General features: G+C 60.2%; 53 protein-coding genes (1 of these 53 only partly in view). 27 read left to right on the top strand and 26 right to left on the bottom strand.

Going from position 1 to position 56,690, the window contains the following annotated elements; translation table 11 throughout:
• Positions 1-63: 63 nt before the first annotated feature.
• Both PH562_RS12370 and ade read left to right on the top strand, forming a co-directional pair.
• Positions 64-468: an endonuclease domain-containing protein gene (locus PH562_RS12370; protein ID WP_285173286.1), complete on the top strand. Its 405-nt coding sequence runs from the start codon at positions 64-66 to the stop codon at positions 466-468.
• A 170-nt stretch (positions 469-638) separates the two neighbouring features.
• Positions 639-2,336: an adenine deaminase gene (gene ade / locus PH562_RS12365; protein ID WP_285173284.1), complete on the top strand. Its 1,698-nt coding sequence runs from the start codon at positions 639-641 to the stop codon at positions 2,334-2,336.
• Here ade and bglA read toward each other — a convergent pair whose 3' ends face one another.
• Positions 2,337-3,983 carry a beta-galactosidase BglA gene (gene bglA, locus PH562_RS12360; protein WP_285173281.1) on the bottom strand — a complete coding sequence of 549 codons (1,647 nt, stop codon included), beginning with the start codon at positions 3,981-3,983 and terminating at the stop codon, positions 2,337-2,339.
• Positions 3,984-4,274: 291 nt separating this feature from the next.
• On the opposite strand from bglA, the gene PH562_RS12355 reads away from it, so the two are divergent.
• From PH562_RS12355 to PH562_RS12320, 8 genes are all read left to right on the top strand, one after another.
• Entirely contained in the window at positions 4,275-5,855 is a 1,581-nt protein-coding gene (locus PH562_RS12355) for a peptide ABC transporter substrate-binding protein (protein WP_285173279.1), read from the top strand.
• 51 nt (positions 5,856-5,906) lie between these two features.
• Positions 5,907-6,830, top strand: coding sequence for an ABC transporter permease subunit (locus tag PH562_RS12350; RefSeq protein ID WP_285173277.1), 924 nt, complete (start codon positions 5,907-5,909; stop codon positions 6,828-6,830).
• Entirely contained in the window at positions 6,827-7,744 is a 918-nt protein-coding gene (locus PH562_RS12345; RefSeq protein WP_069612725.1) for an ABC transporter permease subunit, read from the top strand. The genes PH562_RS12350 and PH562_RS12345 overlap by 4 nt, the downstream gene beginning before the upstream one ends.
• Before the next feature lies 1 nt (position 7,745).
• Complete coding sequence (locus tag PH562_RS12340) at positions 7,746-8,741, top strand: ABC transporter ATP-binding protein (RefSeq protein ID WP_113230110.1); 996 nt, start codon at positions 7,746-7,748, stop codon at positions 8,739-8,741.
• Positions 8,734-9,720: an ABC transporter ATP-binding protein gene (locus PH562_RS12335; protein WP_113230109.1), complete on the top strand. Its 987-nt coding sequence runs from the start codon at positions 8,734-8,736 to the stop codon at positions 9,718-9,720. Before PH562_RS12340 ends, PH562_RS12335 begins: the two co-directional genes overlap by 8 nt.
• 99 nt (positions 9,721-9,819) lie before the next feature.
• Positions 9,820-10,737, top strand: a complete 918-nt coding sequence (locus PH562_RS12330) for a sugar kinase (protein ID WP_285173265.1) — start codon at positions 9,820-9,822, stop codon at positions 10,735-10,737.
• A 236-nt stretch (positions 10,738-10,973) separates the two neighbouring features.
• Positions 10,974-12,074 (top strand): glycosyltransferase family 4 protein, encoded by a 1,101-nt coding sequence (locus PH562_RS12325; protein WP_285173264.1) that lies wholly within the window; start codon positions 10,974-10,976, stop codon positions 12,072-12,074.
• 266 nt (positions 12,075-12,340) lie between these two features.
• Entirely contained in the window at positions 12,341-12,781 is a 441-nt protein-coding gene (locus PH562_RS12320) for a MarR family winged helix-turn-helix transcriptional regulator (protein WP_095435469.1), read from the top strand.
• A 39-nt stretch (positions 12,782-12,820) separates the two neighbouring features.
• Here PH562_RS12320 and der read toward each other — a convergent pair whose 3' ends face one another.
• The 3 genes from der to PH562_RS12305 all read right to left on the bottom strand — a co-directional run bounded on the left by der (position 12,821) and on the right by PH562_RS12305 (position 15,622).
• The gene (der, locus tag PH562_RS12315) at positions 12,821-14,248 is read right to left on the bottom strand and encodes a ribosome biogenesis GTPase Der (RefSeq protein ID WP_285173263.1); all 1,428 of its coding nucleotides are present in this window, start codon (positions 14,246-14,248) and stop codon (positions 12,821-12,823) included.
• Positions 14,249-14,259: 11 nt separating this feature from the next.
• Positions 14,260-14,943 carry a tetratricopeptide repeat protein gene (locus PH562_RS12310; protein ID WP_285173262.1) on the bottom strand — a complete coding sequence of 228 codons (684 nt, stop codon included), beginning with the start codon at positions 14,941-14,943 and terminating at the stop codon, positions 14,260-14,262.
• Between the two features lie 97 nt (positions 14,944-15,040).
• Complete coding sequence (locus PH562_RS12305; RefSeq protein ID WP_285173261.1) at positions 15,041-15,622, bottom strand: NnrU family protein; 582 nt, start codon at positions 15,620-15,622, stop codon at positions 15,041-15,043.
• Positions 15,623-15,801: 179 nt separating this feature from the next.
• Between PH562_RS12305 and PH562_RS12300 the strand changes: the two genes are divergently transcribed.
• Positions 15,802-16,782 carry a polysaccharide deacetylase family protein gene (locus PH562_RS12300; protein WP_285173259.1) on the top strand — a complete coding sequence of 327 codons (981 nt, stop codon included), beginning with the start codon at positions 15,802-15,804 and terminating at the stop codon, positions 16,780-16,782.
• A gap of 196 nt (positions 16,783-16,978) precedes the next feature.
• On the opposite strand, the gene sbmA is transcribed toward PH562_RS12300, so the two are convergent.
• A complete protein-coding gene (gene sbmA / locus PH562_RS12295; RefSeq protein ID WP_285173257.1) occupies positions 16,979-18,244 on the bottom strand; it encodes a peptide antibiotic transporter SbmA in 1,266 nt (421 codons plus the stop codon).
• 425 nt (positions 18,245-18,669) lie between these two features.
• Between sbmA and PH562_RS12290 the strand changes: the two genes are divergently transcribed.
• Positions 18,670-19,254: a PadR family transcriptional regulator gene (locus PH562_RS12290; protein WP_285173256.1), complete on the top strand. Its 585-nt coding sequence runs from the start codon at positions 18,670-18,672 to the stop codon at positions 19,252-19,254.
• A 9-nt stretch (positions 19,255-19,263) separates the two neighbouring features.
• Here PH562_RS12290 and map read toward each other — a convergent pair whose 3' ends face one another.
• The 8 genes from map to glpK all read right to left on the bottom strand — a co-directional run bounded on the left by map (position 19,264) and on the right by glpK (position 26,045).
• A complete protein-coding gene (gene map, locus PH562_RS12285) occupies positions 19,264-20,016 on the bottom strand; it encodes a type I methionyl aminopeptidase (RefSeq protein WP_285173255.1) in 753 nt (250 codons plus the stop codon).
• A gap of 138 nt (positions 20,017-20,154) precedes the next feature.
• The gene (locus tag PH562_RS12280) at positions 20,155-20,667 is read right to left on the bottom strand and encodes a GNAT family N-acetyltransferase (RefSeq protein ID WP_285173254.1); all 513 of its coding nucleotides are present in this window, start codon (positions 20,665-20,667) and stop codon (positions 20,155-20,157) included.
• Between the two features lie 52 nt (positions 20,668-20,719).
• On the bottom strand, positions 20,720-21,148 hold the full coding sequence (locus tag PH562_RS12275) for a DoxX family protein (protein WP_285173253.1): 429 nt from the start codon (positions 21,146-21,148) through the stop codon (positions 20,720-20,722).
• A gap of 30 nt (positions 21,149-21,178) precedes the next feature.
• Positions 21,179-21,649 (bottom strand): SRPBCC family protein, encoded by a 471-nt coding sequence (locus PH562_RS12270; protein ID WP_285173252.1) that lies wholly within the window; start codon positions 21,647-21,649, stop codon positions 21,179-21,181.
• A gap of 99 nt (positions 21,650-21,748) precedes the next feature.
• A complete protein-coding gene (locus tag PH562_RS12265; RefSeq protein WP_285173251.1) occupies positions 21,749-23,005 on the bottom strand; it encodes an RNA polymerase sigma factor in 1,257 nt (418 codons plus the stop codon).
• Complete coding sequence (locus PH562_RS12260; protein ID WP_095435479.1) at positions 23,002-23,376, bottom strand: YciI family protein; 375 nt, start codon at positions 23,374-23,376, stop codon at positions 23,002-23,004. The genes PH562_RS12265 and PH562_RS12260 overlap by 4 nt, the downstream gene beginning before the upstream one ends.
• Positions 23,377-23,560: 184 nt before the next feature.
• On the bottom strand, positions 23,561-24,364 hold the full coding sequence (locus PH562_RS12255) for a membrane-anchored protein (RefSeq protein WP_285173250.1): 804 nt from the start codon (positions 24,362-24,364) through the stop codon (positions 23,561-23,563).
• A gap of 178 nt (positions 24,365-24,542) precedes the next feature.
• Entirely contained in the window at positions 24,543-26,045 is a 1,503-nt protein-coding gene (gene glpK, locus PH562_RS12250; RefSeq protein ID WP_285173249.1) for a glycerol kinase GlpK, read from the bottom strand.
• A gap of 222 nt (positions 26,046-26,267) precedes the next feature.
• Between glpK and PH562_RS12245 the strand changes: the two genes are divergently transcribed.
• The 3 genes from PH562_RS12245 (at position 26,268) to xdhB (ending at position 31,180) form a co-directional block, all read left to right on the top strand.
• On the top strand, positions 26,268-27,044 hold the full coding sequence (locus PH562_RS12245; RefSeq protein ID WP_112334243.1) for a 3-hydroxybutyrate dehydrogenase: 777 nt from the start codon (positions 26,268-26,270) through the stop codon (positions 27,042-27,044).
• Positions 27,045-27,113: 69 nt separating this feature from the next.
• On the top strand, positions 27,114-28,580 hold the full coding sequence (xdhA, locus tag PH562_RS12240; protein WP_285173248.1) for a xanthine dehydrogenase small subunit: 1,467 nt from the start codon (positions 27,114-27,116) through the stop codon (positions 28,578-28,580).
• Between the two features lie 260 nt (positions 28,581-28,840).
• Positions 28,841-31,180 (top strand): xanthine dehydrogenase molybdopterin binding subunit, encoded by a 2,340-nt coding sequence (gene xdhB / locus PH562_RS12235; RefSeq protein WP_285173247.1) that lies wholly within the window; start codon positions 28,841-28,843, stop codon positions 31,178-31,180.
• A gap of 31 nt (positions 31,181-31,211) precedes the next feature.
• Here xdhB and PH562_RS12230 read toward each other — a convergent pair whose 3' ends face one another.
• Entirely contained in the window at positions 31,212-31,415 is a 204-nt protein-coding gene (locus PH562_RS12230; RefSeq protein ID WP_285173246.1) for a hypothetical protein, read from the bottom strand.
• A 102-nt stretch (positions 31,416-31,517) separates the two neighbouring features.
• Between PH562_RS12230 and PH562_RS12225 the strand changes: the two genes are divergently transcribed.
• Positions 31,518-32,414, top strand: coding sequence for a LysR substrate-binding domain-containing protein (locus PH562_RS12225; protein WP_285173245.1), 897 nt, complete (start codon positions 31,518-31,520; stop codon positions 32,412-32,414).
• 3 nt (positions 32,415-32,417) lie between these two features.
• Here the strand turns inward: PH562_RS12225 and PH562_RS12220 are convergent, their stop codons facing one another.
• A complete protein-coding gene (locus tag PH562_RS12220; protein ID WP_069612748.1) occupies positions 32,418-32,753 on the bottom strand; it encodes a hypothetical protein in 336 nt (111 codons plus the stop codon).
• Between the two features lie 214 nt (positions 32,754-32,967).
• Here PH562_RS12220 and PH562_RS12215 point away from each other — a divergent pair, with 214 nt between their 5' ends.
• Genes PH562_RS12215 through PH562_RS12205 form a run of 3 tightly spaced genes read left to right on the top strand, consistent with a single transcriptional unit; the run spans position 32,968 to position 36,697 of the window.
• Complete coding sequence (locus PH562_RS12215; protein WP_285173244.1) at positions 32,968-34,206, top strand: urate hydroxylase PuuD; 1,239 nt, start codon at positions 32,968-32,970, stop codon at positions 34,204-34,206.
• A complete protein-coding gene (gene guaD / locus PH562_RS12210) occupies positions 34,203-35,510 on the top strand; it encodes a guanine deaminase (RefSeq protein ID WP_285173243.1) in 1,308 nt (435 codons plus the stop codon). The genes PH562_RS12215 and guaD overlap by 4 nt, the downstream gene beginning before the upstream one ends.
• A gap of 47 nt (positions 35,511-35,557) precedes the next feature.
• Positions 35,558-36,697, top strand: coding sequence for an alpha-hydroxy acid oxidase (locus PH562_RS12205; protein WP_285173242.1), 1,140 nt, complete (start codon positions 35,558-35,560; stop codon positions 36,695-36,697).
• Here the strand turns inward: PH562_RS12205 and PH562_RS12200 are convergent.
• The 8 genes from PH562_RS12200 to PH562_RS12165 form a co-directional block, all read right to left on the bottom strand.
• Positions 36,694-37,434: a metallophosphoesterase family protein gene (locus PH562_RS12200; RefSeq protein WP_113230083.1), complete on the bottom strand. Its 741-nt coding sequence runs from the start codon at positions 37,432-37,434 to the stop codon at positions 36,694-36,696. The genes PH562_RS12205 and PH562_RS12200 overlap by 4 nt on opposite strands.
• Before the next feature lie 3 nt (positions 37,435-37,437).
• Positions 37,438-37,794 carry a hydroxyisourate hydrolase gene (uraH, locus tag PH562_RS12195; protein WP_113217343.1) on the bottom strand — a complete coding sequence of 119 codons (357 nt, stop codon included), beginning with the start codon at positions 37,792-37,794 and terminating at the stop codon, positions 37,438-37,440.
• On the bottom strand, positions 37,791-38,291 hold the full coding sequence (locus tag PH562_RS12190) for an ureidoglycolate lyase (protein ID WP_285173241.1): 501 nt from the start codon (positions 38,289-38,291) through the stop codon (positions 37,791-37,793). The genes uraH and PH562_RS12190 overlap by 4 nt, the downstream gene beginning before the upstream one ends.
• A 7-nt stretch (positions 38,292-38,298) precedes the next feature.
• Positions 38,299-38,625 carry a HepT-like ribonuclease domain-containing protein gene (locus PH562_RS12185; RefSeq protein ID WP_285173335.1) on the bottom strand — a complete coding sequence of 109 codons (327 nt, stop codon included), beginning with the start codon at positions 38,623-38,625 and terminating at the stop codon, positions 38,299-38,301.
• Positions 38,626-38,889: 264 nt separating this feature from the next.
• Positions 38,890-39,387 (bottom strand): 2-oxo-4-hydroxy-4-carboxy-5-ureidoimidazoline decarboxylase, encoded by a 498-nt coding sequence (gene uraD, locus PH562_RS12180; protein ID WP_285173240.1) that lies wholly within the window; start codon positions 39,385-39,387, stop codon positions 38,890-38,892.
• Position 39,388: 1 nt separating this feature from the next.
• Positions 39,389-40,312 carry an allantoinase PuuE gene (gene puuE, locus PH562_RS12175; protein ID WP_285173239.1) on the bottom strand — a complete coding sequence of 308 codons (924 nt, stop codon included), beginning with the start codon at positions 40,310-40,312 and terminating at the stop codon, positions 39,389-39,391.
• Positions 40,313-40,429: 117 nt separating this feature from the next.
• Positions 40,430-41,137: a DUF1045 domain-containing protein gene (locus PH562_RS12170; RefSeq protein WP_285173238.1), complete on the bottom strand. Its 708-nt coding sequence runs from the start codon at positions 41,135-41,137 to the stop codon at positions 40,430-40,432.
• 102 nt (positions 41,138-41,239) lie between these two features.
• A complete protein-coding gene (locus tag PH562_RS12165; protein WP_285173237.1) occupies positions 41,240-42,424 on the bottom strand; it encodes an NAD(P)/FAD-dependent oxidoreductase in 1,185 nt (394 codons plus the stop codon).
• Here PH562_RS12165 and mnmC2 point away from each other — a divergent pair.
• Positions 42,423-43,157 (top strand): tRNA (5-methylaminomethyl-2-thiouridine)(34)-methyltransferase MnmC2, encoded by a 735-nt coding sequence (mnmC2, locus tag PH562_RS12160; protein WP_285173236.1) that lies wholly within the window; start codon positions 42,423-42,425, stop codon positions 43,155-43,157. The genes PH562_RS12165 and mnmC2 overlap by 2 nt on opposite strands.
• 45 nt (positions 43,158-43,202) lie before the next feature.
• On the opposite strand, the gene PH562_RS12155 is transcribed toward mnmC2, so the two are convergent.
• Complete coding sequence (locus PH562_RS12155; RefSeq protein WP_285173333.1) at positions 43,203-44,132, bottom strand: AraC family transcriptional regulator; 930 nt, start codon at positions 44,130-44,132, stop codon at positions 43,203-43,205.
• Between the two features lie 82 nt (positions 44,133-44,214).
• On the opposite strand from PH562_RS12155, the gene PH562_RS12150 reads away from it, so the two are divergent.
• Positions 44,215-45,042: an oxidoreductase gene (locus PH562_RS12150; RefSeq protein WP_285173235.1), complete on the top strand. Its 828-nt coding sequence runs from the start codon at positions 44,215-44,217 to the stop codon at positions 45,040-45,042.
• Positions 45,043-45,108: 66 nt separating this feature from the next.
• Here PH562_RS12150 and PH562_RS12145 read toward each other — a convergent pair whose 3' ends face one another.
• Entirely contained in the window at positions 45,109-47,922 is a 2,814-nt protein-coding gene (locus PH562_RS12145) for a response regulator (RefSeq protein ID WP_285173234.1), read from the bottom strand.
• A 217-nt stretch (positions 47,923-48,139) separates the two neighbouring features.
• Here PH562_RS12145 and PH562_RS12140 point away from each other — a divergent pair, with 217 nt between their 5' ends.
• The 4 genes from PH562_RS12140 (at position 48,140) to PH562_RS12125 (ending at position 53,390) form a co-directional block, all read left to right on the top strand.
• A complete protein-coding gene (locus PH562_RS12140; RefSeq protein WP_285173233.1) occupies positions 48,140-49,726 on the top strand; it encodes a trimethylamine methyltransferase family protein in 1,587 nt (528 codons plus the stop codon).
• Positions 49,727-49,874: 148 nt separating this feature from the next.
• On the top strand, positions 49,875-50,189 hold the full coding sequence (locus PH562_RS12135; protein WP_285173232.1) for a hypothetical protein: 315 nt from the start codon (positions 49,875-49,877) through the stop codon (positions 50,187-50,189).
• Positions 50,190-50,530: 341 nt separating this feature from the next.
• A complete protein-coding gene (locus PH562_RS12130; RefSeq protein ID WP_285173231.1) occupies positions 50,531-52,246 on the top strand; it encodes a DEAD/DEAH box helicase in 1,716 nt (571 codons plus the stop codon).
• Positions 52,247-52,481: 235 nt separating this feature from the next.
• Entirely contained in the window at positions 52,482-53,390 is a 909-nt protein-coding gene (locus PH562_RS12125; RefSeq protein ID WP_285173332.1) for a DMT family transporter, read from the top strand.
• 3 nt (positions 53,391-53,393) lie between these two features.
• Here the strand turns inward: PH562_RS12125 and PH562_RS12120 are convergent, their stop codons facing one another.
• Positions 53,394-54,287, bottom strand: coding sequence for a DMT family transporter (locus PH562_RS12120; protein ID WP_285173230.1), 894 nt, complete (start codon positions 54,285-54,287; stop codon positions 53,394-53,396).
• 397 nt (positions 54,288-54,684) lie between these two features.
• Here PH562_RS12120 and PH562_RS12115 point away from each other — a divergent pair, with 397 nt between their 5' ends.
• Entirely contained in the window at positions 54,685-56,094 is a 1,410-nt protein-coding gene (locus PH562_RS12115; protein WP_113230066.1) for a circularly permuted type 2 ATP-grasp protein, read from the top strand.
• Between the two features lie 6 nt (positions 56,095-56,100).
• On the top strand, positions 56,101-56,690 hold the 5' portion of the coding sequence (locus PH562_RS12110) for an alpha-E domain-containing protein (RefSeq protein WP_285173225.1). The gene runs 352 nt beyond the window's last position; only the first 590 of its 942 coding nucleotides appear in the window; it begins with the start codon at positions 56,101-56,103; its stop codon lies off the right edge, out of view.

Raw genomic sequence — 56,690 nt, 5'->3', positions numbered from 1 at the left:
CATCCCCTCTCCCCGCCTGCGGGGAGAGGGTTAGGGTGAGGGGCCGTTCACGGGGACAATGAGATGCGCGGTCCGGAACCTAAAACGACACAGCGCGCGAGGATGCTCCGGCAATCGGACAACGATGCCGAGGCAAAACTTTGGTCGGAACTTCGCAATCGGCGACTGAACAGCTTCAAATTTGTTCGGCAGTTTTCAATCGGTCCTTATTTCGCTGACTTTGCCTGCCGAGAGCGATCCTTGGTCATCGAGATCGATGGCAGTCAACATGCCGACAGCATGCACGACACAATTCGCGATGAATTCATGACCGCTGAAGGCTGGTCTGTTGCTCGCTTCTGGAACATTGACGTCCTCACAGCCATGCCAGCAGTTCTTGAAACCGTCGTAGCGATCTGCGAAGGCAGGTTGACCGAAATTGTTGTAGCTCGCGATTTCAAGTTTCTTCCGGCGAAGTGTTCGAAATAGCCCCTCACCCCAGCCCTCTCCCCGCACGCGGGGAGAGGGAGTCTTAGTTCTCCCCAGGTCGCAGGAAACACCGTTCTATCAACAAATTCGGATTGATCCCCTCTCCCCGTAGAACGGGGAGAGGGCTAGGGTGAGGGGTAATACGGAATCACAGCAAGCAGGAAGAAGCCATGACCACCAAACTCGAACGCTATATCGACCAGGGCGTCGGCCGGGAGCCTGCCGATATCGTGCTGAAGAACGGCCACTTCTTCGATCTGGTGACGGGCGAGCTGGTTGCCTCGGATATCGCTATTTGCGGCGATCGCGTCGTCGGCACCTGCGGCGATTATCAGGGGCGCGAAGAGATCGATATTGCCGGCCGCATCGTCGTGCCGGGCTTCATCGACACACATCTTCACATCGAATCCTCGCTGGTAACCCCGCTCGAATTCGATCGCTGCGTGCTGCCCTACGGCGTGACGACGGTCATCTGCGATCCGCATGAAATCGCCAACGTGCTCGGCACCGAAGGCATACGCTACTTCCTCGACTGTTCGCTGGAAACCATCATGGATATCCGCGTCCAGCTTTCCTCCTGCGTGCCGGCAACGCATCTGGAGACCTCGGGTGCCGATCTGCCGATCGAGACGCTCCTGCCGTTCCGCAATCATCCGCAGGTGATCGGCCTTGCCGAATTCATGAATTTCCCCGGGGTGATCCATAAGGATCCCGTCTGCATGGCGAAACTCGAAGCCTTCCAGGGCGGCCATATCGATGGCCACGCGCCGCTTTTGCGCGGTAATGACCTCAACGGCTATCTCGCAGCCGGCATTCGCACGGAGCATGAATCGACAACCGCCGAAGAGGCACTGGAGAAGATCCGCAAAGGCATGCACGTGCTGGTGCGTGAAGGTTCCGTTTCCAAGGATCTACACGCGCTGATGCCTGTTATCACTGAGCGCCTGTCGCCTCATCTGGCGCTTTGCACCGACGATCGTAACCCGCTCGATATCGCCGAACAGGGTCATCTCGATTACATGATCCGCACGGCGATCGCCCATGGCGTCGAGCCGCTGGCGATCTACCGCGCCGCCTCGATCTCGGCAGCCCGCGCCTTCGGTCTGCGTGATCGCGGTCTCGTAGCACCGGGCTGGCGCGCCGATCTCGTCGTCGTCGACAGCCTGGAAAGCTGCAAGACCGAGATCGTCTTCTCCGCAGGCCGCCGTGTCACCGCTGAACTCTTCGCGACCCGCGGTTCGGTCGAGCCGGTCGGCCTCGACAGTGTCAAGGCCCGCCCGATCAACGCAGCCGATTTTGGCGTGCCGGTGACGGAGGGCGAAAGCTCCGTCATTGGCGTGACGCCTGGCAAGATCATCACCCAACATCGCCGCTATCGCCTGCCGACCAAGGGCAACCAGACCGATATCGACCTCGGCAACGATATCATCAAGGTCGCCGTCATCGAGCGGCACGGCAAGAACGGCAACCACGCCAACGGCTTCGTCCAAGGTTTTGGCTTGAAGAAAGGCGCGATCGCCTCGACCGTCGGCCATGACAGCCACAATATCTGCGTCGTCGGCGTCAACGAGGATGACATGGCGCTCGCCGCCAATCGCCTCAGTGATATCAATGGCGGTTTCGTCGTCGTTGAGGACGGCGTCGTGACCGGTGAAATCGCCCTGCCTGTCGCTGGCCTGATGAGCCTCGAACCTTATGAAAGCGTACGCGACACGCTGCACCACCTGCGCCAGGCAGCCTACGCCCTTGGCGCGACCTTGGAAGAACCTTTCCTGCAGCTCGCCTTCCTGCCCCTGCCTGTGATTCCGCATCTGAAGATATCGGATCGGGGTCTGGTCGATGTCGACAAGTTCATGTTGATCGGGTGATCAGGCGAGCTTGCCGCAATAAACATCCAGAGCAGCAAGCGTTAGCGCTGCTCCGGCATCTGCCGTGTCAAACCCCGGCATGGCGATCGTCTTGCCAAGCTTGATGTCCTCCGGCAAGGCAACCTTCACAGGCTTGCGGGAGAGATTGAAGACAAAGAGCAGCGTCTCGTCACCCTTGGAGCGGGTGAAGGCGAGAACGTCCTCTTTTGTATCGAGGAAGGTCATGTCGCCATCGCGCAAAGCGGCATGTTCCGCACGGAAAGCCAGCGTCCGCTGGTAGTGATGCAGCACGGAATCCGCATCCGCCTCTTGCTTGTCGACGGCGAGCGCCGCATGCTGGTAGGGAACCGGCAGCCAGGACTTGTCGGCGGTGGTAAAGCCGGCATGGGCACGGCTCGCTTCCCAGGGCATCGGCGTGCGGCAGCCGTCGCGCCCCTTGAAGGCCGGCCAGAAGCGAATACCATAGGGATCGCGCAGATCCTCGAAGGCAAGCTCTGCCTCCGGCAGACCGAGTTCTTCGCCCTGGTAGAGACAGATCGAGCCACGCAGGGTTGATAACAGCGAAATCGCGAGCTTCGCCACGCGCGGCTGCTCCTCCTCCGTCTCGGCAAAGCGGCTGATATGGCGCTGAACGTCATGGTTGGAAAAGGCCCAGCAGACCCAGCCATCAACGACATTGTCCTGGAAATCGCTGACGCAGCGCCGGAAATGCGCCGGCGTGAAATCGGGACCCAAAAGATCGAACGTGTAGCACATGTGCAGCTTGTCGCCGCCGCTGGTATAGGCCGCAACCGTCTCCAGCGAGCGCACGCCGTCACCCACTTCGCCGACGGTCGTGCGGTTTTCGTATTGATCGAGCAATGCCCGCAACCGCTTCAGGAAGCCGATATTCTCCGGCTGCGTCTTGTCGTAGAGATGGTTCTGCATCCCGTAAGGGTTGGTTTCGGGCGCATCGAGCCCGCCGGTCGCGACGAGCGCCGGCGGATTGTCGCGGAGCTTCTTGTCGCAGAAATAGTAGTTGACCGTATCCAGGCGAAAACCGTCCACGCCGCGATCAAGCCAGAATTTGACGGCCGCCAGCACCGCATCCTGAACCTCCGGATTGTGGAAGTTCAGGTCCGGCTGCGAGGTGAGGAAATTGTGCTGGTAATATTGTCTGCGCACGCCGTCCCATTCCCAGCCGGGGCCGCCGAAGATCGACAGCCAGTTGTTCGGCGCCGTGCCATCCGGCTTCGGATCCGCCCAGACATACCAATCCGCCTTGGGATTGTCGCGGCTTGTACGGCTTTCGACAAACCAGGGATGCCGGTCGGAAGTGTGCGAGATGACCTGGTCGATGATGACCTTGAGGCCGAGTTCATGTGCTGCCGCCATCATCTCATCGAAATCGGCAAGCGTGCCGAAGATCGGATCGACATCGCAGTAATCGGCGACGTCATAGCCCATATCGGCCATCGGCGAGGTGAAGAACGGCGCCAGCCAGATTGCGTCGACCCCCAGTGCGGCAATATGAGGTAGACGCCGGGTGATCCCCTTGATGTCGCCGAGCCCGTTGGCATCCGTGTCCTGAAACGACCGCGGATAGACCTGATAGATCACTGCCCCGCGCCACCAGTCGGCTCCCGCCGCTTTATTCGTCGATTTCATCAAACCGCCTCGATATCGCACAAGGCCTGCCAGTTTGCACACTCGGGCGCAGGCGGCAAGTCGCAATCGGCCAGGCTGCCAAACCCAACCTCCGGGCGATAAATTCGCAGTATCAATTTTAGAGTTTTGTGAATATGAAAGTTCACACGCTAAGCATGCCCGACTTTTTTTAACTTGAAAGCGACGTCGCTTTCGATAACTTCGCGCATTGACCTGCACGTACAGGTCACCTGCGGATCAAAAACACCCTTGTAAAACAAGGACAAGAACTCCAGAAAGGTGGGAAAACATATGGCGCATATCACCAGAAAATTTATCGCTGCGGCTTTCGTCAGCACGATATTGAGCGTTTCCGCGCATGCCGCGACCCTCAATATCCACAACGGCGGCGACCCGACTTCGCTCGATCCGCAAAAAATTTCCGGCGATTGGGAAAACCGTATCGACGGCGATATCTTCGAAGGGCTGGTGACCGAAGATCCCAAGGACAACCCAATACCCGGCCAGGCTGCAAGCTGGACCATTTCGCCCGACCAGAAGGTCTATACCTTCAAGCTTCGCGACGGCATCAAGTGGTCCGATGGCCAACCGGTGACGGCTCAGGACTTCGTCTTTGCTTTCCAGCGCCTGATGGACCCGAAGACCGCCGCGCAATACGCCTATCTGCAATATACGATCCTGAACGCGGAAAAGATCAACAAGGGCGAGATCAAGGATCCGACCCAGCTCGGCGTCAAGGCGATCGATGACAAGACGCTCGAAATCACGCTTGAAAACCCGACACCTTACTTCCTCAACGCTCTGATGCACTACACGGCCTATCCGCTGCCGAAGCATGTCGTTGAAGCCAAGGGCGACCAGTGGGTCAAGATCGGCAATATCGTGACCAACGGCCCGTACAAGCCCACCGAATGGGTGCCCGGTTCGCATGTCAGCATGGTCAAGAGTGACCAGTATTACGGCGCCAAGGATATCAAGATCGACAACGTCAACTATTACACGCTGGAAGATCAGGCCGCTGCCCTGAAGCGCTATCGTGCCGGCGAATTCGATATTCTGACCTCGTTCCCGGCCGATCAGTATGACTGGATCCAGAAGAATCTTCCTGGTCAGGCGCATGTGGTGCCGTTCCTTGGTACCTACTACTACGTCATGAACGCCACCAAGCCGCCCTTCAACGACAAGCGCGTGCGTCAGGCTCTCTCCATGGCCGTCAACCGCGAAGTCATCGGCCCGAAGATCCTCGGCACCGGTGAACTGCCGATGTATTCCTGGGTCCCGCCGGGCACCGCCAATTATGGCGAGCCGGCCTATGTCAGCTGGAAGGATGAGCCCTACAAGCAGAAGGTCGAAGAAGCAAAGAAGCTTCTGAAGGAAGCCGGCTTCGGCCCCGATCATCCCTTGAAGGCTCAGCTGCGCTACAATACCAACGACAACCACAAGCGCATCGCCGTTGCGATCGCCGCCATGTGGAAGCCGCTCGGCGTCGATATCGAGCTCTACAACACCGAAACCAAGGTGCATTACGATGAAATGCAGCGCGGCGAGGTGCAGATCGGCCGTGCCGGCTGGCTCGCCGACTACAACGACCCGATCAACTTCCTGAACCTGCTGTCCACCGGCGTCGAGATGAATTACGGCCGTTGGAGCAACAAGGACTACGATGCTCTGATCAAGCAGGGCAATGAAGAGATCGATCTGAAGAAGCGCGCCGAGATCTACAAGAAGGCCGAACAGCTGGCCCTCGACGACAGCGCCGCAATCCCGATCTACTACTACGTTTCCCAGAACATCGTCGCCCCGAAGGTCCAGGGCTTCGTCGACAATATCCAGGACATCCACCGTACGCGTTGGCTGTCGATCAAAGAATAATTGGGAACAGGCTCCCTCCCGGACACAACCGGGAGGGAGCCGTCTAAGATCATGTTTGGCTACGCTCTCCGTCGTTTGCTGTCGACAATCCCCGTCTTGTGGATTGCCGTGACAGTGTGCTTTTTCATTCTGCGCCTCGCTCCCGGCGGCCCCTTCGATGGTGAAAGGCCATTGCCGCCGGAAGTCAAAGCCAACCTCGCGGCTCACTACAACCTCGACAAGCCCCTGGTTGAGCAATACCTGATCTATGTCGGCGACGTCATGAAGGGCGACCTTGGCCCCTCCTTCGCCAATCAGGACTTCACCGTCACCCAGCAGATCATGTCCGGCTTCCCCTATACGTTGACCATCGGCGGCTCCGCCTTCGTGCTCGCGACTGTCGTCGGCGTCTTCATAGGCTGTCTCGGGGCGCTCTATCAGAACCGGGCGGCCGATTACTGGCTGGGCGGCGGCCTCCTGATCGGCCTCGTCATGCCGAGCTTCCTGATCGCCCCGATCCTGCAGCTCGTCTTCGGAAATACGCTCGGCTGGCTGCCGGTCGGCGGCTGGGGCGACGGCTCGATCAAGTTCCTGATCCTGCCCATCATCGTCCTGACCCTGCCGCACGCGGCTCGTATCTCACGCCTGATGCGAGGCTCGATGATCGAAGTGATGAGCCAGAACTTCATTCGCACCGCCAAAGCCAAGGGCATCGGCCCGCGGCTGACGATCATGCGCCACGCGTTGAAGCCGGCCATGATGCCTGTCGTCTCCTATCTCGGACCCGCGGCAAGTTACCTCCTCACCGGTTCGCTAGTGGTCGAAAGCATCTTCGGCCTGCCCGGCGTCGGCCGCTACTTCGTCGGCGCGGCGCTCAACCGCGATTACGGCATGGTTCTCGGCACCGTCGTTTTCTACATGGTCCTGATCGTGGTCCTCAACCTGCTGGTCGACATCGCCTATGCCTGGCTCGACCCCAAAGTGAGAATGCGATGATCCTCAATTCCGCCAAGAGAGAATTGCTGGAAGCGGAATTGCTTTCGGCAGAAGGGCTCGCACCAAAGGGGCGATCCCTCACCGGCGACGCAATGCGTCGTCTCCTGCGCAACAAGGCGGCGGCACTTTCGCTTGTCATACTGGCCGTGCTGGTTCTGGTCGCCATATTCGGCCCGTATTTCCTGCCCTTCAACTACGAGGATCCGGACTGGACGTCGTTCCGAGGTGCTCCGGACTTCGCCGCCGGCCACTATTTCGGCACCGACGGCAACGGCCGCGACCTGCTGGCACGCACGCTCTACGGCACCCGCGTCTCGCTGACGGTCGCACTTGTCGCCACCCTCGTCTCGGTCGTCATCGGCGTGCTCTACGGCGCCGTTGCCGGTTATTTCGGCGGTCGCGTCGATGCGATCATGATGCGCTTCGTCGATATCATGTACGCCCTGCCCTACGTCCTCTTCGTCATCCTGCTGATGGTGATCTTCGGCCGTAACGTCTACCTGCTGTTTGCGGCGATCGGTGCGCTGGAGTGGCTCACCATGGCCCGTATCGTGCGCGGCCAGACGCTGTCGATCAAACAGCGGGAATTCATCGAGGCTGCCCGCGCTTCCGGTCAGCGGTCGTTCAAGATCATCCTGAAACACATCGTGCCGAACCTCGTCGGTCCTGTCGTCATCTACGCAACGCTCACCATCCCGGAAATCATCGCTACGGAGAGCTTCCTCTCCTATCTCGGCTTCGGCGTTCAGGAGCCGCTGACCTCTCTCGGTACACTGATTGCCGAAGGGTCGGCCGGCATGGAGACGACGCCATGGCTGCTGTTCTTCCCGGCCGGTTTCCTGGTCGCGCTGCTGATGAGCCTGCTCTTCATCGGCGATGGTCTGCGCGACGCATTCGATCCGAAGGATCGCTGACATGACAGAAACACTTCTCGAACTCAAAGACTATTCGATCACCTTCCGCACGCCTGAAGGCGAAGTGGCCGCGGTCTCGAAGATGAACCTCAAGATCGGCCGCGGTGAGCGCATCGCCATCGTCGGCGAGTCTGGCTCCGGCAAGAGCCAGACTTTCCTCGGCCTGATGGGCCTGCTCGCCAAAAACGGCCGCACCAGCGGCCAGGCGCTGCTCGACGGCAAGGATCTGCTGACGCTGAAGCCGCGCGAGCTCGACCATGTGCGCGGCAAGGACATGGCCATGGTCTTCCAGGACCCGATGACCGCGCTTAACCCGTCGTTGCGCATCTCGCGGCAGCTGACGGAGCAGCTCGAGGTCCATGGTGGCCTGACAGCGCGCGCAGCTTCGGCAGCAGCGCTCGACATGCTGAAGCGCGTCGGCATCCCTGATCCGACACGTCGCTTCAACCTCTATCCGCACGAGCTTTCGGGCGGCATGCGCCAGCGCATCGTGATCGCCATGGCGCTGCTGACCAAGCCGAAGCTCCTCATCGCCGATGAGCCGACGACGGCACTCGACGTGACGATCCAGGCCCAGATCCTCGATCTCTTCAATGAGCTGACGGCGGAAATGCATACGGCGCTCATCATGATCACCCATGACCTCGGCGTCGTCGCCGGCCTCGCCGACCGCGTTGCCGTCATGTATGCCGGTCGCATCGTCGAGGAAGCGCCGGTGGAGGAGCTTTTCGAAAATCCGGCTCATCCCTATACGGCGGCGCTTCACTCGGCGATCCCGCGGCCGGATCAGGATGTCGACGATCTCACCGTCATCCCCGGACGGCCGCCCAACCTGATGCACCTGCCGCGCGGCTGCGCCTTCTCGCCGCGCTGCGCCCATGTGCAGGACGACTGTCTCGACGCGGCGCCGCCGCTCGATCCGCTGGCGCCACGCCGTTGCGCGGCCTGCTTCCATCCCCTTTCGGCTAATCAGGAACGGAGCCTCGTCCATGGCTGAGCAAACGCTTCTGAAGGTCGAGCATCTGACGACCGAATTCGAGCTGCCGTCGAAATCCTTCTTCAAGCCGCCGCTGATCCTGACTGCGGTCAACGATGTCAGCTTCGAGCTGAAGACCGGACGCACGCTCGGCATCGTCGGCGAATCCGGCTGCGGCAAGTCCACGCTCGGCCGCTCGATCCTGCGGCTGATCAAGGCGCAGAAGGGCCGCATCCTCTGGCAAGGCGGCAACCTGCTCGATCTCACCGAAGAGGAAATGCGCGCCGCTCGCCGCGACATGCAGATCATCTTCCAGGATCCGATCGCCTCGCTCGATCCGCGCATGACCGTGGGTGACATCATCGCCGAGCCGCTGACCGTCTTTGAACCGAAACTGACCCGCGCTGAGCGGCAGGATCGCGTTCGCGAGATCATGGCGGCCGTCGGCCTCGTTCCGGAGATGATCAACCGCTACCCGCACGAATTCTCGGGCGGACAGGCGCAGCGCATCGGCATTGCCCGCGCCGTCATCACCCGGCCGAAGCTTATCATCTGCGATGAGCCGGTTTCGGCCCTCGACGTCTCGATCCAGGGACAGGTCATCACGCTCCTGCGCCGCCTGCGCAAGGAGTTCGGCCTCACCCTCATCTTCATCAGCCACGATCTCTCCGTCGTGCGTCTGATCTCGGACGACGTGCTGGTGCTCTATCTCGGCAAGGTGGTGGAAGCCGGTGAAGCCGCGACGGTCTTCGACCATCCGGCCCACCCCTATACACAGGCGCTATTCTCCGCCGCGCCGATCCCCGACCCGAAGCTCGCACGCGGCCGCGAGCGCATCCGCCTGCAGGGCGATCCGCCCTCGCCGCTCAATCCGCCGCCGGGCTGCGTCTTCTCGCCCCGCTGCTGGAAGGCGACGGATATCTGCCGCACGAAGATGCCGCCGACCGAGCAGGTGCGCCCCGGCCAGACCGCGGCCTGCTATCATATGGATCGGCCGTAAATCAGGTCCAGGAAAAGTGGACGGCGGCAGCCGCCGTCCACCTTGCCCCAGCCGCCGCTTGCGCGTATGCAGCACCAAGACAAAATGCAGGAGGCAGTCTTGGGCGGGCGTTTTCTATCGATCGGCGAATGCATGGTGGAACTGTCACAGGCCGACGACGGGCACCTGCGCAAGGGCTTTGCCGGCGACACCTTCAACACTGCCTGGTATGCCCGCGCCTGCCTGCCGGCAGATTGGTCGGTCGACTATTTCACCGTGGTGGGTGACGACGCCATGTCCGACGAAATGATCGCCTTCATGGGCGGTGCCGGCATCGGTACGGACAGCATCCGCCGCCTGCGCGGCAAGACTCCCGGCCTCTACATGATCAATCTGAAGGATGGCGAACGCTCCTTCAGTTACTGGCGCGACAGCTCCGCCGCTCGCCAGCTCGCCGCCGATGGCGATGCCCTGCGCGCTGCAATAGAGGCGTCCGACGTTCTCTATTTCTCCGGCATCACGCTGGCGATCCTGCCGCGCGAAGACGCCTTCACGCTTCTGGCGGAGCTGCGCCGCGCCAAGGCTGCCGGCAAGCTGGTCGCCTTCGATCCGAACCTGCGCCCTCGCCTGTGGTCCAGCCTCGATGCCATGCACACCATGATTTCGGAAGGCGCACGTGCCGCAACGCTTGTCATGCCGAGCTTCGACGATGAAGCCATCCATTTCGGCGACGATTCGATTCCCGCCACCATCCGCCGTTACCGGCAGTACGGAGCCCAGATGATCGTCGTCAAGAACGGCGCCGAGGGCGCGACCATCGGCGACGGCACCGATGAAACCCTCGTTCCGGCGGTCAAGGTCGCCAAGGTTGTCGACACCACAAGCGCCGGCGACAGCTTCAACGGCGCATTTCTGGCTCACTATCTGCCGCATCAGGATGCGGTCGCTGCCGCTAGCTTCGCAGCCAAGATCGCGGCAAAGGTCATTCAGGAATACGGTGCGCTCGTCTCGCCCGACAAGCTGAAATCCATCCGCTAGAGCCGGATGATTTTAGGTCTGTTCGACCTAAAATCTGAATCCGCTCTAGCATCAAAGAAGTAGAGCGTGATGTCGTCCGAAAACCGCCTACACTTTTCGGCATCACGCTCTAAGCGCTGTAATATTTCCATCATGGACACCCCCCACAATAGAGTGGGCGCGGGAATCATGTTTGAAGCACCGCAATCGCTGGCACCGTCATCATGAGGATGCGGTGCGGATGGACTGTTTTGGGCATGTTGCAACGCTTGTCAGACATCGATCAAACCACCTGGACGCAGGCGGCGACACCTGTCGCGGTACCCGAACGGCTGCTCATCGTCAGCGACGCCTGGCACCCGCAGGTCAACGGTGTCGTTCGCTCGATCGAGAATACCAATCGCGAACTGACGCGCATGGGCGTCGAAGTTTCTATGATCACGCCGGACGGCTTTCGCAACATCCCCTGCCCGACCTACCCGGAAATCCGGCTTTCGATCGCCAGCTATCGCAAGATTGCCGCAAGAATAGAAGCGCTTCGGCCCACTTATGTCCACATTGCCACCGAAGGTCCCCTTGGGCTCACCGCAAGGCGCTGGTGCCTGAGAAACGGAATGCCTTTTTCCACGAGCTATCACACTCGCTTTCCCGAATATGTGGCCGCGCGTCTGCCGATACCGGAAAGCTGGCTCTATGCTTTCGTCAAATGGTTTCATAATGCGGGCTACGGCTGCATGGTGGCGACACCGAGCCTTGCGAACGAGCTTAAACTGCGCGGCATTCGCAATCTGCTGCCCTGGAGCCGTGGGATCGATTCCCATCTTTTTCGGCCGCACCCGCTGGAGGACAACCCCTTCGGCCTGCCTCGTCCGATTTTCATGACGGTCGGCCGTGTCGCGCTGGAAAAGAACCTCCCCGCTTTCCTTGCTCTCGACCTGCCCGGATCGAAAGTGGTGGTGGGCGATGGCCCCGCGCGGGCGGAATTGCAGAAGCTCTATCCTGATGTCCATTTTCTGGGAGCGAAATTCGGCGAGGAACTGGCGCATGCCTATTCGCAGGCCGACGTCTTCGTCTTTCCATCGAAGACAGATACCTTTGGCAACGCCATTTTGGAAGCGCTCGCGAGTGGCGTTCCGGTCGCCGCCTATCCGGTTACCGGGCCTGCGGACATCCTGGGGGGAGACAGGACAGCCGGCGTTGTAGACCCGGATCTGGCGACAGCCTGCCTTGCCGCACTCTCCTGCTCCCGCGATGCTGCGCGCGCGCTGGCGCTCAACTATTCGTGGGAGGCCGCGACGGCGCAATTCATCGGCAACGTCCGCATTGCCAATCACCGCGGCCGAGCTCATCCTCGCTGAACTCGGAGTCTGCTTCTTTCAGCATTGAATCTTGTTGACCTGACGCGCCAGAAATCAAGGGCATTTCGTCCTTGGTTTCAAGGTCAGCACCTGAGATCCTGCCATAATACCCGCTGTCAAATCTCGTAGCCGAGATGGAAGTGCCGGAAGATATCTGCCGGCGAACAGTATCCTCAAAAAGGAAGAAACCCATAGCCCAGGCATAAATTTGGGTGTACAATTATTTATCGCACGACTTACATGAGACCTCTCCGGGAGTTCTTGGGATGACTGACGACCTGTTAAAGCTTGATAACTTCATCTGCTTCGCGCTCTATTCGGCGAACCATGCGATGAATCGGCTCTATAAACCCATGCTGGACGCGCTTAATCTCACCTATCCGCAATATCTCGTCATGGTGACGCTATGGGAAGAAGACGGCCAGACCGTCGGCGGTATCGGTGAAAAGCTGTTCCTGGAATCAAGCACGCTGACGCCGCTGTTGAAACGTCTGGAGGCAGCTGGCTTTATCAAGCGCATCCGCAGCAAGGAAGACGAGCGCCAGGTAATGATCCAGCTGACCAGCGAAGGCAAGGCGCTGAAGAAGAAGGCCGCAACCGTTCCGCCGTGCATCCTTGATGCCACCGAGCAAACGGCCGACGAACTGACGCGGCTGAAGGCGGAAATCACGATGCTGCGCGAAGCGCTGAGCAGAAACGCAGCCTGAATTGACGCGCGCGATCACGCGGTCTGCCGCTTACGCGATTTACCGCTTCTTCTTGTTTTCGTAAGGATTTTCCGACGTCCGGAAATGGATGCGGATCGGTACGCCGGGCATGGCGAAGTCCGCGCGCAGACCGTTGATCAGATAACGCACATAGGACTCCGGCAGAGCATCCGAGCGAGTGCACGAGATCATGAAGGCCGGCGGCCGCGCCTTTACCTGCGTCATGTATTTCAGCTTGATGCGGCGGCCGGAAACGGCCGGCGGCGGATGCTGAACCTGCTGCGTCTCGAGCCACCGGTTGAGGCGCGCGGTCGAGACGCGCTTGTTCCAGACCTTGTCGGTATCAACGATCGCCTGCATGAGGCGGTCAAGCCCCTCGCCCGTCTGGCCGGCGATCGGAATAGCGCGAATGCCGCGTGCCTGCGGCAATAGCCGGTCGGTCTTTTCGCGCAGATCGGCAAGGACAGCCTGACGATCCTCGATCATGTCCCACTTGTTGAAGGCGAGCACGGCGGCGCGTCCCTCGCGGATCACGAGATCGACGATCTGCAGATCCTGCTTCTCGAAGGGAATGGTCGCATCGAAGACGATAACGACGGTTTCGGCGAAACGGATGGCGCGCAGCGTGTCGGCAACCGAAAGCTTCTCCAGCTTCTCGGTGACCTTCGCCTTGCGGCGCATTCCGGCGGTATCGAACATTTTGACGGTACGGCCGCGCCAGCTCCAGTCGACGGAGATGGAATCGCGGGTAATGCCGGCTTCCGGGCCGGTCAGCAGCCTGTCTTCGCCAAGGAAGCGGTTGATGAGCGTCGACTTACCGGCATTCGGACGGCCGACGATCGCCACGCGCAACGGGCGCGTCTCGTCATAGGCGGGCTCTTCGTCGATCTCTTCGCCATCTTCACCGACGGCAGGGCGCGGAATGCTGACATTCGTCTCCGCCTCATCTTCCTCTTCCCCGAAGGCGCGTTCGGGGCCGATTGCCTCGACGATGGCGTCGCGCAGATCCATCATGCCCTGGCCGTGTTCAGCCGAGATCGGACAAGGCTCGCCAAGGCCAAGCGTATAGGCATCGTAAAAGCCGCTATCGGAGCCGCGCGCCTCGGACTTGTTGGCAACGAGCACGACAGGTCTGCCGCGCTTGCGCAACATTTCGGCGAGCGTCTTGTCGACATGGGTCAAGCCCATCTTCGCATCGACGACGAAGAGCGTCAGATCAGCCTCATCGATCGCCGCTTCCGTCTGGGCGCGCATGCGACCCTGAAGTGATTCATCCTGGGCCTCTTCAAGACCGGCGGTATCGACGATACGGAAGCGCAGATCGATCAGCTTGGCTTCACCGGGGCGGCGGTCACGCGTGACGCCCGGCGTATCGTCGACGAGCGCCAGCTTCTTGCCAACCAGACGGTTGAACAGCGTGGACTTGCCGACATTCGGGCGACCGACGATCGCGACCGTAAAACTCATTGAGCGATCCTTCAGCCTTTTGCGACCGGAGCCTTGCTGGATGCAGTGATGAGATCGAGCAGCATCTGGGCACGGTTGGCAACGTTGCGCGGGCTCTGCGGATCGTCGACGATCGCCTGGAACCATTGCCGGGCCTTGGCTAAATCGCCGGCCTTGTAAGCGGCAAGGCCGAGAACGTCGCGCGCCGAATGGCGGAAGGCATCAGCCGGGACGGCCAGTTCCTGGGCTTCGGCGGCGACCTGATCGTAAGTGCCGGTATCGACGAGAAGGTAGGCAGCACGCAGGCGGGCTGCATTACGGATAACGACCGGAAGGTCCGTCTGCTTGCCGACCGCCGAGAACGTGGCGATGGCAGCGGCCTTGTCCCCCTTCTGCGCCTGCAGCGTCGCGGCGCGCAGGCGGGCCAGCACCGGATAGGAGCCAGGGCCACTCTTTTCGATGGCGGCGAATGCGGCCAGCGCTTCATCCGTCTTGTTTTGGTCGGCAAGCGTCAGCGCGGCAATGAACTGATCGCCGCCGCTGCCGGCCTGATTGCCGGCCCAATAGCGATAGCCGCTATAGGCCGCGGTGCCGAGAACGACGAGCACGGCAGCACCGATGATGAGCTTGCCGAAACGGCGCCATATGAACCGCAGCTGGTCCGAGCGCAGTTCCTCGTTCACCTCGCGGATGAAGCTGTCGTCATTGAATGCCATTCTTGTCTCCGGCCCAGGCCAAATAGTTCAAAGCTTAGGTTTAGTGGGGCCTTCTACTCCATTTTGCGGCTGATGTAAGGGGGAATGGCAGAAATCGTCACATAACGAGCGGCGAAACCCCGATAATCCACGCATGAAGCTTCCAAATGATCAAGGCCCAAACGATAACACCGATGACGATCGCGTAAACATCATATTTCGCCGAGACGAAGGGACGCAGCGTGATTTCGCCGGCACGCTCGCGCCGTTTGAGCGAAATGCGCAGGATCACGCCCCACGCGAGAAAGGCAGCAAAGAGCAGGATGGCCGCTCCATCGCCATTGGAGAGAAGATGCGCCAGCGCCCAGATCTTCACCGAAAGCACCATCGGATGCTTGGTCCTGAGCGCGATATGCCCCGCCGGCAGCAGCGAGGCAACAAGACAGATGAGGGCGAAAAGCATCAGCAGGATGGTAATGTGACTCATCCAGAACGGCGGTGTCCAGATCGGGGTCATGTCGCGCGCCTGACCAAAGCCGTAGATCAGAATGATCAGCGCCACGATGCTCGCGATCGAATAGGCACCCTTCCAGCCGCCCTCGCCCAAACTCGCGATCATCGAGCTTCTGAGGCCGGGGGCGAAGACACGGATCAGATGGAGGCCGAGAAAAAGAACAATGCCGAGAATGAGCAATGCCATGGATGAAATCCTTTATGGTCTTGTAGTCACATCCTTATCGGCTGCCGTAAAAAAATACTAGCATCACCGCAGCTTCGCCGCATTTCCGCGAAAGGAAGGAAGCGACCCCGAGCGCGCCATCCGATATCGCCAGACGATTCCTGGCAAGCCGTGCTCGATCCAATTAGTATCCGGTGCCCATGTTTCGCTTCGCTACCTGTCTCTCCATCGCCATTTCCTTAGGGCTGCCCGCAGCCGCCCAGGCTGATGACAAGCCCAAGCAGCTCATCATGATTTCCTTCGATGGCGCTCATGACAATGCGCTCTGGACCAAGAGCCGCGAGATCGCTTCGCGCAATGGCGCGCATTTCACTTACTTTCTGTCCTGCACCTTCCTGATGAACAAGACGCAGGCCAAGGCCTATCAGGGACCGAAGCAGCGGCCGGGCAAATCGAATGTCGGCTTCGCCAAGAGCGAAGACGATGTCCGTACCCGTATCGCCAACATCTGGGGCGCCCATCAGGAGGGCCACGACATCTCAAGCCATGCCTGCGGCCATTTCGACGGCAAGGGCTGGAGCGCTGCCGACTGGAAACAGGAATTCATGAATGCCCGCATCGCCCTCCGCGACGCCTGGAAGAATGTCGGCCTTGCAGACAAGGAACCCCAGGGCTGGGAAGATTTCGCCACGCACGACATCAAGGGGTTCCGCGCACCCTATCTCTCCACCAGCGATGGCCTCGTGCCGGCGGAAAAGGAGATGGGCTTCCAGTATGATGCAAGCCTCGTCACCAAAGGCCCTGCCCTGCCGCAGGTCGTCGACGGCATCTATCGCTTCGGCCTGCCCTTGATCCCCGAAGGTCCCGAACATCGCCCAGTCATCGGCATGGACTACAATCTCTATGTCCGCCACTCCAAGGGCGCCGAGGACAAGGCCAATGCCAAGACCTATGAAGACCGCACCTTCGATGCCTTCGAAGCCGCCTTCAACGAGCAATATGACGGCAAGCGCATTCCTCTGCAGCTCGGCTTCCATTTCGTCGAAATGAACGACGGGGCCTATTGGCGCGCCCTCGACCGCTTCGTCAGCGATGTCTGCCACAAGCAGGATGTCGCCTGTGTCAGCTATTCCGAAGCAATTCCATTGATTGTGGCGCGCGGCAAGCCGCAGCAGGGGTGAGGAGCGATCAGACAAAGCGGGAGCAATCGATCCAGTGAATCGATTGCCGCGAGTAACACCCCGTCGGCGGGTTCAGAATACCAAAGCGAAGGACCGGCGGTGCGGCAAAGGAAGCCTTTCCCTTACCTCCAAAGTCGAAAGCCTAAAATCAACCTCCTCCCATTGAAAAAGGCTCCGTTTCCGGAGCCTTAATTCGTCAGCCATCCGCGTGAATTACGCCTGCTTCACGCTCCAAATAGCGCTGATCGATCGGCGGCAATGGCTCGTCATAGATAGCGGCCTCGAAAGCCTTCAGACGCTTGTGGATCGACAAAAGCTCGATGATTGTCGTCCAGGAGCTGACGAGATACTGGAAGGAGTTGCTGACCTGACCGAAGGCCGTGGCGATCTGCTGCCAGATGCCGAGCGTGATCTTATGCGCGACGAAAGTCGGAACCAGCACGAAATAGAGGAAGATCGCGTCGAGCTGACCATAGGAATAGCGAGCGACGTTAAAATAGGCGTAGTGGAAGTACATGCGGAAATAATTGCGGCGAACGTTTGAGAAGAGTTCCGCCACGGTGGGCGGCTGTGCGCGGTCTTCGCGATCCTCGCCGTAGACAAGCTCTTTTCGGTAGGCTGCCTCGACACGCTGATTGCGGAAGTTCAGCCCCGGAAGCTTGATCCCGAAGAGCGCAAGCAAGAACGTGCCGAATACCGACCAAATCAGCGCCAACCAAACGAGCGAATAGGGAATTGCGCCGATAATCGGCAGATCGGTCACGTATTTCGACAGTTCCAACAGAATTGGCAAGAAGACAATGAGCGTCATGACGGAGCCGATCAGGCTGACGCCGAGCCCTTCGAGGTTGGTCGCAAAACGCATCGTATCTTCCTGGACACGCTGCGATGCGCCTTCGATATGTCGGAGCTTTTCCCATTTCGACATATAGAAATTATTCATCGCCCAACGCCAGCGGAAGAGATAGTGGCTTAGGAAAAACGATGAAATAACGCTGACGGCGACGCCCACGAGACCGAGTTGCGTGAACGCCCATAACAATCCGTAGAAATCCCCATCCGTAACGCCGGGCTTTCCGCCGAGCGCATTTTGCAGCAGGTCAAAGAAAGGCCGGCGCCATACGTTTACTGCTACGTCGATCTGAACACCGAAATAGGTGATGAAGACGATGAAAGCGGAACCCCACACGGACCATACGATCCAGGGGTTGCCCTTCGAAACCACATGCCAGAAGCCGCAAAAGACCGCTGCACAGAGAATAAAGTAAAGATAAAACAAGAAATTAGTAGGAGTAATAAAGAACGCAGCCCCGACCGGCTGCTGTTCTTCCGGCAGCGGCGGATACCCCATGGACGCCACGACATGCGCGCCGACAAAATACCATAGGAAGACGCAGACGAGCGCCCAGGCGACCGCTGAGGAAAAAAATAATCTCGGATTCGGGAAGAAAGAATGAAACACGACGGTTAGGCTTCCTGTTGGTTCGAACGACCGCAATGGCGTCAATTTGTGGCGAGCCTAGGACAGTTCGCCGGGAGCGGCAACCGCCAGCGGCCTATTCTTACGTAGATGTAATCGCTTATCCCATGATCGTGATGCAGTTGTTCAACGGCGAATTTTCACCCATTGGATGAACCACTCCCCTATACGGTCACGCCTTCTTCTTCGATCCATCTCTTCCGCAAACCACCCCCTTGCAGAATTCTATCTTACGATATATATCGTACGACATGACTAACGATATAAACTCTCACACTTCAAGGAGAAACGATATGAGAGGTTTTAGAGACCGCCACATGTTCGGAGATGGCTTTGACATCGTCGAGGCATATATCCTACGACATGGTCGAGGCCGTGAATCGCGCGGCGAGCACAGGAGAGACTTCATGAGAGGCTTCAAGGGCGGCATGTTTGGCGGCGGGTTTCGCACCGGCCGCAAGTTCGATGCGGCCGATCTGCAGCTCATCATTCTTGCCCTGCTCTCCGAGCAGCCACGCCACGGTTATGAGCTGATCAAGACCTTCGAGGAGCGCTCCGGCGGCTTCTATGTTCCGAGTCCGGGCGTCATCTACCCGGCGCTGACCTATCTCGAGGAGACCGGCCAGGCCGAAGTCGAGGTCAGCGGCACAAAGAAGCTCTACCGCATCACCGAAAGCGGCCAGAAACGCGTCGACGACAATCGTGATCTGGTCGAGGTAACCCTCGCCAAGCTCACCTCCATCGGCGAGAAGATGGCTCGCGTCCGCGAGGTCTTCGACGGCGGGGATGAAGACGGTCGCGACAATCCGTTCGACCGCCATGGCGCCGGCGACGTTCATCGCGCTCGCCATCTGCTGCGCTCCGCGCTCCGCTCGAAGTTCCCGTGGAACAAGGCCGAAGGCGCCCGCATCGCTGATATCCTCGAGCGCGCCGCCGCCGATATTATTCGCGGTGAAGCGAAGACCGAGGACGGCCCGAAGGCCGACGAATGAGCCGACGCCTTAGGCGTCCGGCAATGTCAGGATGATCGGCCCGTTGCGGGTGGCAATGATCGTGTGCTCGTACTGAACCGTGGGAGCCTGCGGATCGGCATAGAGCGTCCACGCGTCGTCGCCGCCCTCTGCCCAGGTCGCACCGAGTGACAGAAACGGCTCAACGGTAAAAACCAGGCCATCTTCCATGATCCGGGTCTCGGAAGGGTCCGCCCAGGTGGAAACCTCGGCGGGCTCTTCGTGCAGCGAGCGACCGATGCCATGGCTGGCGAGATTGGCGATCAGTGTGTAGCGATTCTTCTGGGCAAAAGCGCCGACGGCCTGCCCGATCTTCGCAAGCGGCGCACCGCTTTTCACCTGGTTGAGGCCGACCCAGAGCGCCCGCTTGCCGTCCCGACACAGGCGCTCGATCTTCGGCTTGACCGGCGGCACGGTAAAAGATGCGCCGGTATCGGAGAAGAAGCCATCCTTCTCGGCCGATACATCGAGATTGACCAGATCCCCCGCCTTGATCACGCGTGGACCCGGAATGCCATGCGCCACTTCCTCGTTGACGCTGATACAGGTCGCGCCGGGAAACTTGTAGACTAGTTCCGGCGCCGATTGCGCGCCGGCATCCTCCAGCACCTTGCGGCCGATAACGTCCAGCTCCAGCGTGGTGATGCCCGGCTCCAGGGCCGAGGCCATGGCCTGCAGCGCATTGGCGCAGATGCGGCCGATATCTTTGAGCTTGGTCAGTTCTTCTTCGGTCGAAACGATCATCTACGGCTTCCGGCACTCCCGCTCTCTCAGCAGCGGTTCAGCGAGAGGCTCAAGGTGGCTTTCGCCCCTTCCCTTCGCACAGTCAATGTCTTTTTGGGCTTTCTGCCAGATAGCGCGGGTTTCGAATTGCGAAAGCGGTCAAGAGCGCGGATCGTCCGACAACAATGCCCAGCGCTCGTGATCGCACCATACGCCGCCGATCTTCAGATATTTCGGCGAGAATCCTTCCTTGTGGAAGCCGAGCCGCTTGACCAGCGCAATGGATGGATGATTGCCCGGCTGGATATTGGCCTCCAGCCGATGCAGGCCCACCGCATCGAAGGCGTGCGTGACGGCCAGACGAACGGCCTCCGTCATGAACCCCCGGCCGGCGAAACCCACCATGCCGTGATAGCCGAGAAAGGCGCTGCGGGAGCCGCCCCAAACCATCTGGCTGATATTGACGACGCCAACGATGGCGCCGGAGCCCGGATCGCGCGCTACGAGACCTATATTCGGCCCCGTCACAGTCTGACCGAACCAGGCATCGAAACCGTCACGATCGAGAAAGGGATAGGCCCAGGGCACATGATGGGCGCGGCTGGCAATATTGGCGGCGATCAGCTCGTCCGCATCCGATTGCCTGACCGGTGCGATGATCACTTGCGGCATGGCTCGCTCCGTCCTTTTTCGGAAGCGACCCCTTAGCAAATTGAATCCGAAATCAAAAGCTTCGCTGAAAGAACGGAATCATTTTCCGAACCGCTTCATAACGGAGATAAAGTCCGCCCCAGGCCATCACGCCGATATAGACGCCGAAAAGCAGATGCGAGAAGATCGGGCTGCCGACCCTCAAATGTGTCGCAATCGCGCCGCCGAGAAGACCCGTCAGCAGGATGCCGCCGAGGACCGACGTTCTCGGGATCGCGTAGAGAATGGCACAGCCGAGCGTAATGATGCCGAGCAACCGCGCAAGCGCCGGATCGGCGGAATAACCGAGCCCCGCCATCGTCTCCGTCACCACGGGTAACGGAATAAGCTTGATTACGCCATCAAAGACAAGAAAGGCAACGACCAGTCCGCTAAGGATCAAGCCGGCAACGCGCTGAGCGCGCGTGACCGAAGGCAAAGATGAATCGGCTGCATAAGACATTGCCGTATCCCCCGGAATTGAATCGGAAATTCAGATTCCAGCTGCCAGCGCCGCGAGCTGCTCGGCGCACTGGCCCCATCCCTGATGGAAGCCCATCTTCTCATGTGCTTCGCGATCTTCAGCCGACCAATGCAGCACGGTCGCGGTGTAACGGGTCTTGCTAGCGCCGAGATCGTCGAGCTGGATCGTCACCACCATGAAGGGCTTGGCCGACGGCACCCAGGCACTGGTGAAGGCATCGGTGAAGACGATCCGCTCATTGGGAACGACCTCCAGATAAACGCCGTTGCCCGGATAATCCTCGCCCTCGGGGCTGCGCATGGTAATCGAGCTTGAGCCGCCGGATCGAGCGTCCACGCTGGCAGCCGATACCGTCCATGGCAGAGGCGCGAACCATTGCTTCAGAAGCTCAACTTCGGTCCAGCAACGAAAAATCTTCTCGCGTGGGGCATCGATGACGCGGGTCAGGGAAAGCTCGTGGCGCTGGGTTTGCTCAGTCATGTCTTGTTCCTCTTTGCTGTTTGACGCGGCCTGCTCGGCTCATACTCCAATGACGTTCGAGACTGCCGTTTCCCGACAGCACAGACGCAAATTTTTTGATTATTTTGCAGCCGCAAGAGCATCCACGCTCAGACGATCGAGCTGATAACGGATATGGGCTGCTTCGGCAGGCGAACGGGCGAGCGCAATCGCCCTGTCGAAGGCGACGCGCGCCTCTTGCGCGCGGCCCAGCTGTGCAAGTAGGCCGCCCCTCACCCCATGAAAATAGAAATAGCTATCGAGCTGCGCTTCCAGCGGCGCAATCAGCGCTAGAGCCGCCTCCGGTCCCTTCAGTTTGGAGAGCGCGACCGAGCGATTGAGCGTGACGACGGGCGAAGGCGTCAGCCGCTCCAGCATCTGGTAGAGAAGGTCGATCTCCTCCCAATCCGTATCGACGGCGCGTTTCGCCCTTGAATGCAGTGCTGCGATCGCTGCCTGCACCTGATAGGGGCCGGGCTTGCGGTGACGGATCGCCTTGTCGAGCAGCGCCAGCGCTTCATCGATCAACGTCCGGTCCCAAAGCGAGCGATCCTGATCTTCCAGAAGGATGATCTGCCCGTCCGCATCGAACCGCGCATCCTTGCGCGATTGCTGCAGGAGCATCAGCGCCAGCAGCGCCATGGTCTCCGGCTCGGAGGGAAAGATCCGCAACAGCAGTCGGCCAAGCCGGATCGCCTCGTCAGCAAAGGCTGCCGCCTCGCGATGCGTTCCGCCGGCCGAATAGCCTTCGTTGTAGATGAGGTAGATCATGGCGCTGACAAGCGCCAGCCTTTCGCTCCGCTCCACCGCGCCCGGCGTTTCGAAGGGAACGCCTGCTGCGGCGACACGCGCCTTAGCCCTTGTAATGCGCTGCTCCATCGCGCTTTCGCTAACGAGGAAGGCGCGGGCGATCTGCTGCACCGAAAGGCCGGAAACAATGCGAAGCGCCAGCGCGATCTGTTGCGTCGCAGGCAGATCCGGATGGCAGCAGATGAAGAGCAATCGCAAAATATCGTCGCGATAGCCCGAGCCATCGAGCCGCTCGGCCAGATCGCTTTCGGCATCGCTCGTATCGGAGATCGTCTCCTCATCCGGCAGGCTCTGCAATCTCGCCTGCTTGCGCACCGTATCGATGCCGCTGTTGCGGCCGACAAAGATCAGCCAGGCGACGGGGTCGCGCGGCGGCCCCTTGTCTGGCCAGGTCTTCAAGGCCCTGAGGCAGGCCTCCTGAAAGGCCTCCTCGGCGGTATCGAGATTGCGGAAATAGCGCAAGAGCGCACCCATCACCTGTGGCCGGGCATTGGTAAGCGCGATATCGATCCAGGCAATGTCGGTCATGTTGCAACAGCTCCCGGCCGGAAGACGTAAAGCGGACGGATTTCATAGGAGCCGACGCCGGGGTTGGCCGCGGCAAGCTCCTTCGAAAAATCAATGGCTTCGTCTAAGGTTTCAAAATCGACGACGTAAAAACCGAGCAACTGCTCCTTCGTTTCGGCAAAGGGACCGTCGATCACGATCGGCTCGTTCTTGCCCTTGCGCAGGGTCGTTGCCGCCGTCGTCGGCATCAGCCGTGCCACAGGCCCTAGCTTGCCAGCCTTTGCCAGCGGTTCCTGCACGGCAATCAACCGTGCCATCGTCGCGTCTTCCTGTTCCTTGGACCAGGCAAACACGGTATCTTCGTCGTTGTAGCATAGGATCGCGTAAAGCATGGATATTCCCTTCTCCCTTTAAAGACGAAGGAATATCACCTGCTCCGACAGGCTACGTCAAAAAATATCGAAGAGGGCCTCAGATGTTCCCACGCCGGATCGCCAGGATACCGGCCTTCGCATCAAGCTCCGCAATGGCTCCGATAAGCGTCAGCCGCAGCTTGACCGTTGGCGAGCCCTTATCTCAAGGGTTGATGACGGCCGCAGCCGTTATCGGTGCCGGCCGCTTGGCCTTGGCATCGGCCTCCACCGTCCGACCAACCTTCGCCTTGCCGGTCCATAGCGGCAGACCGACGGATTGCGAGACGCTGGCATCAGTGGTGAACACCGGATAACCCCGTTCGATCAGCCGTTCGAGAACCTCGCGGTCCTTGCGCACATGCAGCCGCGCCAGATTTTCCTGATTGTAGACGTGCCCGCCGGAATCGGGATTGATGCCGGTGATGATGACTTCGGTCGCGCCGTTATAGATCGCGAAAAGCACGGCATTTATACCGTTCGAGCATTTGTCGTCCGCGCCGAGCTCGCTGCACTTTACCCCGCCGACCCGATCCAGCAGCGCCATGCGCTTGTAGCGATCGACGATCTCCAGCTTGTCGTAGCTGTAATTGAACCTCCGCAGTCCCTCTTCCAGCCGTTCACGCTCTTTCCGCCAGAGCAGGACGTAGAGCATCTTGGTCCGTTCGCCGTTCAGAACGCGGCGCACCTCGACGGCATTGGTGTTCGTGCCCTCGATCTGATTAAACTGGACGAGCGTCACATCAGGCGCCTCTATTCCCCAGCCCTTCGTAACCGTCTGCGAACCGTTGATCGTGATGACCTTGAAGCTTTCATCGAAATCCGCCGGCTTGTTCGAAACCGGCGCCGAGCCGACGACGAGAACAGGGCCATCGAACCGCTCCGCCAGCATCGGCGGCTTCGGCCGGGTCAGATGATATTTGATCTGCCGATAGTAATGTTTCTTCAGTTCAGAAAATTGAGCAGCCATTATTCGCTTTATCGTCTCTTGAGAAGGCGCTCGCCCTCAAGGAGTGCGGCCCGGCGAAATGTGACCCGGAATCCTCCCCAAGCCACGAACAATACGAGTATCGCTGCGTGCCTTTATATAAGCAAAATAAAAAAATCTTACATGATATAACCTGGGGTGAGCAGCCGATGAAGGCCGATCACCCCTGCCGTGTACTCAAGGTACGCGAGACCGCATTCTTCCAGCCTTTGAGCTTCGCGTTTCGGGTCCTGTTATCCATGCCGGGCTCGAAACGCTTGTCGCGTGCCCAGGCTTCGGCAAAACCGGCACGATCCGGCCAGACGCCGGCGCGGCTGCCAGCAAGCCAGGCGGCGCCCAGCGCGGTCGTCTCGAGGATCGTCGGGCGATCGACCGGTGCATTGAGCAGATCGGCAAGCCGCTGCATCGTCCAGTCGGAGGCGACCATGCCGCCGTCGACGCGCAGCACAGTCTCCTGCCCGTTGCCGTTGCGCCAATCCTTATGCATGGCGTCCAGGAGATCACGAGACTGATAGCAGACGGCTTCCAGCGCCGCCCGAACGATTTCCTCAGGTCCGGTATTGCGCGTCAGACCGAAAATCGCGCCGCGTGCATCCGGATCCCAATGCGGCGCACCGAGGCCGGTAAAGGCCGGCACCAGATAGACCTCCTGCAGCGGATCGGCCTTGGCCGCCAGCTCGCCGGAATCCGAGGCACGCTGGATGGCTTTCAGGCCATCCCGCAGCCATTGTACCGCAGCGCCGGCGATGAAGATCGAACCCTCAAGCGCATAGGTCGTCTCGCCATTCAGCCGATAGGCGATGGTGGTCAAAAGGCGGTTCTTCGAGCGCACCATGTCCGCGCCGGTGTTCAGCAGCGCGAAGCAGCCGGTGCCATAGGTGGATTTCATCATGCCGCGTTCGAAGCAGGCCTGGCCGATCGTCGCCGCCTGCTGATCGCCGGCAACGCCGAGGATTGGGATTTCAGCGCCGAAATGCGTGGCCTCCGTGACGCCGAAATCAGCGGCACAATCCTTCACTTCAGGCAGCATGGCAGCGGGAACGCGCAGGATTTCCAGCAGCTCCTCATCCCATTCGTTCGCACTGATATTATACATCAGCGTCCGCGAGGCATTGGTCGCATCGGTGACGAAACTCTTGCCGCCAGTCAGACGCCAGATCAGGAAGGTATCGACGGTGCCGAAGCAGAGCTCGCCCTTGGCGGCGCGGGCACGCGCGCCCTTCACGTTGCTCAAGAGCCAGGAGAGCTTGGTTCCGGAAAAATAGGGATCGAGCAGCAGGCCGGTACGGCGGGTAAAGAGCTTTTCCAGGTCCTGACGCTTCAGTTTCTCGCAATAGCTTGCGGTGCGGCGGTCCTGCCAGACGATGGCATTGTGGATCGGCTTGCCCGTCTCGCGATCCCAGACCACGACCGTTTCGCGCTGATTGGTGATGCCAAGTGCGGCAATATCCTTGGCGGTGATGCCGGCGGCTTCGATGGCCTTGCGGACGGTGACGAGAACGGACGCCCAGATTTCCTCCGGATCGTGCTCCACCCAGCCGGGCTTCGGATAATGCTGGGTGAATTCCTTCTGTCCGACGCCGGCAACCTTCATCTTGCCGTCGAAAACGATAGCCCGCGTCGACGTCGTTCCCTGATCGATCGCCAAGACATAACCGCTCATGCATTCCTCCCGCCTGTTGCATCCCGAAACAACAGATACGCGAGCAAAACGAATGTGAAAAGAAAGCAAAACGAAATTTTTTCGCTGAAGGGTAAGCTTTTCGGTTCACAGTATCGTGGCCGAAGGGCCGCTAGCATTGCGATTGCCATATCTGGAGGTTTGGGACTAGGCTGAGATCGTTTTGCACTGCAGCAGGAAGCTGCGCTGTCCAAGGAGAAGATCATGGCAAGAACAGTTGTCGTCACCGGTTCCACGAGCGGTATCGGCCTCGCCATCGCGGCTGCCTTTGCCGCCAAGGGCGATAACGTCGTCATCAACGGCTTCGGAAAGCCCGAGGAGATCGATGCGATCAAGACGAAGCTCGAAGCCTCCGGCGGCGGCAAGGTGATCTATCATCCGGCCGACATGACGAAGCCCGCCGAGATCGCCGATCTGATCGCGACCGCCAACTCCACCTTCGGCAGCGTCGATGTTCTCGTCAACAATGCCGGTATTCAGCACGTGGAGAAAATCGAGGATTTCCCGATCGAGAAATGGGATCAGATCATCGCGATCAATCTCTCCAGCTCCTTCCATACCATCCGCGCCGCCATCCCGCTGATGAAGGCGAAGAAGTACGGGCGCATCATCAACATCGCCTCGGCGCACGGCTTGGTCGCCTCGCCCTTCAAATCCGCCTATGTCGCGGCAAAACATGGTATATTGGGCCTGACGAAGACGGCAGCGCTCGAGCTTGCCGAATTCGGCGTGACGGTAAACGCCATTTGCCCCGGCTACGTCCTGACCCCGCTTGTCGAGAAGCAGATCCCGGATACCGCCAAGGCCCGTGGCATGACCGAGGAGCAGGTCAAGAACGAAGTCATCCTCAAGGCTCAACCGACGCATGAGTTTGTCAAGGCCGAGGAGATCGGCGCCCTGTCGCTCTACCTCGCAAGCGACGAGGCACGCCAGGTCACCGGCACACATGTCTCGATTGACGGTGGGTGGACCGCGGAATAACCATAGACGGTTAGGGCCGGATTCGTTCGCGCATCCGGCCCCGACAAACGAATAATAAACGGGAACAACATGAGCGACAGCATCCGCTTTATCCTCAACGGCGAGGATATCATTCTATCCAGCCTGCGCCCCACCGAGACGCTGCTCGACTTCCTGCGCCTCAACCGACGGCTGACGGGAACGAAGGAAGGATGTGCGGAGGGCGACTGTGGCGCCTGCACTGTGCTTGTGGGACGCCTGATCGATGGCGGCCTCTATTATGAGTCGGTCAACGCCTGCATCCGCTTCGTCGGCTCGCTGCATGCGACCCATGTCGTTACCGTCGAGCACCTTGCCGCCCAAAACGGCACGCTTCACCCTGTGCAGCAGGCGCTAGTCGATTGCCACGGCTCGCAATGCGGTTTCTGCACGCCGGGCTTCGTCATGTCGCTATATGGCCTTTGGCTGACGACGGAAAAGCCGAGCCGGGCGCAGATCGAAAAGTCGCTCCAGGGCAATCTCTGTCGATGCACGGGCTACGAGCCGATCGTCAAGGCGGCCGAACAGGTCAGTCAGAAGCGGCCGAGCGCGCTCTTCGACCCCCTCGAAAAGACGAGAGCCGATATCATCGCCCGCCTGTGGGCCATGCAGGGCGGCGATACCATTGAGATTTCCGAGGGCGAGGATCGCCTTATCGTCCCCGGTTCCGCATCAGCACTGGCACAGGTGCTTGCCGACGAGCCGCAGGCGACCGTCGTTGCCGGCTCGACCGATGTCGGCCTATGGGTCACCAAGCAGATGCGCCGGCTGAATCCGGTCGTCTTTATCAACCATCTCACCGATCTGCAGAAAATTACCGTTGACGATGCGGGCCTGACCATCGGCGCCGGCGTCACCTACAGCCGCGCCTTTACTATTGTCGGCGAAAAGATCCCGGCCTTTGCCAATCTCATCAACCGTATCGGCGGCGAGCAGGTGCGCAACATGGGCACGATCGGCGGCAATATCGCCAACGGTTCGCCGATTGGCGACACGCCGCCGCCACTGATTGCGCTCGGCGCAACGGTGACGCTGCGCTCGACGGCGGGGATGCGCAGCCTGCCGCTCGAAGATTTTTTCATCGATTACGGCAAGCAAGACCGCAATCCCGGCGAGTTCGTCGAGAGCATCTTCGTGCCCTATCCGGCCAAGGATGCGCATTTCGCTGTCTACAAGATCTCCAAGCGCCGCGACGAGGATATTTCGGCCTCCTGCGGCGCCTTCCATCTGTCATTGGATGCAGCCGGTAATGTCGAAGATATCCGCATCGCCTTCGGCGGCATGGCCGGTACACCAAAACGCGCCCGCACCGTCGAGGCGGAATTGATCGGCAAGCCATGGACGGAAGCAACCGTTATGGCCGCACGCAATGCCTTCGACGCCGATTACACGCCGCTCACCGATTGGCGCGCCTCGGCAGAATACCGCCAGCTGACCGCCAAGAACCTCCTTATCCGCTTCTACCTGGAAACATCGGGCGCGCCGCAGGAATTGAGCCGCTTCGAGGTGCTGGCATGATGACGAATTTCGGATTTATTCGACCGTATTTCTTGGATACGGCACAGCACCTTTCGCCGGATGACGGCAGCCGCTCCCTTCCCCCTTCTCCCCTCGGGAAGAAGGTGCCCGAAGGGCGGATGAGGGGGTTACGCGGCAAAGAGCAAGCATCCTTTCATCTGATCTCAGGACACGCATCGCTTCGCGATGCATTCCCTTCATCCGGCCTGTCGGCCACCTTCTCCCCACTGGGGAGAAGGGAAGCCGCGGAGGCTTGAAGCATGGACAAATCCACCTTCGAAGAGCGCAAGGTTGTCATCAACGGCTCGATGCATGGCTCGCTGCGCCATGACTCCGCGCACAAGCACGTCACCGGAGCCGCCGATTATATCGATGATATTCCCGAGCCCGCCGGCCTGCTGCATGGAGCACTCGGTCTTTCCGATCGCGCCCATGCCGAGATTGCCGGCATCGATCTCTCTGATGTCAAAGCCTATCCCGGCGTCGTCTGGGTCTTCACGGGCGCCGATATTCCCGGCGTCAACGACACCAGCTCCAACGGCATGCATGACGAGCCGCTGCTCGCCGAAACCAAGGTCGAATTCCACGGCCAGCCGATCTTGGCCGTTATCGCCGAGACCCGCGATGCTGCCCGCCGGGCCGCCCGGCTTGCCAAGATCGATTATCGCGACCTGCCGCATTGGAGCGATATCGACGGGGCGCTCGCCAATGGCGCACCGCTCGTCTACGAGCCGATGACGCTGAAGCGGGGCGAGCCTGAAACCGAGATGGCGAATGCAAAGCATCGCATCAAGGCGCAGATGCGCATCGGCGGTCAGGAGCACTTCTATCTCGAAAGTCATATCGCCATGGCAATCCCCGGCGAGGATGATGAAGTGGCTGTCTGGTCGTCAACACAACATCCGAGCGAAATCCAGCATATCGTCGGCCATGCTCTCGGCATTCCCTCCAATGCCGTGACCGTCAATGTGCGCCGCATGGGCGGCGGCTTCGGCGGCAAGGAGACGCAGGGCAACCAGTTCGCGGCGCTCGCTGCCGTCGCCGCGAAAAAGCTCGGGCGCGCCGTGAAATTCCGGCCCGATCGCGACGAAGACATGAGCGCCACAGGCAAGCGGCACGACTTCCTGGTGGATTACGAAGTCGGATTCGACGACGAAGGTCGCATCCACGCCGTCGATGCCACCTATGCCGCGCGCTGCGGCTTCTCCTCCGATCTTTCCGGCCCGGTTACCGATCGCGCGCTCTTCCATGCAGATTCCAGTTATTTCTACCCGCATGTCCATCTGGTCTCGAAGCCGTTGAAGACGCACACCGTCTCCAACACCGCCTTCCGCGGCTTCGGCGGCCCGCAAGGGATGGTCGGCGGCGAGCGCATGATCGAGGAGATCGCCTACGCGCTCGGCAAGGACCCGCTGGAGGTGCGCCGCGCCAATTTCTATGGTCAACCAGGCTCCGGCCGGACACTGACGCCATATCACCAGGAGGTCACTGACAATATCATCAACCGCATCGTCGACGAGCTCGACCAGAGTTCCGACTATCAGGCGCGGCGCAAGGCCATCATCGAATTCAACCGTTCCAGCCGCTTCATTCGCAAGGGCATCGCGCTGACGCCGGTGAAATTCGGCATCTCCTTCACCATGACCGCCTTCAATCAGGCGGGCGCGCTGGTGCATATCTACCAGGATGGCTCCATCCATCTGAACCACGGCGGCACCGAAATGGGCCAGGGCCTTTATACCAAGGTGGCGCAGGTTCTGGCCGATAGTTTCCAGGTCGATATCGACCGCGTGAAGATCACCGCGACGACAACAGGCAAGGTGCCGAATACATCGGCGACAGCAGCCTCCTCCGGCTCCGACCTGAACGGCATGGCAGCCTATGACGCTGCCCGGCAGATCAAGGGAAGGCTCGTCGCCTTCGCGGCTGAAAAATGGGGCGTTGGCGCCGAGGAGGTGCAGTTTCTGCCGAACCGTGTGCGCATCGGAGAAACGGAAATCCCCTTCCCCGATTTCGTAAAGCAGGCCTATTTCGCCCGCGTGCAGCTCTCGGCCGCCGGCTTCTACAAAACACCGAAGATCCATTGGGATCGCAAGGCCGGCCGCGGCACACCCTTCTACTACTTCTCCTACGGCGCCGCCTGTTCGGAAGTGTCGATCGATACGCTGACGGGCGAATACCTGATCGACCGCGCCGATATCCTTCATGACGTCGGTCGCTCCCTCAATCCTGCGATCGATATCGGCCAAGTCGAAGGTGCCTTCGTGCAGGGGATGGGCTGGCTGACGACCGAAGAGCTCTGGTGGGATGCCAAGGGCCGGCTGCGCACGCACGCGCCATCGACCTACAAGATCCCGCTTGCCTCCGACCGGCCGAAGATTTTCAACGTCCGGCTGGCGGAATGGTCTGAAAATACGGAGGCGACCATCGGCCGCTCGAAGGCCGTGGGCGAGCCACCTTTCATGCTGCCGATCTCGGTGCTGGAGGCACTATCGATGGCGGTCGCCAGCGTCGCGGATTATCGCATATGCCCGCGCCTCGATGCGCCGGCAACACCGGAACGGGTGCTCATGGCAGTCGAGCGGCTGAAGGGGATGTGATTACCCTCCCCGGGTATTCGCTCCTTGCCACCTACGACAGTCGGCAGTCATCATAACGCGGCTCCCGCCCATCAAGAAATCCAAGGTCCCGCTTCACGCGGTCCGGCATCTCGTCGAGATCGAGATGCGGCGACGGCTCCGCGTGCTTGACGAAGGCCTGCGCCAACGATTCCAGAAGGCGAGCCAGAGTCCCTGGCCTTGCGGTTTCCACCTGTTCCACGACATAGCAATCCATGACAATACCTCAGTCGGATCAATGATATGAATTGCAGTCTGGCGCGAAAAATGCTGGAATTCCAATCGAACTATCGTCTCCATACATAAAGAGAACTTATCCATGAAGCTCTCAAAACGTCTCCCGCTGAATGCGCTCCGCGTCTTCGAGGCCGCCGCGCGGCTTGCCAGTTTTACGCGTGCAGGTGAGGAGCTTGGCATGACGCAGACGGCGGTCAGCTATCAGATCAAGTTGCTGGAAGAGACCGTGGGCGAGCCGCTATTCCTGCGTCGCCCGAGGCAGATCCTGTTGACCGAGGCGGGAGCGCAGCTCGCGCCGAAAGTGGCTGAAGCCTTTGCCCTGCTGCAGGAGGCCATGGCCTCGATCAGTGGCGATGCCGAAACGACGCTGCGCATTCATTCGACGCCCACCTTCGCCTCACAGTGGCTGGCTCGTCATGTCGGGTCTTTTCAGCTCAAACATCCCAATATCGCTGTCCGGCTGGATACCTCCGGCTCTATCATCGACTTCTCACGGGAGCCGTCTGACATCGCCATCCGCACCGGTCGTGGCCAGTGGCCCGGCCTGCGCTCACACCTCCTGATGAAGGTCTATTTCACGCCGATGCTGAGCCCGGCACTTGCTGAGACCATCGGCGGCATACACGAACCGGCCGATCTCCTGAAGCTCCGCATCATCGACGCAGGCGACCCATGGTGGGCGCAATGGTTCAAGGAGGCCGGCGTTCCCGATCCCGGCCTTCAGGGCCGGCCGCGAAGCAGGCTTGGTGCCCAGTCCTTCGAGGCGAGCGCGGCATTGGCCGGTCAGGGCGTAGCCATCCTGACCCCGGAGTTCTATGCGGATGATCTGGCTTCCGGTCGGCTGATACAGCCCTTCGATATTCTTTCGTCCGACAATACGGACTACTGGATCGCCTATCCGGAGAATAGGCGCCATACGCCGCGCATCCGCGCCTTCAGGGATTGGATTCTCCGCGAGTTCGGCATGCCGCTGGAATAGCGCTCAATAGTCCATGTCGGGTGCATAAAAGCAGCGCGGCGTATTCTCATCCGGAAACAGACAGAGATGATAGGCTCCGTCGGGCGAACGCATGGTTTTCTGCTGCGGCAGATTGAAGATATGCGCGTGGGTTATGTAGCGATGATCGCCCGGATTGAGCGTCACTCGATAACCGCCGGGTACAATGGTGACGGTGCGCGAGGGGATCATCTCGCAATCGCCCGTCTTGCTGTCACCATTGCAGCAATATGGGTCGTAGGACCAGCCGGAGGGCGCCTCGTGCGCCAGGGCGAAGGCTGCGGAGAGAAGAAAAAATACGAACGTCAGAATACCACGCATGGGCAATTCTCCGTCGAAAGATAGACGGCTGCCGCGGACACGGCCCGCTCCAAGCAGCCGAGGGCGTATTATTAAAAAACTGCCATAATCTGATCTAATGCGGCCGGGGCGCCAGACAAGAGCGTAGCTTTTTGCTGACGCAGCAAACTCTCCCCTTCCCTCCGCCGCCAACATTTTGCAAGGTGCGGAGTCGGAGGAAGAAAAGGGGAACTGAATGTATGAATACGCCATAGCGTGGGAATGGCTGGCCTTTGCCGCCCGCTGGTTCCACGTCATAACCGCCATTGCCTGGATCGGTTCGTCCTTCTACTTCATCGCGCTCGATCTCGGGCTGGTCAAGCGTCCCCATCTTCCGCCCGGCGCCTATGGCGAAGAATGGCAAGTCCACGGTGGCGGCTTTTATCATATCCAGAAATATCTCGTGGCTCCCGCGCAGATGCCGGAGCATCTGACCTGGTTCAAATACGAAAGCTATTTCACCTGGATTTCCGGCTTCCTGATGCTGTGCATCGTCTACTACGGCGGCGCCAACCTCTTCCTCATCGACAGGCATGTGCTCGATGTCAGCGTTCCCGTTGCGATCCTGATTTCGCTCGCTTCGCTTGCCGGCGGCTGGATCGTCTACGACCTGCTTTGTAAGTCCCCGCTCGGCAACAACACCTGGGGCCTGATGATCGTGCTTTACGCCGTCCTGGTCTTCATGGCCTGGGGCTACACGCATCTCTTCACCGGCCGCGCCGCCTTCCTGCATCTCGGCGCATTCACCGCGACGATCATGTCGGCGAACGTTTTCATGATCATCATTCCCAATCAGAAGATCGTTGTCGCAGACCTCATTGCCGGCCGCACGCCCGACCCTAAATATGGCCGTATCGCCAAGCAGCGCTCGCTGCACAACAACTATCTGACGCTGCCTGTCATCTTCTTCATGCTGTCGAACCACTATCCGCTGGCTTTCGGCACTGCCTATAATTGGGTGATCGCGGCGCTGGTTTTCCTCATGGGGGTCACCATCCGTCACTGGTTCAACACGACACACGCCCGCAAGGGTCATCCAACCTGGACCTGGATCGTTACCGTCGTCCTCTTCATTGTCATCATGTGGCTTTCGACCGTTCCCAAGGTGCTGACCGAGGAGAAGGAGGCCAATGCAATTCCTCCCGCCTTCCAGCAATATGCCTCGGATATACATTTCTCGTCCGTCAAAGAAATAGTTTCGACGCGCTGTACCATGTGCCATTCGGCCGAACCCGTCTATGAGGGGATTGTTCGGCCGCCAAAGGGCGTAATGCTGGAAAATGACGAGCAAATCGCTATGCATGCCCGGGAGATCTATATTCAGGCCGGCCGCAGCCATGCCATGCCTCCGGGCAATGTCACCGAGGTGACGCCGGAGGAACGCAAATTGCTGGTCGCCTGGTTCGAAAGCTCCATCGGAGAAAAAAGCCAATGACCACCCTTCTGCGCGGCCGACTGCTTTCCTTCAAGCGCCTGCCGCAAAGCCTCGATGATACGGGCAGCTATGCTTATGAAAGCGACGGCGGCCTGCTGATCGAGAACGGCATGATCGTCGCGACCGGGCCCTATGCTGATATAAAGGCGCGGGCGCCGGAAGGTGCCGCCGAAGTCGACCACCGCCCGCATCTGATCCTGCCCGGCTTCATCGACATGCACCTGCATTTCCCGCAGATGCAGGTGATCGCCTCCTATGCCGCCAACCTCTTGGAATGGCTGAACACCTACACCTTCCCCGAGGAATGCCGCTTCGTCGAAAGCGCGCATGCCGAGCGCATCGCCACGCATTTCTACGACGAGATGATCCGCCACGGCACCACGACGGCCGTTGCCTACTGCTCGGTACATAAAACCTCCGCCGACGCCTATTTTGCCGAAGCCATGCGCCGCAACATGCGCATGGTGGGAGGCAAGGTGATGATGGACCGCCATGCGCCGCAGGGCCTGCTCGACACGCCTGAGATGGGCTATGACGAGACCCGCCAGGTGATATCAGACTGGCACGGCAAGGGCCGCAACCATGTCGCCATCACGCCGCGCTTCGCCATCACCTCGACGCCGGCGCAGATGGAAGCAACGGCCGCGCTTGCCCGTGAATTCCCAGACCTGCATATCCAGACGCATCTGTCCGAGAACCACGACGAGATCGCCTTTACCTGCGAGCTCTATCCGGAAGCGATCGACTATACCGATATCTATGCGCGCTACGGGCTGCTTGGACCAAAGAGCCTGTTCGGTCATGCGATCCACCTTTCCGAGCGCGAAGCCGATGCCATGAGCGAGGCCGGTGCGGTCGCGGTGCATTGCCCGACCTCGAACCTCTTCCTCGGCTCCGGCCTATTCCCGCTGAAGGCGCTGGCCCGCCGCCAGAAGCCTGTCCGTATCGGTGTCGCCACCGATATCGGCGGCGGCTCCAGCTATTCCATGCTGCGCACGATGGACGAGGCCTACAAGATCCAGCAGCTGCTCGGAGAACGCCTGAACCCGCTGGAAAGCTATTACTACATGACACGCGGCAACGCCGAGGCGCTCTCCCTCGTCGACAAGATCGGCACGCTTGATCCCGGCACGGAAGCCGACCTCATCGTGCTGAATGCAGCGGCAACGCCAGCCATGGCGCTGAAGATGGAGGTGACGAAGAGCCTTACCGAAGAGCTGTTCCTGCTTCAGACTATGGGCGACGACCGGGCGGTCGCCGAAACTTATGTTGCTGGAAAGCCGATGAAATCCATCCAGCAATGAGGCAATCCCAACCCGCCTCCATGTAACCATCCAGAGGGCAAAGAGCCATGACCGCGCCGCTGACCATCGCCGAACTGAAAACGCTTGCGCAGCGGCGCGTGCCGAAAATGTTCTTCCAATACGCCGATTCCGGCTCCTGGACGGAATCGACCTATCGGGCGAACGAGGCGGATTTCGCCAAGATCAAGCTGCGCCAGCGCGTCCTCGTCGACATGTCGGACCGGTCGCTGGCAACCACCATGGTCGGCCAGAAGTCCTCGATGCCGGTGGCGCTGGCGCCGACAGGGATGACCGGCATGCAGCACGCCGATGGCGAGATGCTGGCAGCGCGCGCAGCCGAGGAGTTCGGCATTCCCTTCACGCTGTCGACCATGAGCATATGCTCGATCGAGGATATCGCCTCGGTGACGAAGCAGCCCTTCTGGTTTCAGCTCTACGTCATGAAGGACCGCGATTTCGTCCTGAACCTCATCCAACGCGCCAAGGCGGCGAAATGCTCGGCGCTGGTGCTGACGGCCGACCTGCAGATCCTCGGGCAACGCCACAACGATATCCGCAACGGATTGTCGGCACCGCCGAAAATGACGGCGAAAAATCTCTGGCAGATGGCGACGCGGCCGGGCTGGTGTATGGGTATGCTGAAGACCAAGCGCCGCTCCTTCGGCAATATTATCGGCCATGCCAAGGATATTTCCGACATGACGACGCTGTCGCACTGGACGCATTCGCAGTTCGACCCCAAGCTCTCCTGGAGCGACGTCGCCTGGATCAAGGAGCAATGGGGCGGCCCGCTGATCATCAAGGGCATTCTCGACGTCGAGGATGCAAAGGCGGCCGTCGATGTCGGCGCCGACGCCATCATCGTCTCCAATCACGGCGGACGGCAGCTCGACGGCGCCCACTCCTCCATCAGCATGCTGCCATGGATCGTCGATGCCGTCGGAGACAAGATCGAGGTGCATATGGATGGCGGCATCCGCTCCGGCCAGGACGTGCTCAAGGCGGTAGCACTCGGCGCCAAGGGCACCTTCATCGGCCGCCCTTTCCTCTATGGCCTGGGCGCCATGGGCCAGGAAGGGGTGACGCTCGCGCTCGAAATCATCCGCAAGGAACTCGATATTTCCATGGCGCTCTGCGGCAAGCGGGACATCAAGGCGGTGGATCGGTCGATCCTGGCTGATTTCTAACGCAGCCAGCCCGTCGCCAGACCGCTCGCCCACTCCTCGCGGCCATTCTGCGCCGCAAGCTTCGCCATCACCATGTGATCATAGGCGACCTGCCGGAAGACCGGCAGCCAAGTGTTCCCGATCTTTTCCAGAATAGCGTAAGAAGCAAAGGCATGACCGGCTTCCACCTTGTGATAATAAGGTAGATCATCGTCATAGGCCGGGCAGCCGACGCTGCCGGGATTGACGATCAGGCGCCCATCAGAAAGCCTGACGATACGCGGAATATGGGTATGCCCGCATAGGATCAGCGGGAAATCGACGCCGGTGGCAAGCGCCTCGATCTCTTCCAGCGGCTTCAGATAGACCTGACCGTCCGGCGAGACGGATTCGAGCCAATAAACATTATCTTCAGCCGGGGTCGCGTGGCAGAGATAGGCCTCACCCAGATAAACTGTACTGACGGGCAAGGCGCGCAGCCATTCGAGGTGACGTTCCGTCAGTTCAGAATGCGCTGCGCGATCTGAAATATGCATCGCCTCGGGCGCCACTTCGATCAGATAGCGGTCGTGATTGCCGCGCACCGTTGGCGCATTCAGTTTCAGCAGCATATCCGCCGTCTTGCCCGCGGTAAGCGGCCCGCTGAAACAGTCGCCGAGATTGACGATCTCGGTGATGCCCTGCCTGCGGATATCGGCAAGCACGGCCTCGAGCGCCAGATGGTTGCCGTGGATGTCCGCAATGGCTGCGAAGCGCATGTCTCAGCTCCCGCGATAGGTGGAATAGCCGTAGGGCGAGATCAGCAGCGGCACGTGGTAATGCGCCGTCGTATCGGCAATGCCGAAGCGGATGGGTACGAGATCGAGGAAAGCCGGCTCCGGCAGCTTGGTGCCGCTGGCACGCAGATAGTCCCCGGCGCGAAACAGCAATTCATAGGTGCCGGCAACGAAGCTTTCGCCGATGAGAATTGGACCACCATCCACGCGGCCGTCCGAGTTGGTCGTAACCGTCTTCACATGCCTGCGAGCATCGCCCTCGATCCTGAAGAGATCGATCACCAGACCTTCGGCCGGCTTGCCGAGAGCGGTATCGAGCACATGGGTGGTCAGTCCGGTCATAGCGTCGGTGCTCCAATGACGAAGGGCGTGTCGAAGAAATATTCCTCGAGGTTGTTCTCCGATCCATCGCGATCCACGATAAGGAAATCGCTCTGCTCGTCGAGTGCCATCAGGGGATAATGCCAGACATTGACCCGATAGTTCACACCCTGGTCGCCGCGCGCAAGGAAGACCTGCGGCCTGCCCGGCTTGCCGCCCTCATCCTCTGCGACGACGACAAGGAACGGACGGCCGTTCAGCGGCACGAAACACTGGCTGCCGAAGGGATGGCGCTCCATCATGTCGATCGAGAAGGGAAAAGCACGCGGCTGACCGCGAAAGAGGTTCAGGATAACCCGCGCGCCGTCACCGAGAGCTTCAGCGTTCGACAACGCATGAAAACGCTCGGTCGTGCCGCCATTGATGTACCGCATGGTCGCAGGATCGGCCTCGATCACATCACCGAATGGCTCGAACGCGGCCTTTGTCAAAGGATTGATGTCTAGATTTTGTGTCATTGACTGATTATTCGCCTTCCGCTCGCCAATGGCGAATGGAGTCCAGTTGCAGGAGCAACTCCGGAAGAGATTTGTGCACGATATCCCAGAGGGCCGACAACTCGATGTCGACATATCCTTGCGCAATCCGATTCCGGAAGTCCTGCATGACATGCCAAGGCAGCTCCGGATGGTCAACGACAAACTCCGGATATTCCTCGGCAATGCGGGCGGCAACCTCGGCGATCAGCAGAAGATTCATGCCGACGGCGCGCTGTTTCTCGACACCCTGGAAAAAGGCGGCTTGATCGACGTCCCGGAGGAATTGACCGGTTTCGGATGCAGCTTGCTGCATGCGCTCAAGGTAGGCGATCAACCGATCCAGGCTCATGCCGACTTCCTTTCGCCGGCGATGCCCGCTGTCTCCACGAAGACGCGCCCTTTAGCGTCGCCGCTCATCTGTCCGCTTCTATCTCTGCCCAATGTTTCCACGGCCTCATGGCTTGGTGTTCCATCAAGCGGATACTAAGCCATGAACGGACCGAAAAATAGCACGCACATTCATGGGAAACCCATGCGGAGACATGATTAGGAAGGATGGCGGCCCACAGACCGCGCATCAGGCTTCAGGCAGCATGGATTGCAGACGCAAGAGAGCGATCTTCTCGACCTGCGCAGCGGCCGTCGCGAACTCCGCATCGCTGCTATTGTTTATCCGCGTCTCGAAGGCGACGAGAATATCGTACTTGCCGAGCCCCTTGACTGCGATGATGAAGGGAAAGCCGAATTTCGTCACATAGGCAGCATTGAGTTCGGTAAAGCGGGCGTGCTCCTCGGGGCTCAGCCGGTCGAGCCCGGCACCGGCCTGCTCCCTGCGGCTATCCTCGGTCAGCTGGCCGGCAATCGCCAGTCGCCCCGCGAGATCGGGGTGCGCCCGCAGCACGCCAAGTCGTTCCGCCTCACTAGCGGCGCGGAAGGCCCGCACCAGCGCGGTATGCACGCCGCCGGAAGTCAACGGCTCGGCAATAGCGCCCTGATCGTAGGCGCGCTCGGCAACGAAAGGCGAATGTTCGAAGACGCCGCCGAAGCGGCCGACAAAATCGTCCCGCGAGATCATATCAGAGAGCGCCCCCGGGAAGGTGATTTTCATACCAATGGTTGGCGATCTCGATTCGCCGAGGGATCCAGACCTTGTCGTGCTTTTGCACATATTCGATGAACCGACGCAGCGCGGCGGCGCGGCCGGGGCGGCCGACGAGACGGCAGTGCAGACCAACGGACATCATCTTCGGGCTACCATGCTTACCCTCTTCGTACAGCGTGTCGAAGGCGTCCTTCAGATAGGTGAAGAACTGGTCGCCGGAATTGAAGCCCTGGGGCGTCGCAAAGCGCATGTCGTTGGTCTCAAGCGTATAGGGAATGATCAGAAACGGCTTGCCGTTGAGACCATCGACCCAGAAGGGCAGATCGTCGGCATAGGAATCGGAGGAATAGAGGAAACCGCCCTCCTCCATAACGAGCCGTAGCGTATTGTCGGAAGGCTTGCCCTGGTACATGCCGTAGGGCCGTTCGCCGGTGAGTTCGGTATGCAGCCGAACGGCCTCGAGAATGTGCTTACGCTCCAGATCCTCGGAGAAATCCTTGTATTCCAGCCAGCGATAGCCATGGCTGGCGATTTCCCAGCCGGCTTCCTTCATGGCGGCAACCGCTTCCGGATTGCGTGCCATGGCCAGCGTCACGCCATAGACCGTCGTCTGAACCTTGAGCTCGGTGAACATGCGCCACAGCCGCCAGAAGCCGGCGCGCGAACCGTATTCGTAGATCGATTCCATGTTGAGATTGCGCTGGTTCGGCCAGGAGGCTGCGCCGACGATCTCGGAGAGCAGGTTTTCCGACCCAGGATCACCGTCGAGAATACAGCTTTCTCCGCCCTCCTCATAGTTGATCACGAACTGCACCGCGATGCGGGCATCGCCGGGCCATTTCGGATCCGGCGTATTGCGGCCATAGCCGATGAGATTACGGGGATAGATTTCCGACATTGAAGCACCTTCTCTGATCGCGGAACGGTAGCATCCACGCCGCGAAAGTCGAGACGGAAAGTGGGAAAATCACTTTCGCTTCAAAGCGGGGTATTGGCGTGAACGCCAGTCGCTAATCTAGGCGATCTTGCGGGCGCTGACCTTTCCCATCGGATGCAGCGAGTGCACCCGGAAGGGACCGCCGGCGCCTTCTTCCATCATCAGCGCGATATTGGAAACGGGAATGGGCGCAGCCAAAGCGGGTTCGAAGAAATTGCGCAGCGCACGCTCGATGCGCGCCATGTCGGCTGGGCTTACCGTCCCTGTCAGCATCATCTGGAAGCGGAACTCGTCCATGACATGCGGATACCCCCAGCGATGCAGATTGGCGAACTGCGTCGCGGAAAGCCCATCCGGATCGATGCGCTCTATTTCCGCTTCGCTCAAAGGAGCCCGGTATTGATCGAAGGTCTGCACCAGCGATGCCGCGAGGAAATGCATCTGCTGGCTTGGTGCGGAGGGAACAAGGCCCAGCGCACCGCCGAGGCGCGCGACCTCGAGCCTTGGGATTTCGAAGGGCGCGACCGTGCCGGAGAACCGCATCAGGTCGCGCAGCAGCCCCGCCTCGGACATATCCTCGGCCAGCCGGAACGGCGCCTTCAGAATCCCCATGAAGCCATAGCGGCGCGGAACCGCGGTGTAGAAAGCGATCTCATGGATACCAAGCCCACGGACCGCCGGCGGATCGACCATCTCGCCGGAATAGACATTGCGGCCGAGCCAATTCGCGGCCACAAGCGTCAGCGGATCGCTCGCAGACGGTGTGAAGCAAATGGCATACCGCATAAAATTCCTCCAGGGCGTAACGTCAGCAGACCGAACCGGCACCGATGGCCAAGGAGATAGGTGATTTGCGTGACAGATTGACGACCCGGAAGAGGCCTGAATTCACGTTTTATGTGATATGACTGAAATATGACTCGCTAAAGTGAAACTCTGCGGCAAGTTGAAGCGACCTGGCACCCCCGCCGCCTCGCGCACCGCCGCCTCCGCGAGCCTATGCGCCAGCCCAAAGCTCACCTTGAAGCCACCCGTGAGCGCAATCAGCGAGGGACGATCAGGATGCGCACCCACCATCGGATCGCGATCCACAGCCTTCGGACGCAAGCCCGCCCAACGCTCAACGACTTCAGCGCCAGCCAGCACCGGCGCCATGATGCGCGCCGCATTGAGCAAGTTATCGAGCTGCCCGTCCGTCGATAAGGGATCGTCAAATCGGTTCTCGCTCGTGCTGCCGACCGCGACCAATCCATTCTCATGCGGAACGATGTAGAGGCCATCGCGGAAAATAACGGGCATGTCGCCGTCGACATCGGCCTTCAGCATCGCCGCTTGCCCTTTGACCGGTTGGCCGAGCGAGGCTTTGCGTCCCTCCGTCAATTCATCAAGGATCGGAAATGAACGGTAGCCGGCAGAAAGGACGCAACGGCCGAAGCGAATGTCGCCATCGCTTGAACGCGCAATGCCCCGCTCCGGATCGATATTCTCGACGGTAACGCCCTCGCAAAGCCGAACATGTCGCGCCGCTGCCAGAAACCTCCGCAGGACCTCCAGAAACGCGCGCGGCGCGACGCGGGCCGCCAGTGTATCGTGGACAAATCCGCTTTCTCCGGCTGAAGGTTCGATCCAGCCCTCGATTGGTGCGACATCCAGCACATGCCAGTGAAACTGCCGATCCCTATGCCGCCAACGCGTTTCCGCATCCCGGGAATGGCCAAGCGCAATCTGCCTCAGATGCGGCTTTGGCAACGGAATCAAGCGACCGGCGCGACGATAACCAGCTGAAAAACCGGTCTCCGCTTCCAGGGCCGCAATCTCCTCCTCCAGCGCGACAAGCGCATCGAACTGAAACTGCTTCTTGTCCGACCATTTATCCGGCATGTGCGGCATCAGCGCGCCAAGCAGACCGCCGCTCGCCCCCTGCCCGAAACGGCCGGCTTCGACAAGCAATGTCGGGATACCAAGACGCTCGGCATGGACGGCCGCCCATAGCCCCATGATCCCGCCGCCGACGATCAGCAGATCGACGGACGATTGACCGGCAGGTCTCGGAGGATTATCGGCTCTTTCCATGACAGATCCAGTTTCCGATCGGACCAAGGCGTCCGAAACTCATGCGGCAAGCCCGGAGCTCGAATGGCGCGACGGCGATATGCCCTATTCGACCGCGTTTGGCGACCATTTTTATTGCCAGACCGACGGCAGGCTGGAATGCGGCCATGTCTTCCTGGCCGGTAACGGCCTGCCTGCCCGCTGGCAAGGGCGGCAGGATTTTCTCATTGGTGAACTCGGCTTCGGCACCGGCCTGAACTTCTGCGAGACCTGGCGCCAGTGGCGGCAGCAGGCTGCCCCTGGCTCAAACCTGCACTTCATGTCCTTCGAACTCTATCCGATGCGGGCCGAGGAAATCGACCGTGCCTTATCGCACTGGCCCGAAATCGACAGCGAGCGACAGGCTCTTGCCGCAGCCTGGCCGGACAACCCGCAGAGTGTCGTGTCGCTGAGGCTAAATGCAAATACGCGCCTCAGCCTCGTTTGCGGTCCGGCTCTCGAAGGCGTCAGCCGCGCCGAACAAGGGTTTGATGCCTGGTATCTCGATGGCTTCGCACCATCGCGCAATGCCGACATGTGGTCGCCGGAATTGATGCGGACACTCCATGACAAGACGGTTCCGAACGGCACCTTCGCCACCTACGCAGCGGCTGGCTTCGTGCGACGAAACCTGCAGGCGGCAGGCTTCATGGTGGAGCGGCGCAAAGGCTTCGCCGGCAAGCGCGAAATGCTCTGCGGCATCAAGCCCGCCTGAGGCCGGAGCTGATGTGCCGCGCCAGGCGGCAAGCATCTTGGGGATTCAGATGAGCTCGCCAAGATGCTGGCGAACCCACTTGGCCTCTTGCGAGGCCGTCCGCCGGAAGTGCCGTTTGAAATCCCGGCTGAACTGGGCAGCACTGGCATAGCCGACCGATACCGCCACCTCCGCAATCGTCCCACTTTGACGCGCGATCATCAACCGTGCCTCGTGGAGCCGCATCGCCTTCACATATTGTATCGGACTGCTGCCCGTCAGAGCCTTGAAATGGGCGTGATAAGAGGGAACGCTCATCCCCGCCTCACGCGCCAGCGCGGCAACCGAAATCTCGGAACTGTAAGTTTCGCGCAATCGGGCCAGGCTTCGCACGATCTTCCCGGAAATGCCCTGCTGCTGAAGCGCTGAGATCATCGCTCCGCCCTGTGGGCCAACGAGAACGCGGTAGTGCAGCTCGCGCAGGATGCCTGCTCCCAGAACCGCAAGCTCGACAGGATCGCTGAGCGCCCGCAGCAAACGCAGCACGACATCCTCGATCATCGGCTCCATTCTGCTCGATATCAGGCTTCTCACTTTGCCGGCCATCGGTTCAGGCTGTCTCGCCCTCACTTCAGAGGCGATCTCCGCAGCGAGAAGCATGTCGAACTCGAGATAAACGGCAAGCAAAGGGCGTTCTGCGCTGGCTGATGATTCCATCCGGAACGGAACGGGCACCGACACGGCCAGATAATGCTCCTCATCGTAGAGATAGACCTCGCCTTCCAGCACGCCCTGCTTTCGCCCCTGCAGGACAAAGACCGCGCCCGGCTTGTAGAGCACGGGGACATCATGAAGGACTGCTTCGGTCCTAAGAATACGAACCCCGGCAAGCGCTATTGGATTGTATCCCTGGCTGGGAGCAAGAAGCCCCGCCAGCTCCACCAACTCCCGGCGCTTCGAGCCTTCGTCTTCCGGTTTCAGAGGATTTGGCAAGATGTCCATAGTTTTTGCAATCGCAGGCGATGATTTCGAAGATTATCTGTCATAGGCATCAAGCAATCAAGACGAGATTTCGACCATGTCACAGAAGACTTTTTTCATCACCGGAGCGAATTCGGGCTTCGGCTTTGCAATTGCGGCCGCCGCGATCCGGAATGGCCACAAGGTTATTGGCACCATCCGCTCGGAACAGTCGCGGGCAGCCCTGGCGGAACGCTTGCCGGCAGTGCGGCCCGTCCTGTGCGATGTGACGGAATTCGACCGGATTGCAGACGTCGTTCGACAGACGGAAGAAGATCATGGACCGGTCGACGTGCTGATCAACAATGCCGGCTACGGCCACGAGGGAATTCTTGAGGAGTCGCCCCTCGAGGAGATGCGGCGCCAGTTCGACGTGAACGTCTTCGGCGCCGTTGCGGTCGCGAAGGCCTTCCTGCCGCGCTTCCGCCAAAGACGCAGCGGCTTCATCGTCAACGTCACTTCCATGGGCGGCATGATCACCATGCCCGGCATCGCCTATTACTGCGGAAGCAAGTTCGCCCTTCAGGGCATCTCGGAGGTCATGCGAGCGGAGATGGCACCATTCGGCGTTCGGGTGACCGCCCTTTGCCCCGGCTCCTTCCGGACCGACTGGGCCGGGCGCTCGATGGTCCGGACCGAACGATCAATCGCGGATTATGACGCGCTGTTCGATCCGATCCGGCAGGCGCGGCAATCCAAAAGCGGTAAGCAGCTCGGCGATCCCGACAAGCTTGCGGCTGCCGTTCTGGACTTGATCGAATCGGACGCCCCTCCGCCACAGCTCCTGCTCGGCAGCGATGCCCTTGGACTTGTATCGGACAGGATCGAGCGCCTCAAGCAAGAGATGGAAGCCTGGAAATCCGTTACCGTTTCCACCGATGGCTGACGGCCGCGACCGTAGCGCTGGCCGAAAGACGGCATCCAACCATGCGTCCAAGTCTAGATCTGAACGCTAGTTCTTCGAGCGATCAGCCACGAGAGCGGTATCGCCCAGATAGCGCCGGATCTTCGTCTCGAGAAGTTCGGGGCTGATCGGCTTGGACATGCAATCGTCCATGCCCGACTGCATGCATGTGATGCGATCAACATCCAGTGCCTGCGCCGTAACCCCAACAATGGGTACGTGCCATCCCTGCCCGGCCTGCGTCTCGAACTGCCGGATCATGCGGGTCGCCTGATGACCATTCATGACCGGCATGGACACATCCATGAGGATCAGCGACGGCCGCAGCTGGCGCCATGCGTCGACGGCCGCCTGACCGTTCTCCACGACGAGGAACCGCAAGCCGGTCGCCTGCAGGATCTGCGTGAAGACGATCTGGTTCACCTCGTTGTCCTCGGCCACGAGGACGTCGATGGCGTTGCCAGACTTGGTCGAGGTCATCCGATCCGTAGCCTCGATCGCAGCGGCCGCTTCTGCCTCCAGTGGCAGCCGACGGTCAATGGGAGCCGATGGCTCTCCCAGTTTCTTCCGCCGGGATGCGCGCACGACATCGACGATCGTGTTGCGCAGCACATTGGCGCGCACAGGCTTCATCAAATGCGCCTGGCCGTTGACGGCGGCGAATTCCCTATCGCAACCGGCGACACCCATCGACGTCAGGAACACGATAGGCAGCGTGTCGAAACGCGGATCGGCGCGCACGGCGGTCGCGACCTGATAGCCGTTCATGCCTGATATGCTGTAGTCGACGATGATCGCATCGACCGATACGCCCATATCGAAGGCAGCCTCCAGAATGGCGAGCGCGGTCCTGCCATCCTCGGCGGCATATCCGTCGAAGCCCCATTGCAGCAGCTGCTCGGTCAAGATGCGCCGATGGATCGGGTCGTCTTCCACGATCAGGACGCGGGCATCCCTGACATTGGCCGGCAGCTCCGCGACTTTGCCGCGCGCGGCAACCAGCGGCATCGGCAGATGGACGGTGAAAACCGATCCCTTCCCCCATTCACTCTCCACCGACAGCGAGCCACCAAACAGATCGACGAGACCGGCCGTGATGGCGAGCCCTAGGCCCGATCCCTCAAGCCGCCGCGCAAAGGACGAATCCGTCAATGAGAATTTGTCGAAGATCGTATCGAGCTTTTCTTCCGGAATGCCAATCCCGGTGTCTTCGACACGCAGCATGAGCAATATATTGTCGTCTGCTGCCGGCCGGCTATCCAGTTCGACCAGTACATGACCTCGCTCGGTGAACTTGATCGCATTGCCGACGAGATTGGTCACGATCTGGCGAAAGCGGCCGGCATCACCGAGTATCGCCGCCGGCACGCCGGGAGCGATACGCGCCATCAGCTCGACATTCTTTTCCGATGCGGCGGCAGCCAGCAAGGTCGCGATATCCTCGACGGCCTCTGCAGGATCGAATGCCATTTTGCGCAGGTGCATTTCGCCGGTATCGATGCGGGAAAAATCGAGAATATCGTTGATGATGGTCAGCAACGCATTGCCCGACTTGACGATGATATCGACGAAGGTCTTCTGCCTCGCATCGAGATCGGTCTTGCCAAGCAATTCCGCCATGCCGAGGACGCCGTTCATCGGCGTGCGGATTTCATGGCTCATATGGGTCAGAAACTCGGATTTCGCCCGGTCCGCAGCATTGCTGCGCGCCAGGAGCATCTGCAAATCCGCCTCGCGCTCCTTCATCTCTGTGACATCGGTCAGCGCCACCGTCCAGCGGCGATGCTCTCCGAGGGCGGCATCGAGCTGCATCCAGTGATCGCCTTCAATCTGAAATATGCAGGAGATCGGCTTGCCGGCAGCAACGCTTTCTCCCCACGATGCCCGCACGGCCTCGGCATCCTCGCCAAAGTCTCCGCGTTGCGCGCAATAATCGAACGCCGCGGACCAGTCTTTGCCGACTTCCAGAAGCTCCGCCGGCAGCTTCAGCATATCCTTCAGCCGGTCGTTGGCCAGCATGATGGTACCGTCCTGGACGATCAGCAGGCCTTGGGACATGGCATGCATGGCATCGGCCATGAGTTCGCCGAGGCGTTCTAGCGCCAGCCTGGCCTCGGTGATCTCACGGAATTGCTGCTTGACGGCGGAAATATCCGTGTAGGACATCAGCGTCCGCCCGTCGGAAATGCGGCGCGCGTCGATGATGACGGATTTGCCGTCGGCAAAATTCACTTCCGTCTGCAGATGCTCGCCAGCCTTGCGCAGTGCCGCCAGGCGCGCCTGATAAATGTCGTCGATGCTACGGCCGTCGGAATCGAAACGCGCCAGCTCATAGTGTTTTGCGATCAGATCCCGATAGGGGCGGCCTTCGAAACGCTCATCCTTCGAGAATTCGAAAATGTCATAGAAGGCGTCATTCACGTATTCGACGACATAGCCGCTGTCGTGGATCAGGACACCGATCGGCATCGAGCGAAGAATATTGTCGAGATCCTGATGCAGTCTCCTGGCAGTCGCTTCCAGAAACACACCGAAAATATAGACGCAGTCTTCCGAAGGGGAAAAACTCTCGATCTGGATGCGCGATCGCTCGCGACCCGATGCGTCGAAGCATAGTGCCACCTCTTCCGAACCGAAGACCAGCGCACGGCGTTCCCTGTCTTCCCTGTCGGCGCTCTCGCCCGCATCGAGAAGATCGTGACTGCGATTGCCGATGAAGTCGGAGATATCGTGCCCGAAGAACCGCGCATAGGCATCGTTGACGGCGACGTAACGAAGCTCGCTGTTCTTGATGTAGGCGGGCCTGTCCAGACTGGCGATCCGGCGGCACGCTATGTCGAGCAGTTCACCGTCCAAAGTCAAACGGAGCCTCTCTTTTCACCGCGCATGACAGTTCATGAAACGACGCTCTAGCACAATTGGCTTTAACAAGGCGTTAACCATGTTTAAACCACCGCGCCGACGTCGCGTTCAGACCATGCACTGTCCTATAACGGTCATGCCTTGGTCGCAAACGACGGCGGCATACCGGGGGAAACTCTGCCAAGAATCCGTCAACGGATCATTGGGAGCGAGCGCCATGAGCGACGAAGAAAGCCTGACCTTGAACGAAGCGCAGATCGCAACGGCAACGGGCGAACGGCGGCGGCGGGCCGGAGGGCGCGGGGCCGAACGCAGCCGCAAGCCGAGCGGCACGAAATACCTCAACCTCGTCAACAATCTCGCTCGCACAGAACTTCTGTCGCCCGAAGCGCTCGACGATATCCACGAGGCATCGCTGACCATTCTCGAAGAAATCGGCATGGATATCATCCTGCCCGAGGCGCGCGAGCGCATGAAGGCTGCCGGCGCCGATGTCACGCCCGGCAAGGAACGCGTCCGGTTCGATCGCAACATGATCATGGAGCTGATCGCTTCGATCTCCTCGAACTTCACGCTGCACGCCCGCAATCCCCTTAGAAACGTTGAGATCGGCGGGCGCAATCTCGTCTTCGCACAGGTTGCTTCCGCCCCCTTCGTCGCCGACCGCGACGGCGGCAGGAGAGCGGGAAATCAGGAGGATTTCCGCAAGCTCATCAAGCTCGCCCAGTCCTTCGATGTCATCCATATGACCGGCGGCTATCCGGTCGAACCCATCGACATCCATGCCTCGGTGCGCCATCTCGACTGCCTTTCCGACATCGTGAAGCTCACCGACAAGGCCTTTCATTGCTATTCGCTCGGCCAGCAGCGCAATCTCGATGCCATCGAAATCGCCCGCATCGGCCGCGGCATCACAATGGAGCAGATGGAGCGCGAGCCTTCGCTCTTCACCATCATCAACTCCTCCTCGCCGCTGCGTCTCGACGGGCCGATGCTGCAGGGGATCATTGAAATGTCCTCGCGCGGCCAGGTAGTCGTGGTGACACCGTTCACGCTGGCGGGCGCCATGGCGCCGGTGACGATCGCCGGCGCGCTGGTGCAGCAGAATGCCGAGGCGCTCTGCGGCCTCGCCTTCACCCAGATGGTGCGTAAGGGCGCACCGGTCATGTATGGCGGCTTCACCTCGAATGTCGACATGAAGACGGGCGCACCCGCCTTCGGCACACCGGAATATATGAAGGCGGTCATCGCGGGCGGACAGCTCGCCCGCCGCTACGGCATCCCCTACCGCACCTCCAACACGAACGCTTCGAATACGCTCGATGCGCAGGCGGCTTACGAATCGGCGCTGTCGCTCTGGGCGCTGACCCAGGGCGGCGGCAATTTCGTCCTGCATGCAGCCGGCTGGAGCGAAGGCGGGCTAACCGCCTCCTTCGAGAAATTCATCCTCGACGTTGACATGCTGCAGATGGTCGCGGAATTCCTCAAGCCGCTCGATGTCAGCGCCGATGCCCTGGCACTTGATGCCGTGCGCGATGTCGGCCCCGGCGGCCACTATTTCGGCACGGCACACACGCTCGCCCGCTACGAAACGGCCTTCTATTCGCCGATCCTGTCAGACTGGCGAAACAACGAGACATGGACGGAAGCCGGGCGGCCGACAACTTACGATCACGCCAACCGCATCTATAAGGAAACGCTGGCGCGTTATGAACGCCCCCCGCTTGATCCGGCGATCGAAGAGGAGCTCGACGCCTTCGTCGCCAAGCGCAAGGCAGAGGGTGGCGTTCCCACCGATTTCTAGCTGAAAACAAAGGGCTTTTACGCCTCAAATCATGAACGAAATTTAATGTCGCGGCTCCTTTTTTGGCCGCGACTTCGCCCCCTTTCCTGCGCAACGTCAAACTCGGCTTAGGCTAGGAGCCAGCCTGTGTTTTGGGAAAGGGATGTCAATGTCTGTGCTTCGCACATTAACGACGGCCGGTTTGATCGCGCTGACGCTTGGCAGCGCCGCTGCCGTAACCACTACCACTGCCAGCGCCTCCGACCGCGGCGCCTTCTTCGGCGGTCTTGCCGCCGGTGTTGTCGGCGGCGCCTTGATAGCCGGGGCTGCACGGCCCGCCTATCCGGCCTATTATCCGGCATATCCGGCCTACTACGACGGCCCAGCCTACGAGCGCGTCTATGTACGCCCCTACCCCAGCTGCTACTGGGCATGGCGCCACGATGCCTGGGGCCGGCCCTTCCGCGTCGAAGTCTGCCGCTGAAGCCTGAGGGCACAGCAAGGTACAGACGAAGTTCCCTATCAATCGTCTCCGATCTCTCACGCCGCCGGATTTCCGGCGGCATTTTCGTCTGTCTGTTGAAAAGCTTTCGCTCACACCCCTTGACATTGGTGGCATTTAAGACCAAATGCGCTCCAGCTTTCACCTTCCGGCCGCCGCGTGAGCGTGCCCTGCGGGACAATCTGTACGCAAGAGAAGGACAAAAGCGCTTTTATGAATGAGGCCGCGCCAGGCGCTGCGGCCAGATGCGCTGGAAAGCTATTTCCAACTTACAAGTTCCCACTTCACGCGGGGTTCTTGACGCCAGAGACAGACCGGACCGCATGGTGCGACCCGGCCTATTTGCTTTGGCGCCCCCGAAAGGTATTGAATTGACTGATTTTCACTCGCTTGGTCTCTCCAAGCAGATCGTCGATACACTGTCGCAGAACAATTTCGCGACGCCAACGCCCATTCAGGCTCAGGCCATCCCACTCGTTCTCCAGGGCCGTGATCTCATCGGCCTCGCCCAGACTGGCACCGGCAAGACGGCCGCCTTCGGCCTGCCGATCATCGAAATGCTGCTGAAGGAAGCCAAGCGCCCCGACAACCGCACGGTCCGCACGCTGATCCTCGCCCCGACCCGCGAGCTGGTGAACCAGATCGCCGACAATCTGAAGCTCTTCGTCCGCAAGTCGCCGCTGCGCATCAACCTCGTGGTCGGCGGCGCGTCGATCAACAAGCAGCAGCTTCAGCTGGAGCGCGGCACCGATATTCTCGTCGCGACGCCCGGCCGTCTCCTCGACCTCATCAACCGCCGCGCCCTCTCGCTCGGCCATGTCACCCATCTCGTTCTCGACGAAGCCGACCAGATGCTCGATCTCGGCTTCATCCACGACTTGCGCAAGATCGCCAAGCTTGTTCCGGCCAAGCGCCAGACCCTGCTGTTCTCGGCTACCATGCCGAAGGCGATCGCCGATCTCGCCTCCGACTATCTGACCAATCCGGTCAAGGTCGAAGTCTCGCCTCCGGGCAAGGCGGCCGACAAGGTGGAGCAGTATGTCCACTTCGTCGCCGGCCAGAACCACAAGACCGAGATCCTCAAGGAAACCATCTCCGCCAATCCGGATGGCCGTGCCATCGTCTTCCTGCGCACCAAGCATGGCGCCGAGAAGCTGATGAAGCACCTCGATCACGTCGGTTTTGCCGCTGCCTCCATCCACGGCAACAAGAGCCAGGGCCAGCGCGAGCGCGCTCTCAAGGGCTTCCGCGATGGTGACGTCCGCGTTCTCGTCGCAACCGACGTCGCCGCCCGCGGCATCGATATCCCCGGCGTTTCGCATGTATACAACTTCGATCTGCCGGAAGTTCCCGATGCCTATGTTCACCGCATCGGCCGCACCGCCCGCGCCGGCCGCGATGGCATCGCCATCGCCTTCTGCGCGCCCGATGAAATTCGCCTGCTGCGCGACATCGAACGCCTGATGGGTATCGAGATTGCCGTTGCCAGTGGCGAAGCCCCGGCCGATCGCGGCCGTCCCGTTCGCGGCAAGGGTCGTGGTGGCCAAGGTAATGGTAATCACGGCAATGGTGGCCAGGGCAGAGGCCAAAACGGCCAGGGACGCGAGCGTGGCGAAAGCCGCCCGCAACGCCCGGCCCGCCGTCCGTTCTTCGACAAGGAAAACGGCGAGGCTCGTGGTGAGGCTGGCGATCGCCAGGATCGCCGCCCGCGCAACGATCGCCCGCAGCGAGAAAACAATCGCAATGCCGATTTCCGTGGCCAGCGTCGCAACGAACCGACGCCGCGTCAGGAACCCGACAACGACCTCGCCTCGACCTCGGACTTCCGCCCCGCTCGCAAGCAGCACAACGGCCAATCCAACGGCAACGGTGCCGCGCATGAGGGCGGAGCCCATCGCGGCCAGCGACATTCCCATGGCCGCCCCGCAGGCCGCCACAACGAAGAACGCGGCGCCCAGGGCGAACAGCGCAATGGCGGCAACGGCCGCATGAAGCGCCGTGGCCCCGGCAATGGTGGCCAGCGCCGCGAACGTGCTTGATAAAGTTCAAGGGGGCCCACTGGCCCCCTTTTTTTACGCCTCACACATCTACCCAAATGACTACCGACTCAGTCATGAGCGTAAATTCGAAACTTTGCGGCTGCCTGACATTCCGTTTCGCTTGGCGACCAATGTTTGGATGACTGTTTCCTGCCTGCGGATACTTCCCGGCATAGCTTAGAGCATGTTTGGAGGGTTGGGAGGCGATGCATTGCAAACGACGACAACGCAGCCGATGTCGGTAAGCGACTGGGCGCAACTCGTGCTTCTCGGCGCGCTGTGGGGCGGATCATTCTTCTTTGCCCGTATAGCGGTGGCAGAAATCCCGCCGTTGGCGCTGGTCCTCTATCGGGTTTCGATTGCCGCGCTTGTCCTGCATGTCTGGTTGCGCCTGCGCAACATTTCCTTTGCGCCCGCCATCGCCAGATCAGCTTCGTTCGTGGGGCTCGCTCTGCTCAACAACATCATCCCGTTTTCTCTGATATTCAGCGGTCAAACGGAGATCGGAGCGGGCCTTGCCTCAGTGCTCTATGCGACGACGCCCCTCTGGACAGTCCTGGTCGCAAATCTGCTGACTGCAGACGAAAAGCTTTCCGCCAGTAAACTTGCGGGTGTGGCTCTCGGGATTACCGGCGCCGCCATCATGATCGGCCCAGGGCTCTTCGCCAATCTCGGCGGGCCGACATGGGCAAAGCTTGCGATCATCGGAGCGGCAATTTCCTATGCGTTTGCAGCCGTTTTCGCAAAGCGATTTCGAGACATGAAGCCGGTCGTCGTCGCGGCCGGCCAACTGAGTGCCTCCGCCATCGTGATGGTGCCGATCATCCTTCTTCTCTACCATCCGAGCGAAATCGTAAGTACGAATATCTCGATCTGGCTATCCATCGGCACTCTCGCAATTGTGACGACCGCCTTCGCCTTCATTCTGTATTTCAATCTCATCGCCTCTGCGGGGGCGACGAATGCATCGCTGGTGACGCTGCTCGTGCCGGCAAGCGCACTCATCTTGAGTACCGCATTCCTTGGAGAGCGCCTGGAACCTTACGAGTTCCTCGGATTGGCCCTGATCGTCTCTAGCCTGGTGGTTGTCGATGGCAGGCTTCTACGATGGCGGCGACGGATCGACGCCCGCAAGAAGCCATAGAGCCTATTCCGGCACCACATCCGCCTGACGCCTGTTGGTGAGATAAATACCGATCACCACAATCACGGTACCGACGATGATCGGCAGTGTCAGCGGCTCGCCGAAGGCGATGGCCGCCTCGATGGCGACGGCAGGCGGCATCAGGTAGATCAGCGATGCGGCGCGCGACACCTGCCCGCGGCGGATGAGATAGAGAAGCAGACCAACGGCGCCCATGGACAGGCCGAAGACCGACCAGAGCAGCGACAGGATCGCCGTCTGCGTGCCGTCGAAGCGCACGCCTTCGAAAATAAAGGCGAGCGGCACGGTGACGATCAGCGCGCCGACATATTGCAAGGTCGCGATGGTCCTGAGGTCGCCAGTCTGCAGGTGCCGCTTCTGGTAGAGCGTGCCATAGGTCACGGAGACCATACCAAGCAGATTGACGACGAGGGGAATGGCAGATTGCCAGAGATTGGCCGTATCCGTTGTCAGAAGCTTCGGTGAGATCGCGATGGCAATACCGATGAAACCGAGCAGCAGGCCAACCTTCTGCGTCGGCTGCAGCCGCTCGCCGACGAGAAGCGGTGCGGCCATGGCGGTCATCAGCGGCTGCAGCGCCGCGATGATGCCGGAAATACCGGCCGGCACGCCCTCTGCAATCGCCCACCAGAGACCCGCCAGATAAATGCCATGCAGGAAAATGCCGGAATAGATGGCTCGGAACACGCTCGACCAATCGCGCGGCCACCGGGCGCCGACGATCGAACAGAGCAGCACGAAAGCAAGTGCCGACAGGCTGTAGCGGATCATCAGGAAGGTGAAGGGGCCTGCATGCAGCGAAGCATATTTGGCGACGATCCAGCCGGTGGACCAGAGAAGGACGAAGATCGTGGGCGCAAGTCTATCGAGGGACATGGGAATCGGACCGATATATTTGGCGCTTGGGATCCGGAATCCTGGTCGACTCGGGGTGTCGCGCGGAGGGGTTGAAGGCTGATAGCCGATGGCGGTTGCGCGGTCAAAATCGATCTGCTGAAAATAGCAATCAATTTTTCTTCACGTCTGGCGAACCACCGCACTGGTTTCAGAAGCCTCAGCGGCCACCCAGGCGCTCAGTCCGCAAAAGAAGCAGATGCTCAAATTTTGATCCACAGATTGCGACAAGACCCGGCAGGCAGCACCTCCGCTCCTCCTAAATGCCTGTAAATCCGGCATTTTTCGATGGTGCGAAATTCGCGATGGCAACTGCGCATAGTTCTTGCATTGTAAAAACCATTGTATTCAAATGGGTAAAAACACGGGGACCGCACCTTTGGCATTTGATGAAATGATTACTGCGGATGAAAGTCCGCGCGCGCCTTACGAGAAATACTTCGAGTGGTACTCAGGCCAGGACAGAGGCCACCTCATTGCCAAATCCCGCGATGCGGAAACCATCTTCCGGAAGACGGGCATCACCTTCGCGGTCTACGGACACGCAGACTCCTCCGAAAAGCTCATCCCCTTCGACATTATCCCCCGCATCATATCAGGCCGCGAATGGCGCAAGCTCGCCCAGGGCATCGAACAGCGGGTCATCGCCCTCAATGCCTTCCTCCACGACATCTACCACAAGCAGGAAATCATCCGCGCCGGCCGCATCCCGCGCGAACTGATCGAGAAGAACGATGCTTTCCTGCCTGAAATGATCGGCTTCCGCCCGCCGGGCGGTGTCTACACCCATATCGTCGGCACCGACATCGTGCGCACCGGCGAAGACCAGTTCTATGTGCTCGAGGACAATGCCCGCACGCCGTCCGGCGTCAGCTACATGCTGGAAAACCGCGAAACGATGATGCAGATGTTCCCCGAGCTGTTTCACCAGAACAAAGTACAGCGCGTCGAGGACTATCCGCTGCTGCTGCGCCAGAGCCTGGCATCGCTCGCGCCTCCCGGCTGCACCGGCAAACCGCGCGTCGCCGTATTGACGCCAGGCATCTACAACTCCGCCTATTACGAGCATTCCTTCCTCGCCGACATGATGGGCGTGGAGCTTGTCGAAGGCTCGGATCTGCGCGTCATCGACGGCAAGGTGAAGATGCGCACGACGCGGGGCTATGAGGCGATCGACGTGCTCTACCGCCGCGTCGACGACGATTTCCTCGATCCCCTCACCTTCCGCCCGGATTCCGCGCTCGGCATCCCCGGTATCATGGATGTCTATCGCGCCGGCAATATCACCATCGCCAATGCACCCGGCACCGGCATTTCCGACGACAAGGCGATCTATTCCTACATGCCCGAAATCGTCGAATTCTACACCGGCCGCAAGCCGATCCTCGAAAACGTGCCGACATGGCGCTGTTCGGAGCCGGACAGCCTGCAATATGTGCTCGATAACCTCGCCGACCTCGTCGTCAAGGAAGTCCACGGCTCCGGCGGCTATGGCATGCTCGTCGGACCGACGGCCACCAAGAAGGAGCGGACGGCCTTTGCCGAGAAGCTCAAGAGCAAGCCGAACAATTACATCGCGCAGCCAACCCTTTCGCTGTCAACCGTGCCGATCCTCGTCAACAAGGGCATTGCCCCGCGGCACGTCGATCTGCGGCCGTATGTCCTCGTTTCCGACAAGGTGCGGATCATCCCCGGCGGGCTGACCCGCGTGGCGCTGAAGGAAGGCTCGCTGGTAGTCAACTCCAGCCAGGGCGGCGGCACCAAAGACACCTGGGTTCTGGAGGACTGATCGGACATGCTGGGAAGAACCGCGAATGGCCTCTACTGGATGTTCCGCTACATCGAGCGCGCCGAAAACATAGCCCGCCTTGTCGACGCCGGCCAGCGCATGTCGCTGACCCGCAGCGATGCCGTCGATGACGACTGGGACGGAGTCCTGCAAAGCGCCGGTGTACGCGAAGCCTACGATGAGGTGCACGACAAGCTGACTGGAGCTGACGCGATCGACTATCTGATGCGCGACCGCTCCAATCCGTCAAGCGTCATGTCTTGCATCGAATATGGCCGCAACAATGCCCGCATGGTGCGCACGGCGCTGACCCGCGACACCTGGGAAGCGACCAACGAATGCTGGATCGAGCTGAAGTCGATGCTCGGCCGGCGGCTCAAGACCGCGGAACTGCCCGAGATGATCGACGTCATCAAGCAGCGCGCCGGCTTGATCCGCGGCGCCTTCCACGGCTCGATGCTGCGCAACGAGCTCTATAACTTTGCCCGCATCGGCACCTTCATCGAGCGCGCCGACAACACGGCCCGCATTCTCGACGTGAAATATTACGTCCTATTGCCGTCCGTCTCGCATGTCGGCTCCTCGCTCGACAATGC

The organism is Rhizobium centroccidentale (assembly GCF_030182565.1).
Taxonomy (GTDB): domain Bacteria; phylum Pseudomonadota; class Alphaproteobacteria; order Rhizobiales; family Rhizobiaceae; genus Rhizobium.
This window is presented reverse-complemented; position numbering and strand designations above follow the sequence as displayed.

Excerpts from the sequence above, each read along its gene's own strand:
- PH562_RS12230 (WP_285173246.1), bottom strand. The coding sequence starts at position 31,415 with ATGGATTGCTATGTCGTGGAACAGGTGGAAACCGCAAGGCCAGGGACT.
- mnmC2 (WP_285173236.1), top strand. The coding sequence starts at position 42,423 with ATGACAGATCCAGTTTCCGATCGGACCAAGGCGTCCGAAACTCATGCG.
- PH562_RS12125 (WP_285173332.1), top strand. The coding sequence starts at position 52,482 with ATGTCGGTAAGCGACTGGGCGCAACTCGTGCTTCTCGGCGCGCTGTGG.
- PH562_RS12265 (WP_285173251.1), bottom strand. The coding sequence starts at position 23,005 with ATGACCGACATTGCCTGGATCGATATCGCGCTTACCAATGCCCGGCCA.
- uraD (WP_285173240.1), bottom strand. The coding sequence starts at position 39,387 with ATGATCTCGCGGGACGATTTTGTCGGCCGCTTCGGCGGCGTCTTCGAA.
- PH562_RS12355 (WP_285173279.1), top strand. The coding sequence starts at position 4,275 with ATGGCGCATATCACCAGAAAATTTATCGCTGCGGCTTTCGTCAGCACG.
- PH562_RS12215 (WP_285173244.1), top strand. The coding sequence starts at position 32,968 with ATGTATGAATACGCCATAGCGTGGGAATGGCTGGCCTTTGCCGCCCGC.
- map (WP_285173255.1), bottom strand. The coding sequence starts at position 20,016 with ATGATCGTTTCGACCGAAGAAGAACTGACCAAGCTCAAAGATATCGGC.
- PH562_RS12140 (WP_285173233.1), top strand. The coding sequence starts at position 48,140 with ATGAGCGACGAAGAAAGCCTGACCTTGAACGAAGCGCAGATCGCAACG.
- PH562_RS12345 (WP_069612725.1), top strand. The coding sequence starts at position 6,827 with ATGATCCTCAATTCCGCCAAGAGAGAATTGCTGGAAGCGGAATTGCTT.
- glpK (WP_285173249.1), bottom strand. The coding sequence starts at position 26,045 with ATGAGCGGTTATGTCTTGGCGATCGATCAGGGAACGACGTCGACGCGG.
- guaD (WP_285173243.1), top strand. The coding sequence starts at position 34,203 with ATGACCACCCTTCTGCGCGGCCGACTGCTTTCCTTCAAGCGCCTGCCG.
- ade (WP_285173284.1), top strand. The coding sequence starts at position 639 with ATGACCACCAAACTCGAACGCTATATCGACCAGGGCGTCGGCCGGGAG.
- PH562_RS12320 (WP_095435469.1), top strand. The coding sequence starts at position 12,341 with ATGACTGACGACCTGTTAAAGCTTGATAACTTCATCTGCTTCGCGCTC.
- PH562_RS12280 (WP_285173254.1), bottom strand. The coding sequence starts at position 20,667 with ATGCCGCAAGTGATCATCGCACCGGTCAGGCAATCGGATGCGGACGAG.
- PH562_RS12340 (WP_113230110.1), top strand. The coding sequence starts at position 7,746 with ATGACAGAAACACTTCTCGAACTCAAAGACTATTCGATCACCTTCCGC.
- puuE (WP_285173239.1), bottom strand. The coding sequence starts at position 40,312 with ATGTCGGAAATCTATCCCCGTAATCTCATCGGCTATGGCCGCAATACG.
- PH562_RS12205 (WP_285173242.1), top strand. The coding sequence starts at position 35,558 with ATGACCGCGCCGCTGACCATCGCCGAACTGAAAACGCTTGCGCAGCGG.
- PH562_RS12200 (WP_113230083.1), bottom strand. The coding sequence starts at position 37,434 with ATGCGCTTCGCAGCCATTGCGGACATCCACGGCAACCATCTGGCGCTC.
- xdhB (WP_285173247.1), top strand. The coding sequence starts at position 28,841 with ATGGACAAATCCACCTTCGAAGAGCGCAAGGTTGTCATCAACGGCTCG.
- PH562_RS12150 (WP_285173235.1), top strand. The coding sequence starts at position 44,215 with ATGTCACAGAAGACTTTTTTCATCACCGGAGCGAATTCGGGCTTCGGC.
- PH562_RS12220 (WP_069612748.1), bottom strand. The coding sequence starts at position 32,753 with ATGCGTGGTATTCTGACGTTCGTATTTTTTCTTCTCTCCGCAGCCTTC.
- PH562_RS12185 (WP_285173335.1), bottom strand. The coding sequence starts at position 38,625 with ATGCAGCAAGCTGCATCCGAAACCGGTCAATTCCTCCGGGACGTCGAT.
- PH562_RS12335 (WP_113230109.1), top strand. The coding sequence starts at position 8,734 with ATGGCTGAGCAAACGCTTCTGAAGGTCGAGCATCTGACGACCGAATTC.
- PH562_RS12130 (WP_285173231.1), top strand. The coding sequence starts at position 50,531 with ATGGTGCGACCCGGCCTATTTGCTTTGGCGCCCCCGAAAGGTATTGAA.
- PH562_RS12310 (WP_285173262.1), bottom strand. The coding sequence starts at position 14,943 with ATGGCATTCAATGACGACAGCTTCATCCGCGAGGTGAACGAGGAACTG.
- PH562_RS12370 (WP_285173286.1), top strand. The coding sequence starts at position 64 with ATGCGCGGTCCGGAACCTAAAACGACACAGCGCGCGAGGATGCTCCGG.
- PH562_RS12305 (WP_285173261.1), bottom strand. The coding sequence starts at position 15,622 with ATGGCATTGCTCATTCTCGGCATTGTTCTTTTTCTCGGCCTCCATCTG.
- PH562_RS12120 (WP_285173230.1), bottom strand. The coding sequence starts at position 54,287 with ATGTCCCTCGATAGACTTGCGCCCACGATCTTCGTCCTTCTCTGGTCC.
- PH562_RS12350 (WP_285173277.1), top strand. The coding sequence starts at position 5,907 with ATGTTTGGCTACGCTCTCCGTCGTTTGCTGTCGACAATCCCCGTCTTG.
- PH562_RS12245 (WP_112334243.1), top strand. The coding sequence starts at position 26,268 with ATGGCAAGAACAGTTGTCGTCACCGGTTCCACGAGCGGTATCGGCCTC.
- PH562_RS12300 (WP_285173259.1), top strand. The coding sequence starts at position 15,802 with ATGTTTCGCTTCGCTACCTGTCTCTCCATCGCCATTTCCTTAGGGCTG.
- PH562_RS12225 (WP_285173245.1), top strand. The coding sequence starts at position 31,518 with ATGAAGCTCTCAAAACGTCTCCCGCTGAATGCGCTCCGCGTCTTCGAG.
- uraH (WP_113217343.1), bottom strand. The coding sequence starts at position 37,794 with ATGACCGGACTGACCACCCATGTGCTCGATACCGCTCTCGGCAAGCCG.
- PH562_RS12255 (WP_285173250.1), bottom strand. The coding sequence starts at position 24,364 with ATGGCTGCTCAATTTTCTGAACTGAAGAAACATTACTATCGGCAGATC.
- PH562_RS12135 (WP_285173232.1), top strand. The coding sequence starts at position 49,875 with ATGTCTGTGCTTCGCACATTAACGACGGCCGGTTTGATCGCGCTGACG.
- bglA (WP_285173281.1), bottom strand. The coding sequence starts at position 3,983 with ATGAAATCGACGAATAAAGCGGCGGGAGCCGACTGGTGGCGCGGGGCA.
- xdhA (WP_285173248.1), top strand. The coding sequence starts at position 27,114 with ATGAGCGACAGCATCCGCTTTATCCTCAACGGCGAGGATATCATTCTA.
- PH562_RS12270 (WP_285173252.1), bottom strand. The coding sequence starts at position 21,649 with ATGACTGAGCAAACCCAGCGCCACGAGCTTTCCCTGACCCGCGTCATC.
- PH562_RS12290 (WP_285173256.1), top strand. The coding sequence starts at position 18,670 with ATGAGAGGCTTCAAGGGCGGCATGTTTGGCGGCGGGTTTCGCACCGGC.
- PH562_RS12165 (WP_285173237.1), bottom strand. The coding sequence starts at position 42,424 with ATGGAAAGAGCCGATAATCCTCCGAGACCTGCCGGTCAATCGTCCGTC.
- PH562_RS12170 (WP_285173238.1), bottom strand. The coding sequence starts at position 41,137 with ATGCGGTATGCCATTTGCTTCACACCGTCTGCGAGCGATCCGCTGACG.
- PH562_RS12190 (WP_285173241.1), bottom strand. The coding sequence starts at position 38,291 with ATGACACAAAATCTAGACATCAATCCTTTGACAAAGGCCGCGTTCGAG.
- PH562_RS12325 (WP_285173264.1), top strand. The coding sequence starts at position 10,974 with ATGTTGCAACGCTTGTCAGACATCGATCAAACCACCTGGACGCAGGCG.
- PH562_RS12260 (WP_095435479.1), bottom strand. The coding sequence starts at position 23,376 with ATGCTTTACGCGATCCTATGCTACAACGACGAAGATACCGTGTTTGCC.
- PH562_RS12275 (WP_285173253.1), bottom strand. The coding sequence starts at position 21,148 with ATGTCTTATGCAGCCGATTCATCTTTGCCTTCGGTCACGCGCGCTCAG.
- der (WP_285173263.1), bottom strand. The coding sequence starts at position 14,248 with ATGAGTTTTACGGTCGCGATCGTCGGTCGCCCGAATGTCGGCAAGTCC.